Source organism: Kistimonas scapharcae, from assembly GCF_039540975.1.
In the GTDB taxonomy this organism is placed as follows: Bacteria; Pseudomonadota; Gammaproteobacteria; order Pseudomonadales; family Endozoicomonadaceae; genus Kistimonas; species Kistimonas scapharcae.
The window spans coordinates 1-47,066 of record NZ_BAABFL010000121.1 but is presented as its reverse complement, the minus strand read 5'-3'; the positions used below and the strand labels follow the sequence as shown (position 1 = coordinate 47,066).

The following is a 47,066-nucleotide window of genomic DNA, read 5'->3' as shown; positions in this document are numbered from 1 at the left end:
CCAGAATCAGTGTTCAAGACTTACCAGAATGGGTGTTCAAGAGTTACCAGAATCGGTGTTCAAGTTGTGCCAGAATACGCACAAGTGGCATACACAGCTTCTATCTCTCTGATTGGCACATGCAAAATCACCTTTGCACGCGTCAGTCAGGGAATATGAAATTCAGGCTGTGCTACGCGATCATAGGTCAACCAACACTGATTCAGTCTTTCACTGTCGCCCAACCAGTCAAGACACCATTCCAGCGCAGGCCCACGCACCTCATCATTCCAGGCGACATGACAGGTTGTGTTCCAGGGCACGCCGTGAATGGCTCGTCCCACCAGCAGACCGCGATCCAGATAATAATGCGCAAAATGTCTGGGAAGTGTTGTCACACCAATTCCCTGTATGGCGCACTCAATGGCATTGCGGAAATTGGGAACAACCAGTACGGAAGGATTATCATCCAACCAGTTTTCTCCAGGCCGGAAATAACGGGCACTGTCTTCTATCGTGATGGTCAGATAATCCCTCAGCTGATCGGCTGTCAGAGGCGCTTCCGCCTGTGTCAACGGGTGATCTGGCGACATGACCAGCTCCCATTCCAGCAAGCCCATGGAGCGAAAATCAAAACGACTTTGACCCGGTATTATCTCGGGTACCGTCTGAGGTGCACCGATTGCCAGCTGGCAACGTTGGTGAAACAGTGCATCCCAGCAGCCGATGTAAATTTCCCCATTCACCACAAGCCGCGTGGTGGAAAAAGCGGCATTGAAATCACGAATCAGGTCGTACATCACACCCTGGTTCACGACATTATCGATCGCAATACGCAGCTCCCGTTCATAGCCCAGGGCAACCTGGCGAGTACTGTCTTCCAGTTGGCGAACCTTATCCAACAGACGACCGGCATGCTTGAGGAAATGCTCACCGGCCGGCGTCAGCGCCACCCGTTTGCTGTCGCGGACAAAGAGCTGAACATCCAGCTGTTCCTCCAGCTTTCGCACGGTATAACTGATGGCGGACGGCACCTTGTGCAGATGCTGGGCAGCCACCGTGAAACTACCGTAATGGGCAACAGCCTGGGCGACCTGTATCGACTCGGTCTGGATCATGCCACTCTCTCACATTCAATGAACAGAAAAACCGTTATCCCGGCAGCCCGTATGCTGCAAGGAGGATGACACAGGATCACCTTGAGGGAGAGACTCCGGACAGGACAACCTGAACAATAAAGACAGCGAGAGGAAGCAGGACAAAGACTAAAAGGGAGCGCTATTATCCGATAAGCATCACTGGCAATACAACGGCATAACACCACTTTATCACCAGGATTTTGGCTTTACATCCTCTGAAATAACGCTTTGCGGGATGAGCCAGGCGCCTTCGGTGAAGGCGCCATAGTCATGAACATTAATGCATCAAGGCAAACAAACGGCTGCGGAAACGACGCACCAGGGGATCCGCATTCCCCTGCTGCTCAAAGAACTTCAACATCAGAGTGCGGGCACCGTCTTCGCGGAATTCCCGGTCATGACGAATAATGCACAGCAAATTTTCCAGCGCCAGTTCCGGTTCATCGGCCAGCAACTGATGAATCGCCAGCTGATAACGGGCTTCATGATCTTTTTCATTGGCCGCAACCTGGGCGTCCACCGAAGCGCGATCAGCAATATCTCCGGCCAGTCCCAGCAGCGCAAGACGCGCTTTAGGCTGTGCAATGCCCGGCGCATCATCCGGAAGCGCATCCAGAAGTTGTGACGCATCTGCCACACGCCCCAGCTGCAGCAACAGGTTGGCCTGCAACACCTGCAAGCCCATATTTTCCGGCTCTTCCTGCAGCAATTCCTGCAATAACTGCAACGCCTGCTCAGGCTGCCCATCCGCAACCAACGCTTCAACCTGCGCTTGTACCCGTTCCGCCGGGCTCATGGTCAACTGATCAAGAATGGCGCGCAAGTCGCCTTCCTGCTGCATACCGGTCAACACCTGAACAGGCTTGCCCTCGTGCAAAAAAATCAGAGCGGGAATACTGCGAACGCCTAACTGCATCATCAGGCTCTGGGCAATCTGCTGAACCTGTGGATCAGGATCCTCAGCGTTCAGCTTGGCCAGGACAAACTTCCCCTGGTACGACTCAACCAGTTTCATCAGGATAGGCATCAGCATCTTGCAGGGCTGGCACCAGTCTGCCCAGATATCCAGCAAAACCGGAACCGATTTGGAACGTTCCAGCACTTCACTGTGTAAATTGTCAGCGGTGACCTCGATGACATTGGCTGTTGGATTCATGACAGACCCGTGTGATTGTGATTTAGCGATATTCACACAATGGCGTCACTCAAGGGTGAATTCAAGGGTCAACACGCACGCAAATTACCTGGATCTGCAGACCTTCAAAGCACTATCACAGCAATGAAAAAATTCATCCGAAATGCCCCGAATGTGTGCATTCAGGTTACCCACATTTTCTGTGGATATCTTTGTGGATGAGCTGGAGAAAAGCGCCGAAATCCCCCATTGAACCTTAAGAACCGTCAAATTGATCACTTTTTGACCAATTATTTTTTCCTTATTTTTCAATTAGTTATAGTTTGTTTTACGAAAAATCAAAGACTTAGCGCCAAATCATTGACCTTTACAAAAGGCGATCAAAATTTGTGCATAATTATTGACAAGAGGGAAAGTTCGCCCGAGACCGCGACTCAGAGGCGCTTTACGAAATGCAAGCAAAAATTTAAGAAAATTGATGGAAAAACAGAATCATTGAGCTGCCACAAAAGCAGCTCAATGGGAAGATCTTAATCGAACTTTATTCCGAGACGGTGGCCGACTTCTTCATACGCTTCAATCACACCGCCCAGCCCCTGACGGAAACGGTCTTTATCCAGCTTCTTGCGAGTTTCCTTATCCCAGATACGGCAGCCATCCGGACTGAATTCATCGCCCAACACCACCTGGCCATCAAACAAACCAAATTCCAGCTTGTAGTCAACCAGCAGCATACCCGCATCCAGGAACAGCTGCTTCAGGACATCATTGACCTTGAATGTCAGCTCTTTCATGGTTTCCACGTGCTGCGGTTCCGCCCAGCCGAAAGAACGGATATGGAACTCATTGATCATGGGATCATGGAGTGCATCGTTTTTCAGGAAGAACTCAAAGGTCGGGGGATTCAGGTCAATACCTTCTTCCACACCCAGGCGCTTGCAGATACTGCCTGCGGCAATATTACGCACGACACACTCAACCGGAATCATCTCCAGGCGCTTAACCAGTGATTCCTGAGAAGACAACACCTTCTCAAAATGAGTGGCTATACCGGCATCTTCCAGCTTCTGCATAATAAATGCATTAAAGAGGTTGTTGACCATACCCTTGCGTTCCAGCTGCTCGACCTTGACGCCGTCAAACGCAGACGTGTCATTTCTGAACAGCAGCACCATACGATTGGGATCATCTGTCGTATAAACAGACTTGGCCTTGCCGGAGTAAAGCTCCTCACGCTTTTCCATCATAATCTCCACACAGGTGAATAAAATCAGCAGATTCAGGGAACAAGGAGACAATGAACCGGTTCATCAAACAGACTGAACCGGTAATATAAGCACAACCATTAACGCTGACAGGTGTCGAACCCACGATTAACTCAGATGCGACTTGATGGACTGCAGCACTTTCTCAGAAACATCGACAGGTGGCAGGGTGTTAATATCTTTCTCCAGAGTGACCTGGACTTCTTCTCCGAGCGGAGAAACCCTGACGCGATAAGCGGTTTTGGGCGTTTGTTCACGATCATCAGCACTACTGCCAAAGAGGCCGCTAAAGAAGCCTTTCTCGTCATCCTTATCCGCTTTCTCGTCGCCCAGCTCAATATAGAAAACGCCGGCAGAGCGGTTCTGGTCAACCACCTGAATTTTCGCTTCACTCAACGCAACGGAAACCGCCTGCCAACTACGGGCAAATGGCTGGCTGATTTTAAGCACAGGATTTCCATTACCGTCGTAGATCAACGCACTCTGGTCACCAATACTGAGGGTCTGCGCCACCAGTGAAACGGATTGGTCATCCGCATTCTGTACCAGGAAGACCAGCATTTCATTCAGCAGGCCCGCTTCAAGGCTGGTGTTCGTTCCGGATGCTCCGTCACGCCAGACAGCCTTTTCTTCACTACCCAGTGCACGGCTGGCATGCTCCAGTTTTATCTCGCTGGTGCCCGCACGCACACCCTGCTGAACCGTCAAACGGAAGCGGTCTTCCTGAGGCGCCGTACTATCCATACCGACGACACGTCCGAACAGACGACGAACCAGATCCTTGCTAGTCTCATCACGCATCACAATCCACTGGGTTTCCATAACCCCCTGTGTTGCGTCCGACTCGGAAAGCGGAATATTGCTGACATCCCAGAAACGTACCAACTGAGGCCAGATTTTTTCGGGACTCTTCTCAGCCAGTAACCAGCGCTGATCACCACTGCGCTGCACGGAATACCCTTCATCCGCTGTCCGCATAATACGCTGATCAGGACGCGGTACTTCACCACCGACCTTGCCGGATTCAGCAACCTGCTCGGGCACACGCAGATATTCAGGCATGTCACGGGGATTCAAGCCTTCCGGAAGCGTCAGGCGACCATAGGTTTTCTCAGCCGCATAATCTTCGGATTTATCACGGAAATAGCCATCCTTTCCGGTCAGGTAGCTGCAGCCACCCAACACGAGAGAGACTGCTGCCACCAAAGGCAACATCCTTACACTGTGCATGCACTCTCCTTGGATACAACATTAATACCCGCTGCCTGCATGGCCTGAGCAACGGCTGCATGGTGCTGTTCTGACAATGGCGTTAGTGGCAGACGAATACCACCCTCCATTAACCCCATTGTCTGCAATGCCCATTTGACCGGAATCGGGTTTGACTCCAGAAACAGCGCCTTGTGCAAAGGCAACAGGCGCTGGTGAATGGCGCGCGCTTCATCCGCCTTGCCGACAATGGCCAGGTCACATAATTCATGCATGTCTGCCGGCGCCACATTTGCCGTCACAGAAATATTGCCCTTACCACCCAGCAGCATCAGTTCGACGGCGGTGCCATCATCACCGGAATAGACCGCAATACGATCACCGCAACGGGTAATGACTTCACGTGCCCGCTCCAGATCGCCGGTCGCTTCCTTGATAGCAACAATATTGGTCAGATCAGACAGGCGTTCAACCGTATCAGGCAGCATATCCAAAGCGGTACGGCCTGGTACGTTATAGAGAATCTGGGGAATCGCAACCGACTCCGCCACGGTACGGAAATGTCGGTAGAGGCCTTCCTGGGTAGGTTTGTTGTAATATGGTGTCACCAGCAGGCAGGCATCGGCTCCCAGCGCCTTGGCTTCGGCGGTCAGGTGCACCGCTTCCTGGGTTGAGTTGGCGCCGGTACCGGCAATCACGGGAATACGCCCTTTTACCTGCGCAACAACATCGCGAATGACCTGACAGTGCTCTTCCACAGTCAGCGTCGCCGATTCGCCGGTGGTGCCTACGGCCACAATGGCGTCAGTGCCATTTTCCAGATGGAAGTCGACCAGATCGTGCAGGCGCTGCCAGTCCACTTCCCCACCGGAAAACATGGGGGTGACCAGCGCAACAAGACTGCCGGTTATCATCGATACACTCCAGTAGCCATAAAAAATAAGCGCAAATGTTACCGGCCATGCCGGTATATCACAAGCTGCGTAACCACTCTTACAGACAGAAATCCGCAACGATATTCACTGCTGCGCGGCTCTGCCGATAAAAAGCATAGATCAGGACACGGGAATCAGGCTAAAACCGGGAGGCTAACCCTGAAACCGTGGTCCATACTTCTGGCCCCATAAACCAGAATCAGATTAACGCAGGTAAGGACATAGCATGAAGGCGAACATCGGCAAACCCGCTCCCGATTTCACCGCCCAGGCCACCAGTGGCAATCAGGTCGATTTTTCCGCACTCAAGGGCCAGAACATCGTTCTCTATTTTTACCCCAAAGATAATACTCCAGGCTGCACCAGCGAAGGCCAATCATTCAAGGCGCTCCACGAGCAGTTTGAAGCAGCAAATACACGGGTATTTGGAATTTCCAGAGACACCCTCGAATCCCATGAACTCTTTAAAAACCAGTATCAGCTGCCATTCGACCTCATTGCCGACACTGAAGGCCAGCTTTGCGAGTTGTTCGACGTGCTACGTGCCCGCAGAGCGGAACAGGAGACACCACTGATTGAACGCAGTACATTCCTAATCGATAGAGAAGGCGTCCTCCAGCACGAATGGCGTCGCGTACATATCAAGCACCATGTTGAAGACGTACTGCAGGCCGCCCAGGCATTGTCTGACATGATTGAGCCTGTCATCAGGCCGGACACTGAAGAGGATTAACCAAAGTGCACCCCATTCCGGGAGGCAGAATCATCTCGCCTCCCGGCTTTCTCAAACATCAACAGTGGCTGTTTCCTCACCACCTGGCCAAGCATTGATCACCGCCTTGACCAACGTCGCCAACGGAATCGCAAAGAAAACACCCCAAAAGCCCCAGAGCCCGCCAAACAACAGCACCGCAACAATAATTGCGATAGGGTGCAGGTTCACAGCCTCACTGAACAATAACGGTACCAGCACATTACCATCCAATGCCTGAATAACGCCGTAGACAACCATCAGAATGATGAAGTCATGCCCCATACCCCACTGAAAGAGCCCCACTGCCGCCACGGGTATCGTCACAATCGCCGCACCGATATAAGGGATAAGAACGGACAAGCCGACCAGCAACCCTAACAATGCCGCGTAGTTGAGCCCAAGAAAGACAAACGAGACAAAGGTCACCAGGCCAACAATCACAATTTCAATCACTTTGCCCCGTATATAGTTGGCAATCTGCTGACTCATTTCCTCAGATACCTGCTTGAGCATTCGACGCTCTTTCGGCAGCATGGATGAACACCAGGCCAACAATTCCTTACGATCCTTGAGAAAGAAAAAGACAAGAATCGGCACCAGCACCAAGTAAATCAGCAACCCAACCACACCGGATATCCGTGACAGGGAAAACGAAACAATCCATTGCCCCAGATTGGCTACCTGACTACTGGCAGCTTCCATCCACGCATTGACCTGGGCCTCAGAGACAAAGCCCGGATATTGTTCCGGCAACTCACTGAGCAACAGATGCCCCCGCGTCACCATGCGCGGTAACTCGTTAAGCAGATTGACCCCCTGATCCCAGACCAATGGCAGCAGTAACAGCAACACTACCATCAACATGGCCACAAACAGGGCAAACACCAGCGATACCGCCATCATATGGGGCACGTTATGCTGCTCCAACCAGCCAACCATCCCCTGCAGTACAAACGCCAGCACCATACCGGCAAACACGGGCGCCAGCATACTGCCAAAGGCCATGATGATACCCATGGCCAGGAGCAGCAGCACAAACAGCATCACTGCTTCATCATCGGAAAAATAACGCTGCATCCAGCCGCGAAAAAGTCTGAACATTGCCGTTTTATCCATGTTTTTTCAGTGTGTGGACAAACACACCCTCACACTCGTCACTTTCAAGTAGACTGTGGCCCGCCAGTTCAGCGTAACTGCGAAAATCCCTGACCGAACCGGGATCTGTCGCCAGCACCCTGAGCACCTGCCCCGCCGCCATCCGATTCAATGCCTGCTTGGCCTTTAACAATGGCATGGGGCAAGCCAGCCCCCTGACATCCAATTCAACATCTATGTCCGACATACCACCCGCACAACCCTGAAAACAACGGCAAACTCCATACCAGAACACTGACGACTCCAAATACTCTTCGGCAAACCCGCCATGAACGGTAAAAATCACGGAATTATTAATGAAAGACCCAATTCATCATAGTATCTTATGGGCAAAGAAAATGCCCTCGCCATTCACCACAAACCAATAAGCTGTTTGCTAATGCGAAAAATCGCCCATTTTCTCTCCACCATCAGCCTGCTGCTGATGCTGACCCAATCCGCGCAGGGCGCCTCAGAACTGCCAACACTTGGTGATGCGACTTCTGGCGTTGTCTCTGCCCAACAAGAGCATGAGCTGGGTCAGGTTTTCCTGAAGATGATCAACAGCCAGGTGAAAACCCTGAACGACCCGGAGCTCACCAGCTATACCGAAGCACTGATCTATCGCCTGGCTGAGACCAGTGAACTGCAGGACAGGCGTATCTCCCTGGTTATTATCGATAGCCCACAGCTAAACGCATTCGCCGCACCCGGCGGTATTATCGGCATTAATGCCGGGCTGTTCCTGTATGCAGAAACTGAACAGGAGTTTGCCTCGGTTGTCGCACACGAACTCGCCCACCTGAGCCAGCGCCACTACGCCCGCCGGGTCGAGGCTGCACAACGTCAGCGTTTACCCTCCATGGCGGCACTGCTGGGCAGCATCATTCTGGCCGCTGCCGGAGGGGGGGACCTTGGAGCCGCAGCCTTGAGCTCGACCATCGCTGGCATGCAAAGTGAACAACTGCGATTCAGTCGATTCAATGAGCAGGAAGCTGACCGGGTCGGCATCCGCAACATGGCCCGCGCCGGTTTTGACCCCCGCGCCATGCCCAAGCTGTTTGAACGAATGAGCCGCATGGAAGGCAGCGGCCCACAGATGGAATTCCTGCGTACCCACCCGGTCTCCAGAAACCGTGTTGCCGACTCCCTCGGCCGTGCAGAGCAATATCCGGTTCGCAATTACCAGGACAACCCGTCTTACCATCTGATGCGCATGCGCGTAATCGTCGAATCATCCAGCTCGCCGGAAAACACGGCGAGACGCCTTACCGCCGACCTTGAAACGGGGCATACCAGCTACCCCTTCGCGACGCGCTTCGGCTTAGCACTGGCACAACTGGAAAGTGGCGACACATCAAAAGCCGCCAACACGCTTAAACCGCTGTTAGCCAGCACACCAGATAACGTGTATTACCGCATTCTGGATAACCGCATTCGTTTTGCCCAGGGACAGCAAAAGGAAGCACTTGCCAACATCAAGGAGATGCTTCGCTTTACCCCCGATAACCTGCCCCTAACCATGACCTATGCGGACATGCTGTTTCAGGATAAACAGTACACAGCAGCCACCCGGGTTCTTAAAACATTCTCCCGCACACGTCCGGATGATCCCGAAGTCTGGTATCAACTGGCTGAGGCTGCGGGTAAAGCCGGTGACATTGAGGAAGTCCACAAGGCAAGGGCGGAGTTCTTTTTCCTGACAGGTAACTTTGATGATGCCATCAAACACCTGGAGTATGCTGCCGAACTACCTGGCACACCGTTCAGCACCAAAACCGCCCTGAAAGAACGCGTCACAGAAATTCAGGAATATAAAAAGCGGATGAAACTGTAAACACATTACGCAAAGCATAAAAAAACCGGCAGACATTGCCGGTTTTTTTATTCAATAGGGTAAAAGCATCACGATGCAGTAAAAGCCAGCATTCGATCAAGAGGCTGCAACGCTTTTTCCCTGACGAGCGGATCCACATGAATCTCACTGCCGCCATGCTCCAGCACATCAGCAATCAGTTCAAGGCTGTTCATTGCCATCCATGGACAGTGCGCACAACTGCGACAGGTAGCACCATTACCCGCAGTCGGCGCCTCTATAAACTCTTTCCCGTCACCAGCCAACTGCTTCATCTTGTAAAAAATACCGCGATCCGTCGCAACAATAAAAACAGGGTTGTTCATCGCTTGCGCTGCTTTGATCAGCTGTGTGGTAGAGCCCACCGCATCAGCCAACTCCACGACCGATTCCGGCGATTCCGGATGCACCAGCACCGCAGCATCAGGATAGACCTGCTTAAGATCAAGAATCCCCTTCGCTTTGAACTCCTCATGGACAATGCAGGCACCATCCCAAAGCAACATATCAGCACCGGTTGCCTTTTCGACATAACGACCGAGATAACGATCCGGCGCCCAGATCAGTTTCTCCCCCTCACTCGCGAGGTGCTCAACGATATCAATGGCACAGCTGGAGGTGACCACCCAGTCAGCCCTGGCCTTTACCGCCGCCGACGTGTTGGCATAAACAACCACCTTGCGATCAGGGTGCTGATCACAAAAACGGGTAAATTCATCGGCAGGACATCCCAGATCAAGTGAGCAGGTCGCTTCCAGCGTCGGCATCAGCACACGTTTCTCCGGGTTCAGTATTTTGGCCGTTTCCCCCATAAACCGAACACCGGCCACAACCAGCGTTGACGCTGAGTGTCGGGTGCCAAAGCGAGCCATTTCCAGGGAATCTGCAATACAGCCACCGGTTTCTTCAGCCAGCTCCTGCACCAAATCATCGGTATAATAGTGCGCAACCAATACGGCGTCTTTTTGCTTTAGCAAGGCCTTGATTCGCGCCTTCAACGCCCCCTCTTCAACCACGCCCTGGCCAGAAGCAGGCGCTTCCGACAGGTATTGGCTGACAAATAGTCTGTCTTTTGTTTGTGTCATCCGCTTATATGGCCTGTGGCACTTTCATATCTGTCATAGCTGACCTGACAAACGACCTTATTCCTGCATGCTTTCAGGAATACGAACGCAGAAAAACAGGCAGCATTGGGGAACGCATGTTAGCACAGAGAGAGCGGAAGTTTCATGCCGACAGAACAGTCATTAGAGGGAAATGGTGGGTCGTGTAGGATTCGAACCTACGACCAATTGGTTAAAAGCCAACTGCTCTACCAACTGAGCTAACGACCCTGGATAGAGACGAGCAACAAACATTACTCTGACAAGAAGATGGTGGGTCGTGTAGGATTCGAACCTACGACCAATTGGTTAAAAGCCAACTGCTCTACCAACTGAGCTAACGACCCGGAACAGAACGCAATCTTACGGATTACATCGACGACTACAAGTGTTAATTTCCACCATATGGCGTTTTTTTGGATAAAAACGCATCAGCGTTAAAGCTGATGCGTTTTCACTGACTTACATCGGTTTGCTTTGCAGACTACGCAGATACACATCTGCAAGTTTGGCCGCCGAACTCTGCGAATACTGACTGATCACAGACTTGAGATACTTCTCAGACTGCGCCTTGTCTCCCAACTGGTCAAATACACGTCCCAGCTTGTACATGGCATCCGGCGACTTGCCACTTTTGGGATAATCCTTCAGCACCGTTTCAAAAGCACCTTTGGACTGCTCCAACTTACCTTGCGCGAGGTATACCTCTCCGAGCCAGTATTGGGCATTATCAGCATAAGTACCCGCAGGGAATCGACGAATATAATCATTCAATGCAACGATCGCTTCATCGAATTTGCGTGTACGGATTAGCTGAAAGGCATCTTGGTAAACAGCCTGCTCTGAGACTGAATCCGTTACACCACCACCCGCACTGACAGCACCGGAGGCACTACCTGTATCCCTAGGGCGTGAAGCAACTGGCGTTTCAGGGGCTGAACCGGATTTCGACAGCATCCCGATACGGCGATCCAGATCCAGATAGCGATCCCGGTTTTCCTGACTGAGACGCTGTAGCGCATTCGCCTGCTCTTCAACCAGGCCTCTCAGCTGCAACACTTCCTGCTGGAGCGAACTGATCTGTTCAAGCAACGCACCGGCCTGCCCCACAGGGGCACTGACACCAAGCACATTGCTTTGCGCATTCGCCGCAGGCAGTGCCAACGAAGAAGGGTTCGAATCAACAACCGGGACGGGTGCAGCCAGCACGGGCAGGCTGCACAAGCCAGTCATGATCACTGCACGACGCAATTTGACCAATGACATGGCAGCAATCAGAGTGTGCCGTTGGCTGAATCGATTTCAGCACGACGGTTCTTGGTCCAGGCTGCATCCGAATGCGCAGGATCCAGCGGCTTTTCGAAACCGTAGCTGATCACTTCAATACGGTCAGAGGTGATACCCTTCAGCATCAGGTAGTTCTTGACCGCATTGGCACGACGCTCACCCAGAGCCAAGTTGTAGGTACGGGTGCCACGCTCATCGGTATGGCCACGGATAATCAGGTTAACGTTCTTGCCCGCTTCGGAGGTCAGGTAAGCAGCCTGCACATCCAGCGCCAGATAGTCTTCCGCGCTCAGGCGGTCACTGTCAAAATCGAAGTTATACACATCACGACTGAGCATTTCGGTGATCTGCTCAGGGGTAGCCTGCACCTTGCCACTGTCGATCACAGCCTGGACGGCAGGATCAACGATTGGTGTGGTAACCACTTCAGTCACAGACTGATCGGCCTCACCCGCCATTTCCTGGCCAGAAGAACTACCACCCGAAGAAGCACAGCCAACGAGATAGGTTGCCATCAGAGCCGCAACAAGCCCTTTGCCGATTTTGGCTAATTCCATCCTGAACTCCTGATCGTATTTCAATATGCAATGAATAAAAAGTTGAACTAAGGTAACAGAGTTAGCCCGCACAGACCAGTCAGCGCAGCAATCCGTAAACACGCATTTCTACGTAACTTCAGACCAGAGCACGAAACCTTTTCTAACCACTGACGAACACTTCACTCACAGCGTCCGAAATGGGCATCACACTAGCGCATGTAGGGAGACCAGGCCGGCTCCCTGACATCCCCCTCCTTGGAGGGCAGACGGTAGCTCACCTGCCCATCCGACGAAATAATGCCCAACACACCCTGCTGCCCGTCCTGCGCCGAATAAATCAGCATCTTGCCGTTCGGCGCGACAGCAGGCGAGTCCTCAAATGGCATCGAGGTCAGCGTGCGCGTTCTGCCGGTTTCCAGATCCAGCACCGCAATATTGTAATCCGACTGCCCTTTACCCTTGTGCACCATGGCGATGGATTGCCCATCCGGGAACACCTTGGCCCGAGCATTGAACCGACCCTCAAACGTCAGCCTGCGTGCATCCCCACCGGTTGCAGGGATCTGGTAAATCTGGGCAGAACCACCACGATTAGAGGTGAACACCAGACTTTTCCCATCAGGCATCCAGGCAGGCTCATTATCTATTGCAAAGTGACGGGTTACCTGCGTCAGCTTTTTCGTTGCCACATCCAGCGTATAGATATCCGGATTACCCGAACGAGACAATACCAACGCCAACTTCGAGCCATCCGGCGACCAGACCGGCGCACTGTTCAGGCCTTTGAAGTGGGTCATTTTCTGTCGCTCACCGGTAGCGAGTTCCTGGATATAAATGGCAGGACGCCCGGTTTCAAAGGAAACATAAGCAATTTTTTTGCCATCAGGCGACCAGCTGGGCGCCAAAATCGGCTCACCGGAACGCAACACCGTCACCGCGCGACGACCATCCATATCGGCATAGACCAGCTGATAGTCGGTGCGCTCCGCCGAAAAACGGTTGGCAATCACATAAAGGATCTTGGTGGAGAACACCCCACGAATACCGGCAATTTTTTCATACACGGCATCGCTGATATTGTGCGCCACCGAACGCAGTTGCGTTTTCGAACCTTCCACTTCCCCTTTCAAGACCGGCATCTGACGCACGATATCAAAAAGTTGATAATTTACCCGATACCGGTCATCCGGGAGCGCCGATACCTGCCCTATCACCAGATAGGTCACACCAAGCATGTTCCAGTCGCGGAAATAGACTTCGTCTGCCGTCGCAGGAAAACTCAGAAAATTATTGCGATCCACCGGCATGAACTGACCACTGAGCTTCAGGTCGTTGGTAATAATGCCGGAAATATCTTCAGGCAGGATGCCCTTGCCATTCCAGGCAAACGGCACGACGGCGACGGGAACCGCCTGATCATTTCCCTGGGTGATTTCAATGGTGAGGTCAGCCTGCGCCTGCTGCAGGCACAAGACCAGCATGAGCACTCCCTGAATCACACCCGAACGTAACCTGTCCATCACAACTTGAGCCATTTTCATTCCAGCAAATCCTGCGGATCGAAATAGAAATTAAACGCCCGGAAGTGACTTTCAAACAGCCGGCTTTCCAGCTGGCCCAACTCCCGGAACGGCGCCGCTTTCTGGACAGCACGAATGGCTGAATCATCGAAAGCCGGGTTACCGCTACCCTTTAATGTCTCAATACTGACAATTTCTCCGGTCGGTGTCAGCCTGACCCGAAGCTTGACCGTCATCCCTTTGCGCGCACTCGGTGGACGACTCCAGTTCTGTCGCACCAGCTGCTCAATCAACGCCACATAACCATTCACAACATTGGCATCGGTTTTCAGCTGTTCAGCTATTCGCTGCTGCTCTACCTGATCCCGCTCCAGCGCCGCCAGCATTTCCTGTTCCTGCAGACGCTGAGCCTCCTCCGCTTGTCGGGCTGCCTCAGCATCGCGACGTTTCTCAGCCTCTCGTTCGCGACGCTGCTGTTCTGCCAGCGCCTTTTTCCGGTCAACGTCACTCTTGACCGGTTTCACCGGCACCTTCTTCTCAGGCGTCTTGACCGGTGTTTTCTTTTCCGGCTTTTTGACCGGCTTTTGCCTGGGCTTCTTCACCGGTTTTGGCTTCGGAATGACCGGTTCAGGCGTTGGCACGTACACCTTCGCCATAATGTGCGTCGGTACTGGCCTGACCCGTTCCTCGGTCTTGCCGGGCCAGACGATCACCATCGCCACAACCGCTAACCCATGAAGCAACAACGATGTCAGAACGGGAATTGTATAACCATCACTGGTGCCACGACGACGAAGTTTCGATAACACATTCACGGCGTCAATTCAGCTCCCGGGGATCAGTCATCAACCCCACATCACTGACACCGGCATCCTGCAGGCTCGCCATGGCTGCCACAACCTTGCCGTAACTGACACGCTCATCCCCCTCAATCAGGACCAGCGTATCGGGCCGCGCCCGCTTGATTTTGGCTACACGCTCACTGATCACCTGGAGCGATAATGCCTTCTTACCGGTGGACTCCAGATTCAGATAGTAACTGCCATCCGCCTTGACGGAAACAATCAGCGGCTCCTTGCCCTTGGGCACTTCCATCGGCGCACTGTCTGTTTTCGGCAACTGGACCTTGATACCCTGCGACATCATGGGTGCCGCCACCATAAAAGCCACCAGCATCACCATCATGATGTCGATAAACGGCACCATATTGATCTCGGACATCGGCTTGCGCCGGGCACGGCTCCTCATGATGCCGCATCCTGCTGATGCGCATGCACTTTACGGTGCAGGATACTGGAAAACTCGTCAGCAAAGGTTTCATAGCCGGCCAACAAATGGTCAACTTTGGCCGAGAAACGGTTATAAGCCACCACTGCCGGAATCGCGGCAACCAGGCCAACCGCTGTGGTTACCAACGCTTCCGCAATACCCGGCGCCACGGCCGCCAACGTTGTCTGATGCACATTTGCCAGACCACGGAACGAATTCATAACACCCACAACGGTTCCAAACAAACCCACATAAGGGCCGGTTGAACCCACAGTGGCCAGAAACGGCAAATTCGCCTCAAGGCGCTCCTGCTCTTTCGACAACGCTACCCGCATGGCGCGCTGCACCCCTTCCATCACCGCATCCGGGTCACTGGTCTGACCGCGCAGGCGGGTGAATTCGCGAAAGCCACTTCGGAAGATGCGTTCCGCGCCATTATCCGGATCCGGGTTATCATGGACCTCCCGGTACAACTGACTCAAATCCATACCGGACCAGAAACGATCCTCGAACTGGCGCACCGCCTGGCGTGTATTACGCAATAAAATGGCTCGCTGGATAATAAACACCCAGCTTAAAATAGAAGCCCCAATCAGGATCACCATTACCAGCTGAACCACCCAGCTGGCATTCCATATCAGGGACCACATCGAAATACTTTCTGTCACAATCAATCCTCAGGGACAACACGGCCATCCAGATACTGCCTGCAGGCATCCGGCAGCGCCATTGGCTTCATACTTTCGGAATCAACACAGGCGATGGTAAAACGCCCAGAACACAACTCGCCCCCCTCCAGGCGCACCGACTGCTGGAACACCAGGCTGGCCCGCCCCGCCTTGATGACATTCGCCGTCACTTCAACGAGATCATCCAGCCTTGCAGAGCGCCGGTAGTTGATCTGAGCATCCCGTACAACAAACATGAACCCATGTTCCAGCAGCGCTCGCTGACCAAAACCCAGACTGCGAAGCCGCTCCGTACGGGCTCGTTCCATAAATTTCAGGTAATTGACATAATAAACAATGCCGCCAGCATCCGTATCTTCATAAAAGATACGCACAGGTAGAGAAAATTCGGATTCATTACCAGACATCACGCTTACCAAAACAACCTGTTTGCAAGCGATGTTTATATCACGACATCATGATCCCTGCTATCACGGTGCGACAAGCGGTACGGCCATCAAACACAAAAAAGAAAACGACTCCAGGGAGCCGTTTTCTTTCTTATCTCTACCCGTTATTGATACTGGCTGGTGTTTTTGACTACACGAGAGGTGCTTCCCTGGCCATAAATGGTGACCTTGTCCCCCACCCGGAACACCATGGCGGGATCCACCTGCTGAACCACGGCCACGTAGTTGCCATTAGCCAGCTGAATGGTCAGATTCACGCCCGCTTTTTTGGTCAGCTCATCTTCGGCCTTTCCGCCCAGGTAACCACCAAGCAGAGCACCACCAATACTCGCTATCGCACTCCCCTTGCCTCCGCCGATATCCGACGCGGCAATACCGCCCACTGCACCACCGGCAATGGCGCCAATCCCAGTATCAGTCCCTTCTAGCTGGACATTCTCAATACCGACGATCGTACCGAACTGAACCGTCTGCATCTGCCGGGCTTCACCACGGGAATATGTAGTAGAGGTCAAGTCGCTGGCACAGCCGACGAGCAACAGCGCCATGATTCCAGCCATAACCAACTTAACTTTGTCGTACATTTGAACCACCTGTAACCTTAACCAGGTTCTTACTTTCAGAGTACCGGCTATTGTGCCGCCTTAAACCTGAACGGGAACTTAACCACTATTCCGACGGAGTGACGGAAAGACCAAAATGCTCATAGGCGCGACGGGTCAGCACACGCCCCCGCGGGGTACGCATGATATATCCCTGCTGGATCAGATAGGGCTCAAGCACATCTTCAATGGTATCGCGTTCTTCACTGATCGCCGCCGCCAGGCTATCAACGCCTACCGGTCCACCATCAAATTTTTCCACCATGGCCTGGAGAAGACGGCGATCCATATGATCAAAGCCCGCACCATCCACATCCAGCATGACCAGGGCAGCATCTGCCACTGCCTGATCTACGTGTCCGTTGCCACGTACTTCGGCATAATCCCTTACCCGTCGCAATAAACGGTTGGCAATCCGAGGCGTGCCACGTGAGCGCGCCGCCACTTCACGTGCACCGTCTTCATCCATAGTCATACCAAGGATGGCGGCAGAGCGACCCACAATCTTGGTCAGGTCTTCAACACTATAGAACTCCAGACGTTGAACAATGCCGAAGCGATCACGCAACGGTGATGTCAGCAACCCTGCCCGTGTCGTGGCGCCCACGAGGGTAAATGGCGGCAGATCCAGCTTGATGGAGCGCGCGGCCGGCCCTTCACCAATCATAATATCCAGCTGGTAATCTTCCATGGCCGGATAAAGCACCTCTTCGACAACCGGACTCAGGCGATGAATCTCATCGACAAAGAGGATGTCGTTAGGCTCAAGGTTGGTCAGCATAGCTGCCAGATCACCGGCTTTTTCAAGCACCGGACCGGATGTCGTACGAAGCTGAACCCCCATCTCATTGGCCAGAATATTAGCCAGCGTCGTTTTCCCCAGCCCTGGCGGCCCAAAGATCAGCGTGTGATCCAGCGCTTCATTCCGCTGTCTCGCAGCACGGATAAAAATTTCCATCTGCTCACGCACTGCCGGCTGCCCGGTATAATCGACCAACCGGGTCGGTCGTATGGCGCGATCAATACGTTCTTCCTGCGGCGTTCCATGGCCCGATATCAATCGGTCACTTTCAATCATCCAGCACCTGCTGATTCAATGGCTCTGACATAGGTCAGTTGATTGTGTGTTATCTGATATTGGCTGTAAATCCAGAGAGTCCGCAGCGACAACCGCAGCACTTAGTGGCCACTCACACCATAGCCTTTAAAGCACGACGAATCAGCTCTTCACTGGCCAAACCATCCTCTTTCACAGAACCGATCGCTTTACTGGCATCTTGCTGGCGATAACCCAATGACACCAGAGCACTGATGGCATCCTGAACCGCCACACGATCGGACGGTGTGTTTGACACCACCAAAGACGGTGAAGCCGCATCAGCCCCACCCAGCTCAGGCGCCCAGTCATCCAGCCGGTCCCGCATTTCAACAATCAGGCGCTCGGCGGTTTTCTTGCCGATACCCGGCAGGCGCGTCAGCGTGGCACTGTCATCATCGTGGACACAACGCACAAACATGTCGGACTCCATACCCGACAGAATCGCCAACCCCAACTTTGGTCCTACGCCGTTGACACGAATCAGTGTACGAAACAGCTGTCGCTCCTTGCGGTCAGCAAACCCATACAGTAACTGCGCATCCTCACGGACGACAAAGTGCGTATACAGCGTCGCTTCCTGCCCCTCTTCCGGCAACCGGTAGAAGGTCGTCATTGGCGCTTCGACTTCATAGCCGACACCATTCACATCCAGCAATAATTGAGGCGGCCGCTTTTCAACAACAATTCCACGAAGACGACCAATCATGTCACATTCCACCTTTACAATGTTTCAATTCAGCATGCCGTTTAACGGAGCCGACCATTACCCATGCGCACGGACCCTTTACTGGTTGCCATGCGAATCAAACTCTGCTGTGTATGGGCATGACATAGCGCAACAGCCAGGGCGTCGGCAGCATCGGCCTGTGGAACCTTATTCAGCTTCAACAGCGCCATCACCATATGCTGAACCTGCGCCTTGTCAGCAGAGCCTTTACCGACAACCGACTGCTTGACCTGACGGGCGGAATATTCGGCCACCGGAAGCCCCTGATTAACCGCAGCCACAATGGCAGCCCCCCGGGCCTGCCCCAGCTTCAGGGCAGAATCCGCATTGCGGGACATAAAGACCTGCTCTATCCCTACGGTTTGCGGCTGGTAAGCCTCTATAACCCGATGAATACCCTCATACACCTGCTGCAACCTTTCCGGCAACTCGCCCGGCTGGATCCGGATGCAACCCGAATCAATGTATTCAATCCGTGAGCCTACCTGGTTGATCACTCCGTAACCGGTAATGCGGGAACCCGGATCAATTCCCAAAATAATTGCCATATCCTTGCCTGGAGACTCTCACAAAACCTATTCACACTACTGTACTTTTATACACCCCTCATGTGAAGTAAACATATCTGCTTATAGAGTCTTCGTAACATGAAGAAATACAGCATTTAAAAACACAGCCCTCAACCAAACTCAACTTCAATCATTTGATATAGCTGACTTAAGTACTCAAAACTAAACCACTCAATAAGGCAATCTAATTAGCGTCACTAAGTAAGAATGTATAAGAAGGGCATTATAAAATCGTTTTAAGCAACGGAGACAACAGGGTTTGGTTATAGTGTTATCGAATGACTATCAAGAATTACAAACCATCATTCTGCGTAACGAAAAACTACAGGCAAATCAGACATGGAAGCGTATTCTATTATGAACAGTTTGATTGAGTCACTTTGACGATGAAAGAGCTACTCACCCCGATCTTAACCGTTACAGCTGTGGTTTTTTTGTTATTTTTTTTAATCATTGGCGTTAACATCTGAACGGTATTTAGCTGACACATATCTTCTTTTGTATACATCTCAGCATCGCTCTAACATGTAGCGAATCAGGTGCCAACAGTAGCGCCAGCACCTGAAGCTTTCGTCCTGAGGGGTATCAGCCCAGAGACTCCATCACATCATCCGGAATATCGGCATTGCTGTAGACATTCTGGACATCATCCAAGTCTTCCAGGCGATCAATCAACTTCATGATCTTTGCAGCACCGTCAGCATCCAGCGGTGACTGGGTTGTCGGCACCATGGCAACTTCACCATCGGCCGGCGTCATGCCTGCCGCTTCCAGCGCATCCTTGACCTGCATGAATTCAGTCCACTCAGTGGTGACTTCCACAGAGCCGTCATCATTGGCAATGACATCTTCCGCACCGGCTTCCAACGCCGCTTCCATCAGCGCATCTTCATCGACGCCCGGCTCGAAGAAAATCTGTCCTTTACGCTCAAACAGGTACGCAACAGAACCGTCAGTACCCAGATTACCACCATGCTTGGAAAACGCGTGACGCACTTCAGACACAGTCCGGTTACGATTATCCGTCATGCATTCAACCAGGATAGCTACACCACCCGGGCCGTAACCCTCATAGGTGATCTCTTCCATGTTGTCGTTGTCGGCGCTGCCAGCGCCACGGGCGATCGCACGGTCAACGGTATCGCGGGTCATGTTGGCGCCCAGCGCCTTGTCGACCGCCGCACGCAGACGCGGGTTATCTTCCGGGTTGGGACCGCCAGCCTTGGCGGCTACGGTCAGTTCGCGGATCAGCTTGGTAAAGATCTTGCCACGCTTGGCATCCTGCGCCGCCTTGCGGTGCTTAATGTTGGCCCATTTACTATGACCTGCCATAGGTCGAAACCTCACCCTTTAATGAATTACTAAAAACGACTTGTCGTATCAATCGATGGCCGGCTGCCAGCCTGAAAGCAGGCAGCCGAAACCAGCCACATCAGTGACTGGTGGCGGAAGCAGGATCCCTGCGGATACGGATATTCAGGTCACGCAGCTGCTGCTCTTCCACGGTACCCGGCGCCTGGGTCATCTGGCAGGCAGCTGACTGGGTTTTCGGGAAGGCAATCACTTCACGGATGGAATCCGCACCGGTCATCAGCATCACCAGACGGTCCAGACCAAAGGCCAGACCACCGTGCGGCGGCGCACCAAACTTCAGGGCGTCCAACAGGAAGCCGAACTTCTCGCGTTGCTCTTCTTCGCCGATACCCAGTACACGGAATACCACATGCTGCATCGCTTCATTATGAATACGGACAGAGCCACCACCCAACTCAACACCGTTCAACACCATATCGTAGGCACGGGATAGAGCGTCAGCCGGTGTAGCTTCCAGCTCTTCCGGCGTGCAGCTTGGCGCGGTGAAAGGATGATGCAGCGCGGTCAGGCCACCCTTGCCATCTTCCTCGAACATCGGGAAGTCCACGACCCACAGGGGCGCCCATTCACAGGTGTACAGGTTCAGGTCTTCACCCAGCTTGCAGCGCAGTGCACCCAGGGCTTCGCTGACCACAGTCGCTTTATCTGCACCAAAGAAGACGATATCGCCATTCTGCGCATCCAGACGCTCCATGATCTGCATGGTCACGTCATCACCGAGGAACTTGATGATGGGTGACTGCAGGCCTTCCTCTACACCTTTCTCGATGGCGTTGACCTTGATCCAGGCCAGACCTTTTGCACCATAGATGCCAACATACTTGGTGTATTCATCAATCTGCTTACGGCTCAGGGTGGCGCCACCCGGCACCTTCAGCGCGGTCACGCGGCCTTTCGGATCGCTGGCAGGGCCTTTGAAGACCTTGAAATCAATGGCTTCCATCAGGTCAGCGATATCGACAAGCTCCAGCGGGATACGCAGGTCAGGCTTGTCAGAACCAAAGCGACGGATGGCGTCGGCATAGGTCATGCGCGGGAAGGCATCGAATTCAACATTCATCAGGTCGCCGAACAGCTTGCGCACCATGCCTTCGGTAAGACCCATGATCTCTTCTTCGCCAAGGAAGGAGGTTTCAATATCGATCTGGGTGAATTCCGGCTGACGGTCGGCACGCAGGTCTTCGTCGCGGAAGCATTTCGCCACCTGGTAGTAACGGTCAAAACCAGAGACCATCAGCAGCTGCTTAAACAGCTGAGGAGACTGCGGCAGGGCAAAGAAAGAACCCTGATGGGTACGACTCGGTACCAGGTAGTCACGGGCACCTTCAGGCGTCGCACGGGTCAGGATCGGGGTTTCGATATCCAGAAAGCCATTGCTGTCCAGGTAATTACGGATAGCGCTGGTCACCCTGGAGCGGAAGATCAGCTTCTGCTGCATATCCGGACGGCGCAGATCCACATAGCGGTACTTCAGGCGAATGTCTTCACCGACATCGGTGTACTCGTCCAGCTGGAACGGCGGGGTCAACGCGCTGTTCAGAATTTCCAGATCCTTGCCCAGCACTTCAATCTCACCGGTCTTCATGTTCGGGTTGACGGTGCCTTCCGGACGCAGACGTACCTTACCGGTCACCTTCAGGACAAACTCGCTGCGGGCGCGGTCTGCCAGGGCAAAGGCGTCCACGGTATCGGGGTCAAACACCACCTGGGCAATCCCTTCCCGGTCACGCAGATCCAGGAAAATGACACCGCCATGGTCACGGCGGCGATGGACCCATCCACACAGTGTGACTTCCTGCCCCTCATGGGAGGCGTTCAGATCGCCGCAATAATGGCTGCGCATACTCTAACCTCAGTCTTCAAATCGTTATCTGGCCTGCCCATGACAGACAGGTGTGCAATGCTCTCACCGACAATGGACTATCCATTGCCCCCGAACTATCAGTCGCTGGTTGCAGAACAACCGCCGCAGCCGCTCTTGGTGTCCTTGCTCGGGCAATGATTGTCGCTGGTCGCGACATTCTTTGCCTTTTTGCCCTTGAAGTCCGTCTCGTACCAGCCGCCGCCTTTCAGGCGGAACGACGGGGCGGACAACAGCTTCTTCAGGGCAGACTCCCCGCAGGCGGGGCAGTCGGTCAGCGGGCTGTCGCTGAATTTCTGAATAGCCTCATGGGTATCGCCACAGGATTGGCAAAGGTATTCATAGATCGGCATAAATGGCGCGAACTCCGAACTCAAAACGGAACGAAACGCGGGATTATAACGTAATGCCCGCACAAACAGCCATGCGCAGGACCACTATTCTTTGACCGAGCGACAGGTGTACGGTTCAACCAGCACCATACAAGAAACAAGAAGCGTAAATAGGTATTACCACCTACATACGCAGAAAGTACCGCATTGTTAGACTTTTGTGCCATGCAATACGGTCGTACTGGATACGGTTTCCGGTCAAAGCCTGTTACAGGACACGTACAATGACAGGTAAAACCTTGACATATGGCAAGGTTTATCGGCAACACGGACAGATATACTGCGGCCAACCTGTAGGCAGAGAATGCTGGACGAAATGTCATCAGTGCCTGGTTCGCATTAACAACACCAATGCACGCCACCAGTACAGACACGTCGCATTCTCACTTGCAGCACTGCTTTAGCCTGTCGGATAGGGGCATATCCGGCTGGCGATAAGAAGCAATACAACACCATGTGGAGTAGGTAACACAATGCGAGCATTTAAACTGTCCGCGCTGGGCGCGGCTGTTATCGCTGCGACTGCGGCTACCGCCGCCCAGGCCAGCGTCGAGCAATTCGTTGACGACAGCACCCTGAACATCAAACTGCGTAACGCGTACTTTGATAACAACGTCAAAAATGCCAAGGAAGACTGGCATGACTGGGCGCAGGGTATCGAAGTTAACTACGAATCCGGCTACATGTTCGGCATGATCGGTTTCGACGCTTCTTTCTACGGCTCCATGAAGCTTGACAGCTCCAACGAAGAAAATGGCTATCAGGGTGGCAGCGACCAGCTGCTGCGCAGAACCTCAAAGGGCGACTCCACTGGATTCGGCAAGCTGGGTCAGGCTTACCTGAAAGGTAAACTGGGCGATGATGACTTGAACATCCACGCTAAAGCCGGCTATATGAAGCATGACACCATCCTTTTGGCCAGCTCCAGCTCTCGTCTGACCCCCAGCTCTTACAAAGGTTACGCTTTTGACGCCAATGTTTATGGTGTCAACCTATACGGTGCTTATGCTAACGAGATATCCCACCGTACTTCCCAGTCTTATGATGATTTTGAAAACCGCTCCGGTGAGAAGATTGATAATCTTTACAGCGTTGGCGCAGCTTACGAAATTGGCAACCTTTACCTGAACGGCGAATATGGCGAAGGTAAGGATTACATGAAGCTGGGCTACATCAATGCCGGGTACACCTTCGACATCAGCGAAGGAATGAGCTTGCTGGTTGATGGTCAGTACTACAAAGCCAAAGAGAATGGCAAACGCTGGGACGGTGCAACCTATGATGAAGGTTTTGCAGATGACGCAAAACTGGTTAACCTGAACACTGCATTAACCATTGACTACCTGACTCTGAGCCTGTCCTATACCAAAGTCGATGCTGACAATGGCGACAGAAGCGGTGCTTTCCAGTATTGGATGGCTGACAACGACTACGGCGGCGGTAACTTCTGGACCTCTCGCCAGATTTCCGACTTCTACTTCGACGGTGAAACTGTTTGGCAAGTTGGCGCCCAGTACGACTTTACTGGCTTTGATATGCCCGGCTTCTACACCGGCGTTACTTACACCCGTGGTACTTTCAGCAACTCTGACGCTGCCAAGCACGGCTTCGACGAAGAAACCGAGCTGGACGTAGAAGTGGGTTATGCCTTCCAGCAGGAAGCGCTGAAAGGTCTGAGCGTTGTTGTCAAGAACGGTTACCACCAAACCAAAGGTTACCAGAACGCAGACGACGGCCGCACCAACAACCTGCGTGTCTACGTAGACTACACCCTGAGCGTATTCTAATACCCTCGCGGTATGTCAACGTAATGAAACGCCACCTTCGGGTGGCGTTTTTTATTTCCTCACCCACCAGCTAACACAGACACACAATCTCACTCGACGACATCAAGTGTTCACACAATGCGCCTATACACCAACGTTCAGCACTGGAGCTGAAAAGCCCTTACTTCAACCTGCCAAACGGGTTGAATATTACCCGAGAGGAATAACAGAAAAGAGAAAGCATTTGCCTGACATCATGTATTAAGATTTCAACCAGCTTTTTATCATCAATGATGATGGAGCGTAATTCACAATAACCATCCTCGGATAGCTGAATGGTTCAGGGAGTATAGGTCAACCAACCATCAGGGATAACTTAGCCCACCATATGATATTTAATATCGCAGGAGGCTGTTAAATTGAAATATTCAAATCCTGACATCAACCTTATGACTTTATTCACCCTTTTTATAAATACAGACAATATGCAAGATTAAAACAGATACAAGAGAAACCGGTGGAGCATTAAATTTTTTTGAAACATTCCAGACATCGTCAGCCTGGATTCCACACTCCACTGAATATAATGCAAACCCCTTATATATCAGGGCATCCAGACCATATGACAAGCACCCAAAATACACAAACTCCACCATACATCATTACCAGCCCTTTACTGCATAGCAATCAAACACTGACGTACATCAAAGTTCACCTGCTATCCATACAAATATACTGCGACTAACCTGTAGGCGGAAAATACTGGACGAAATGTCATCAGTGCCTGGCTCGTATTAACAACACCTTGCACGCCACCAGCACAGACATTATTCCGCATTCTCACCTGCAGCACTGCTTTAGCCTGTCGGATAGGGGCATATCCGGCTGGCGACAAGAAGCAATACAACACCATGTGGAGTAGGTAACACAATGCGAGCATTTAAACTGTCCGCGCTGGGCGCGGCTGTTATCGCTGCGACTGCGGCTACCGCCGCCCAAGCGAGTTTTGACCAGTTTGTTGACGACAGCACACTGGAAATCAAACTGCGTAATGCATACTTCGATAACGACTACAAAATAAATGGAATGGGCGCCAAAGAAGACTGGCACGAATGGGCTCAGGGCATTGAAGCTAACTACACGTCTGGTTACGCTTTTGGCATGTTTGGTTTTGACGCTTCGCTGTATGGTGCACTGAAACTGGACAGCTCAAACCAAGCACAGGGCACCAATGGGGAAGGAGATCAATTGTTGCGTGTGGGTGATAGTGGTGACGCCAAGAGCTTCAGCAAAATGGGTCAGGCTTATCTGAAAGCCAAATTTGGTGATGAAGATCTCAACATCCATGCCAAAGCGGGTTACATGAAGCACGACACTGTCCTGCTTGCCACTTCCAGCTCCCGCCTCCTGCCTAGCTCCTACAAAGGGTATGCTTTTGACGCAAACGTCTACGGCGTAAACCTTTACGGCGCTTGGGCCAATAAGATCTCTTACCGCACCTCCCAAGACTACGAAGACTTTGAAAACGGCTCGGGCGACAAAATTGACAACCTGTATAGCGTTGGCGCTGCCTACGAAATTGGCAACCTTTACCTGAACGGTGAATACGGTGAAGGTAAAGATTACATGAAACTGGGCTATCTCAATGCAGGCTATACCTTCGAACTTAGCGAAGGCATGAGCCTGCTGATTGATGGCCAATATTACAAAGCCAAAGAGAACGGCAAGCTCTGGGACGGCGCAAACTACATTGACAGCTTTGCGGATGACGCAAAACTGGTCAACCTGAATACTGCATTAACCATTGATTACCTGACCTTGAGCTTGTCTTACACAACAGTGGATGCAGACAATGGCAACAACGCTGGCGGATTCCAATACTGGATGGCTGCCAACGACTACGGTGGTGGCAACTTCTGGACCTCCCGCCAAATTTCCGATTTCTACTGGGACGGTGAAACAACCTGGCAGATGGGTGCCCAGTATGACTTCACAGGCTTCGATATGCCCGGCTTCTACACTGGCGTAACCTTTACCCGAGGCACTTTAGGCAACACTGAAGCCGCCAAACTTGGCTTTGACAAAGAAACCGAATTGGATGTAGAAGTTGGTTACGCTTTCCAGCAAGAATCCCTGAAAGGCCTGAGCATAAAAGTTCAGAACGGCTACCATAAATCCTATATATATGATGCCTCTGGCAATGACGAGCGCACCAACAACCTGCGTGTCTACGTAGACTACACCCTGAGCGTATTCTAATACCCTCGCGGTCTGTCAACGCAATGAAACGCCACCCTTGGGTGGCGTTTTTACACATCATCTCTCCAGTCAATCACACCTCGAATATCCCTACAAGGCATAGGTGCTTGTCACTACATACGTTTCAATATGCCTATTGATAGACTCGAGTACCATGAAGCACAGGCTGTAATCTGTCGTTTTCCTTGCGTTCGCCCTCTGTTTTCCCTCATCCATCCGGTGAAAACCAGAACCCGGGACAATTACTATCAGCACAACTCAGCGCTGAGTTGCAGCCTGCCTGTATCCAGCTGCATCTGCATGAAAGATTCCGCCCGGCAATGCTGTGATGCATACAACAACAATGCCTGTTATTGCCGATCAGGCGAGCAGCCCTGGTGCAGCTTCTGCCAGGCAGGCGGATTGGGGTAAATCCGGCCTGCCAACGTAAGACCGTTACAACACCATTTTGGAGTAGGTAGGACAATGCGCGCATTGAAATTATCCGCCCTGGGCGCGGCGGTGATGGCTGCAACGGCAGCTCAGGCCAGTGTTGACCAGTTCGTTGACGACAGCAGCCTGACGCTGACGTACAAGGTTTATAACTGGAACACAGAAACCAAACAGTCTGACGGCAGCTACAAGGAAAAACAGGACGAATTCGTACACGCCCTGATCGCTGATTTCAAATCCGGCTATTACGCCGACATGATCGGTTTTGATATCCAGACCGGTTTTGCTCAAGACATCAACACCAATGACAAGTACAGCACAACCAACCTGCCGCAGGACAGCAACGGCCATGTTGACGATATCGCCGGTGTACAGCAAGCCTACCTGAAAGCCAAGTTCGGTGGCGAGGATCTGAATTTCCACGGCACCTACGGCCAGAAGAAGCGCGGCCTGCAAACTTACAACGACAGTGGCTCACGCATCCTGAATGCTTCGTCCTTTGGTGTTGACGGTTCTGTCAACATTTACGACGTGAACGTTTACGCTACCCGGATTGATGCGTTCAGTGCCCGTAACCACTCCGGATTCAATGATGATTTAACCAATGGCGATGGCCAGAAGATTGATAACGTCACCATTTTGGGTGCTGGCTATGAAATGAATGGCCTGGGCGGTGTTATCGAACAAGCCAAATCCAAAGACTACCTGAAAAAGTCTTTCGCCAAGGTGTATTACTCACTGCCAATCAGCGAAGACATTTCTGTCGATATGGATGCCCGTTTCGGCAAGGTTGAAAAAGACGGCGATCTGTACACCACCGACTTCGTTGATCCTGCGACTAACGATTTCGAATCCAAGTATCACAACCTGAACGCCACCCTGAACTATGGCAACGCCTACGTTGGCCTTGGTTACAACAAGACCAAGGACGGCGACTATGACAACACCATGTTCAGTGACGACAACGGTACCTTTAACTCCTCCCTTGACCTTGAAATGGGTTACAACTACGAAGACGAAACCGCCTATGTACTGCGTGCCGGTTACGACTTCGCAGAATACATCCCCGGACTGGCTGTTGACGTCTGGTACGCCAAGGGCAAAGACGCCAAAAACTTCGACAACTTCAGCCAGAAAGAATTTGGCACCAATGTAAGCTACAGCTTCTCCGGCATGCTGGATGGCCTGTCCATTTCCTACTTCCACACCACCTACCGCACCAGCGGTGATGCACTGACTACCAATGCAGACGCACTTGGCGGCATGTACAACGACAATATCAACAAGGTCTACCTGACTTACACCTACGAAGTCTTCTGATCACAACGGTCTGCTTGAAAACGCCACCTCCGGGTGGCGTTTTACTCTTCTCTGCCCACGAAAAAAACCGCTACCGCTCATCGCAAAATCCCTGCCTTCAATTTGCATAATTACGATTTCTTGACTAATTCATTACACACACTCATTACGGGTACTGACGCCAATTGTGGCAAAACCGGCGGAGGCCGGTCAGTAACTTCAGGAAAGGAGGCTTGACCCCCGGCAGACAACAACGCCTCAGCAAGGGCGCGTAGAGGCCGGGTACCGGACAAGAGACCGACTGGAGCAGCGGAGTAATGGCTTTACACAGATCCTCACTGGCAGCCGCCATTTCCATGGCAATTTCCTCAGGACTCATGATTGCGGCGGACGCCCAGGCAGAAGGCTATGTCGGTGATTCCTTCGCCAAAATGATGGACGACACTGGCGTCAACCTGGAATTACGCAATTTTTATTTCAATCGGGATTTTCGTAAAAAGCAGTGGGATGATGATTGCCCCACAAGTGCAAGTATTACATCATGTAGAAATCCAGATATCAGAGAGTCTTGGGCACAAGGAGCTAGGCTAAATATCGAATCAGGCTATTTCATGGATCTGATTGGTATAGATGCAGCGTGGTATGGTTCGCTCAAACTACAAGGAAAAGATGACAAATGGGGAAGTGGTGCATTAAGAACCTCCACCAAACATTACGACAAAGTTAAAGACAAAATTGCATACGTAGAAGCGAAGCAAAAAAGCTACGATAAACTAGGTCAGGTTTTCCTGAAAACCCGTTTTGGGGATGAGTCCCTCAATGCGCATATTAATGCAGGCCGTATGTTCATGGATACCGGCTTGCTCAACGACAGCGATTCCCGCGTAACGCCATCAACTACCCAGGCAATCTATGCCGATATTAACTGGGATGCTTTCACGCTGTACGGATTCAGTTCAGACAAAGCATCCACTAAAACTCAAAGTGGCTTCCATAAATACAAGGGCCCAGAGTACGCAGCTGACGGGGTAACAGAAACAGGTAGAGAAGGTGACTGGAAAGTTAACTCAATAGGCGCCAGTTTTGATACTGGTGAAGGCTATGGCCTTAATGTGCAAGTTGCCAAGGCCAAAGACTACAAGAAAATGGATTATCTGAACGCCTACTACACACTTGGCATCAGCGAAGACACCAGCATTCTTTTTGATGGCTACTACTACAAGGGTAAAGGCGATGGTAAATATCTTAAAAAGGTCGAACATAACGGCAAGTTAAAAGAGTGGGATAGCAAGCTCTGGAACCTCGTCGCCCAACTCAAAGTCAGTGATCTGAAATTTGCAGTCTCCTATCAAAAAGTCGATGGTGACTTTTATGATTACCTATGGGGCGGCTCCGACGATAACGGCTTGATGACGTGGAACGCTGTTCAATACTGGGACTTCAACAACAAGGATGAAAAATCCTGGATGGCAAGAGTCGATTATGACTTTGGCAATCTAGGCCTTCCCGGTCTCAACTTTATGACGCGCTACGTCAAAGGTGAGTATCATGAGCAGGTTGGCAACACGAAAAAAACGCGTCATGAGTGGGAGCGAGATACCGATCTCAGTTACGCGTTTCAAGATGGTGCCCTCAAAGGTCTCACCGTTACACTTCGCAATGCCACATTCAGAACCTATGGTACAGATAGCCTGAATGAAAACCGTCTAATTGTTGATTACACCATTGCTCTTTTGTGACATTAACTATCCCAATGCAGGTGGCTTATATATAGCCACCTGCATAAATCCTGCTCAAAACATGCCCCATATGACATAAAAGGAAGGCAATTCTGCTCTTGACGATTTTTCGCAATTCAATAACGTTATGCGGTATGTAACTGGTTTGCACAAAAAACAAACCCTCAAACCTCGAGAAAACAATAATAACAATGCAAACACTTAACAAAAAAACAGCCCTTATCACCGGTGCAGGTTCCGGCATTGGCCGTGAACTCGCCATCCAGTTGGCAAATCAAAACTGCAAACTGATTCTGACAGACATCAACAATAATGCCTTGCAAGAAACCGCCGCATTACTGCCAAATACTGATGACCATTTATTGGCGTTGGTTGATGTTGCCTCTCTAGAGCAGTGGGAACAACTAAAAGCAAAAACCCTGACTCAGTACACGCATATAGACATTCTTATCAACAATGCTGGCGTAGCGTTATGTCAGCCATTCACCGATATGTCGCTCGAAAATCTTGACTGGGTGATGGACGTCAATTTCAAAGGGGTTGTCTTCGGTTGCAAGGTGTTTCTGCCCTTACTCGAACAAAGCCCTGACGCCCACATTGTCAATGTTTCAAGCGTCTTCGGCATGATTGGTGTACCTACCCAAAGCGCCTATAACGCCAGCAAATTTGCAGTTCGGGGTCTTACTGAAGCCCTGCACCAGGAACTCCATGAAACCCCGATTAATGTATCCTGCGTCTACCCCGGCGGCATTAAGACCAACATTGTCAAAAACGCACGCTATTTTGAAGGCCCTGAAGGCATTACCAATCAACAGGATGCATCCAGTGAATTTGCCAAGGTCGCCATGACGTCTCCGGAAAAAGCGGCCAGAACCATTCTCAAAGGCATTCTGAAAAATAAAAAGCGCATATTGATCGGTCCAGATGCCCGCGCTATCGACTGGATACAACGACTACTGCCCAACAGCTACGATAAACTGTTGCGATTAGGATTGAAGGGAAAACAACAAAAACAACAACTCAAAACAACGTAGGCGGGATATTGCCACGCTGCTTATCAATAGAAGCGGCGTGGCATTAACTTCAACCAGGCAATCAGCTGGAGGCAAACTCCTTAAGCCTCTTAAGCGGCCTCACTTTAACCTGTATGGAAGCAGGTTTGGCTGCAACATCCATCAGCTCTCCCGGTTTGAACGGGTTCGGTACATTTTTGCGGGCTTTACGCGCAGGCTTTTTAACTGTCACAATTTTCAGAAGCCCCGGCAGAGTAAACTCACCGCAACCTCGCTTCTTGACATGACGCTCAACCAGATCAGTTAACTCTTCCAGTACAGCTGAAACATCACGCTTCGTGAGACCGGTATTCTCGGCAATATCAGCCAGAATCTGTGTTTTACTGTATTTTTCTTTGATTGCGTTTTTTTTGGCTGCCATAACGATCGTCTCCAGGTATGTCTTCCTAACACTAAACGAAATTCCGCTTTACACTCCCGTAACAACCCATCTTTCACAGCAAAACCGAGGACAAATACAGGTGTACCGATACTCCGTTACTTTTCACTAATAAGACGACACAGTGCCATCAAAACAACACTATGAATACGAACAGAAATAATCGAGTACGAAGTCAATATAAACGATGCATTTAGACCATGCGAGTATTTTTTTGGCCTAAAAATCCACTTTCCTCCCTGTTTCCACAGGTTTCATCGATTTTTCAACTATCTATGCGACAATACTTCTACATAATTTGCTCGTGGTAGCATGCTCAGGTTACATTAGAGGTATGGCTGTTTGATGATCAGTTTAAGACAATCTGATCCAGGATGTACCGGTTCAGGCGTTTACAACAGCCTGCATGTAGTAACATTTGCTTTCATCACGATTAACAAGACTGTAACACCTATAAACAGGATGAACACAAAGGACATGTATCTTAAACACTTAAAATTCCTACATACCCTGCTGGGCTTAGGACTCATTACGGGTTACCTGATCAGTTACACACTGCTCACACGCCTATACCCTGCCGTCTATCCCAATCATACCGTTATTGATATTTTACTGGACAGTAGCAACATACTGCTGCTGGCCACAGCTACAGCCAATTTGTTATTAGGCACATACCTGGTGGCTTTGCATGGCAGCCGTCGCTTACTGCAGATGACCGGTAGTTTACTGATCATCCTGTCAGGGATGTCTGCGGCTTTTGTCTCATTTGGGCGACTGCCCCAGATGCCTGGCGACCTGAATGTGGCATTACTTCCTCTCGGCTCACTGCTGGCAGGACTCCTGGCTCACCTGCTATGTAATTTACGGGCTCTCAACCCTAAAACACGGCTAATTGTCGATACCTCGGATCGCGAAACCGGTACGGTCAAGTGGTTCAATATTTCCAAGGGCTTCGGCTTCATAACCCGTGATCAGGGCGAAGATGTTTTTGTCCATTATCGCGCTATTCGGGGCGAAGGCCATCGAACACTCGCCGAAGGGCAACGGGTTGAATTTATCGTGACTAAAAAAGAGAAAGGGCTTCAGGCTGAAGACGTGATATCAGCACCAACCCTCTGAATAAAAAATGCCGGCATTCACCGGCATTTTTTTCAATAGTGAGGCGGTGGCTCTTCATGCTCTTCCAGCTGCATGGTAACCATCGTCTGGAACTGTTCACGTAAACGCTCTATTTCAATCGTCAGGCGTTCGATATCCTTCTGCTGACGCGTCACAACATCGTTCAAGGTCTGTAAGCTGTCTTCCTGAAAGCTCAGCTGAGTCTGAACTTCAAGCAATTCATCACTCATGAAGCCCTGCTCCGGCTAGTCAATAAATTTAAGCCATGTGGTAAAGACCACGGCCAGCTTGGCGCGAATATCCTCTATGGCCTCTGCAGTATAGGCCGTTGCCGGGACTTTCCCCCAAACCGGTGCGGGCCATGCGGCATCCCTCTCGTGACGAACAACTACATGCACATGCAGTTGCCGCACCATGTTACCGAGGGCGGCCACATTCATTTTGTCCGCTGAAAAAATATCTTTCAGCTTTTCCGACACATAGGCCATTTCCCACATCAGCTGTCGCTGATCCTCTTCCGTCAACTGATAAACTTCCTCTACCCCGGCAATCCTGGGCACCAGAATAAACCACGGATAATGGCTGTCGTTCATCAGCAATAAACGGCACAGGGGAAAGTCACCGATTGCCACCGTATCATTAGCCAGCTGCTGGGCCAGCGAAAATGCTGCTATCTCATCGGTCATTAGCTCGTCCTCGTTACCCTGACTGGAACCAAGATACGTCGCATATCGTTAAATCACTATACGACAAAACCGATTTTATCCACCAGAACCCTCTTCAGGAGGCAGAGAGTAACTGCCGGAAACCTGGGCCACCATCTCTGGCTGGCCAATTGAGTAAAGCGCCACTTCACATACCGCCAACCGTTTGCCCAGCTTCAATATCTTCGCATTGGCAATCAGATCACTCTTGCCCGGCCGGTGAAGAAAATGAATATTGAGGTTAGCAGTAACCGCCATAATAACGGCCCCCAGCCTGCCCAAAATCGCCGCATACATCGCCGCATCAGCCAGCGCCATCATGACAGGTCCGGATATTGTCCCACCCGGTCGCACAAGTGAATCGGAATAAGGCACACGAAGCACTGCGCCGTCCTCCGGCAAGCCATCGACAATCACACCCATCCCTTCAGACATGGGTATCCCATGACTGAGAAGGTGTTGAATATCCTCGACTGACAACCCTTTTTTATCCACTTTTCTAATCCCTGCTATGTGATACTAGTTACGCCGACTTTAACGTCATTATACCGCTGCTGGGTAACCAGGAACGCTGCCACTTATGGTTATTTTCCATTAATACTCCTGTTTTTTTCTCATAATACGGCAATCGCGGCTTGGCCGAAGCGGACAGGGCTCGTACACTTGTGGTTTTGCTGATTAAAGAACCCTACGATCCATGCGTACCAGTCAGTATCTGATCCCCACCCTGAAAGAAACCCCCGCTGATGCGGTGGTTGTCAGCCACCAGCTTATGCTGCGTGCCGGTATGATCCGCAAACTGGCGGCCGGCATGTACACCTGGCTGCCCTTGGGCCTGCGCGTCCTGCGCAAGGTTGAAAACATTGTTCGGGAAGAGATGGACCGCTCCGGCGCCCAGGAAGTCCTGATGCCCATGGTCCAGAATGCCGAACTCTGGCAGGAGACCGGCCGCTGGGATCAATTCGGCCCCGAACTGCTGCGCTTCAAGGATCGCCACCAGCGCGACTTCGTGCTTGGCCCGACCCATGAAGAAGTCATCACCGATATGGTGCGCAATGAGATCAGTAGCTACAAACAGCTGCCTCTCAACCTCTACCAGATTCAGACCAAGTTCCGCGACGAAACCCGTCCCCGTTTCGGCGTCATGCGCGGCCGTGAATTCCTGATGAAAGATGCTTACTCATTCCACACCAGCAGTGACAGCCTGAAGGGTGAGTACCAGAACATGCATGCCACCTACTGCCGTATTTTTGATCGTCTGGGCCTGGACTACCGTGCCGTCGAAGCAGACAGTGGTGCCATCGGCGGCAGTGGCTCCCACGAATTCCATGTCCTGGCAGAATCCGGCGAAGACGATATTGTTTTCAGCGATAGCGGAAGTTACGCCGCCAACATTGAAAAGGCGGAAGCCATCGCGCCGGCAGCCAGCCGCCCTGCACCGACAATGGATATGCATGTCGTTGATACACCAGACGCCAAAACCATTGCGGACCTGGTGAACCAGTTCGACCTGCCCATTGAAAAGACTGTCAAAACCCTGATTGTTGCAGCGTCCGAAGCCTGCGAAGCTGATTTTGTTGCCCTGCTGGTTCGTGGTGATCATGAGCTGAACGAAGTCAAGGCGGAACACCTGCCAGAAGTCGCGTCCCCCCTGCAATTTGCAACAGAAGATCAGATTCGTCCGATCATGAATGCCGGCCCCGGCTCACTGGGCCCGGTCAACATGAGCATTCCCTGCATCGTTGACCGTACTGTCGCCCAGATGAGCGACTTTGGCGCTGGCGCCAACATTGATGGCAAACACTACTTTGGTATCAACTGGGAACGTGACTGCCACTACACCCGTGAAGCCGACCTCCGCAACGTCGTTGAAGGTGACGACAGCCCGGACGGTAACGGCAAGCTGTTTATCAAGCGCGGCATTGAAGTCGGCCACATTTTCCAGCTGGGCACCAAGTACAGCGAATCCATGAACGCCACCGTGCTCGACGAAAACGGCAAGGCCGTGGTCATGACCATGGGCTGCTACGGTATCGGCGTCTCCCGGGTCGTTGCTGCGGCAATTGAGCAGAACAACGATGATCGCGGCATCATCTGGCCAGAATCTCTGGCACCTTTCCAGATCGCCCTGGTACCGCTGAAAATTGAAAAATCCGAGCAGGTTCGTGACCAGACAGACAAACTGTATGCCGAACTGACCGCTGCTGGCTTTGATGTTCTGGTGGATGACCGCAAGGCCAGCCCCGGCGTCAAGTTCGCAGATATGGAGCTGATCGGCATTCCTCACCGCCTGGTGATCAGTGACCGCGGTCTGGAAAGCGGCACCCTGGAATACAAGCAACGTCGTGGCGGTGATGCTGAGCACGTTCGCATTGAAGACGTGATCACCCTCATGAAAGAACGCATCCAGCGTTAATCCAACCAGCAGGAAATGATACGGTGCGACAACAACGCGTCCTGACATCACTCCTGCTGACCCTGTCCCTGATGGCAACGCCCAAAGCGCTGCCATCGGGGGCAAACCCTTCCATTGATTACGAACTCAGGGATATCCTCCAGGCCACGATTAACCAGTCTGATAGTTTTGCTGACCGATTTGACGCAGAAGTATGGCTGGTCGATATGTCATCACGGCTGGAGCGATTTATCGCATCGGATGCAGACCGCCTCAATTTACTTCGCCTGATTCATACCGAAGCAACCCTTGCAGGTCTTCAGCCAGAGTTAGTACTTGCTGTCATTCAAACAGAAAGTGCCTTCAACCAATTTGCCATCTCACGGGTCGGCGCCCAGGGCTTAATGCAGGTAATGCCTTTCTGGAAAAACGAAATCGGCCGGGAGGATGACAACCTCACCCAGGTTGCCACCAACCTGCGTTATGGCTGCACCATTCTCAGTTATTATCTGGATAAGGAGAAAGGCAACCTGACACGGGCACTGGCGCGTTACAACGGCAGCCTGGGCAAAACCTGGTATCCGGAGCGGGTGATGACGAACTGGGAACGTCACTGGCTGGTCAGATAAACAATCCTGCCATCAACACACATCAAAGCCCGGGAATTGCTGTAGCTCTACCGTAGCAATGTCCAATGATTTAACAATGGCCAGTGGCGGCCCTTTCTTCAGCCATACCGACAGCGTTTCAATATCCCCTTCACGACCACACATTATCACTTCCACCCGTCCGTCCGGCAGGTTCTTCGCGTAGCCGGTAATATCAAGCGCCAGCGCCTGCTCACGGGTAGAGCCACGAAACCACACACCCTGTACCTTACCATCCACCAGAGCGCGCTTGCAGACCATCGTCATACTCATCTTCTCCGGAAATTACAGCTCAGCGATTGCAGATTCCAACCCCTCTCGTGTCTGGGGACCCACCAACCTTTTCCTGAGATTACCTTCAGTATCCAGAATATAGGTAGCGGGCAGTACGGGAGGCTGCTTAAGCTCCAGGGCCGCGATACTCTCCCTGCTTAATACCGGAAAGCCAATCGCCATCCTACCAACCTTGTTGGCCAATTCATCCTGGGAGGCAGAACCATCAAAATCCACCCCCCAGACCCGAATCCCATTTTCCGCCTCATGGAGAGCATTCAATTCCGGTATTTCCTCCCGACAGGGGTCACACCATTCGGCCCAGTAGTTCACTGCAACCCACTGATTGCGACCATCCTTAAGCAATAAGGCATTACCTTTGAAGTCACTATGCACGGTGTCTCGACAACCGGAAAGAACCAGTAAAGCACCCAGGATCAAACAGTTAAACGTGGCTTTCATGATACCCCCACAGAAAGGATTACGACCTCTTACAATCCGCCCCGGATACCTCACCTCGAAACAGCGTCTCAAGATCACCGGACAGAATAGCAGCCTGCTCCCGCTGCACCTCCGAAAGGCGCTCCAGTAATCGGGTGAACCATGCCGGCCATTGGTCACCCTTAACCTGCTCCAGCATTTTTCTGCTGGGTAACGGCCAGGGAAAGCGCTCCAGTAGCGCAGCCGTTTCAATCGAGGACGGCATTTGGGCGAGCATCATCCCTCCCCGGCTGGTTGTGCAAATCAATCGCTCTTTCAACAGCCACTCTGTGCAGACATCCCAAGTATCCTGTCCCAGCCGCCACCCCGCGGCGTGGACATCAATCAGCCCCGTTGACTTCCCCTTGGAAAAGCGCTGCTCAAATACGGAAAGAATCGCCAGAATGGCAAGCCCCGGCGGCAGGGACAAGCCATTTCCAACCGTCTGAACACACGCCAGACTGTGAACAATGACAGCGCCCAGCAGAACCAGCAACCAACTCAGGTAGATCCAGACCAGAAAGATCGGCACGGCAGCAAACGCGCCATAGATAAACTCATAGGTCGGCGACATCGACAGAAACAGCGTGAAGCCACCTTTGGCCACTTCAAACAGAAAAGCCGTGACCAAGCCACCGATCACCGCATATTTAAGCCTCACCCGCCGGTTTGGCACCGCCATATACAACAGGGTAAATGCCGCAGTACTCAACAGGAACGGCAATACTCGCAGAAACCAGCGCTCAGCCCCGATCATCGCATACGCGTCTGCCAGCATTTTCATCGTCGTAAGGTAGGACGTGGTCACAAAACCCAACCCCAGCAACAACGGCCCCAGCGTCAATATTGCCCAATACAGCAGAAAGCTGGTAACCGGGCGGCGCCTGGCCGTAGTCCGGAATATCCGGTTAATTGCCACATCAATGGTTCGCAGCATCAACAGCGCCGTAACCAGAAGGAAGCCCATACCCAACACGGTTAAGTTACGCGCCTGACGGGAAAATTCCGACAACCAGTTACTCACCGCCTCACCGGCTGACGGCATGAAATAGGCGAATACGAATTCCTGGATTCGCTCTCCAGTCCCCTGAAACGAGGGAATGGCAGAGAGCATACTGTACGTGACGGTCAGCATCGGCACGATGGCGAACAACGTTGTATAGGTCAACGCGGCCGCATGGTTGGTGCAGCCATCATCCAAAAAACGACGCGACACATCCATGACGAGCCGTTTCAAGGCATCCGGCCCGGGCATTCTGACGAACATGATTGACTGTACCCCTTAATCCTTTCTGTCGATAGAATACCGCATATTGAAAAGGAGGGAGACCACGATATGAGCGACGTCACGATTTATCACAATCCCCGCTGCTCCAAGTCCCGCCAGACTTTGCAGCTGCTGGAAGAACAGGGCATCAATCCCGACATTGTGTTGTATCTGGAAACACCGCCAGACCGGGATACACTGAAAGCGATCATCATCAGGCTGGGTATTCCGGTCAGGGAACTGATCCGCACTGGTGAACAGGAATACAAGGATAATGCACTGAAAAACCCGGCACTGGATGATGAGGCGTTACTGGATGCCATGGTTCGCTGGCCCAAGCTGATTCAGCGACCCATTGTTGTGAAAGGTAATAATGCCTGCATCGGCCGTCCGCCTGAAGCGGTGCTGGAGATTCTCTGATGTCATCACCTTATATCCTGGTTCTTTATTACAGCCGCCATGGCGCCACCATGAAACTGGCCCAACGCATTGCCAACGGCATTGAGCAAACGGGAATGGAAGCGCGGCTACGAACCGTGCCCCCGGTTTCCACCGTCTGTGAAGCCACGGAGGACAGCATCCCCGAAGAAGGCGCTGTCTATTGCTCCGAGGATGATCTACGTTTCTGCAGCGGTCTGGCTATGGGCAGCCCCACACGCTTCGGCAACATGGCTGCACCATTGAAATACTTTCTCGACGGGACCAGCAATCTCTGGCTCACCGGTGCACTGGTAGACAAGCCTGCCACTCTCTTCACCTCTACCGCCAGCTTACATGGCGGACAGGAAAGTACGTTGCTATCCATGATGCTGCCTTTGCTGCATCACGGCATGATCATCCACGGCGTACCTTATACCGAACCGTCACTGACAGAGACACACACCGGCGGCACCCCATACGGCACCAGCCACCTGGCAGGCAAGGAGAGCAATCTCCCCCTTTCAGAACATGAAGAACAACTCTGTATTGCCCAGGGGAAACGCCTGGCCACGCTGGCCATGAAACTGCACAGGACACATGACACAGAATGAGTAGCCAACAAAAAGAAACACTGGCACACCGGGCCTGGCTGGTCGCAGCATTGTCCTACGGCCTTCTCCTGTTGACCATCAGCCTGGATCACTGGTGGCTCAATCCTCCGGCAGTAGACTCTCCCCTGCTGATCTGGCTTGCACGCATTGGACCATTGCTCATCTTTATTCCCGGCGTGTTATGCAAGTGGCCGCGCTCATTTGCCTGGCTCTGTTTTGTGGTGTTGTTCTATTTCACCAGCGCAGTAGTTGATGCGTTTCTGGGAGAGGATATCGCAGGCTGGGTTCAAACAACACTTTGCGTGACCTTGTTTATCAGCAGCATGTTTTATGTACGCTGGCATTATCAGGGATTGAAATGGAAGCTGCACGAAACAGCAAGCGAGGCAGGATAAACCTCAGTACAGGATGACCTGCAAACACCAGCAGGAAACCGGGATGCAACGCCATAGCAGACGTCGCCAATTCATCCCGGTTTCACGGGTCTCAACTTGCGCCTCAGAACTAAAACGCGCCCAGCGACATTGGGCTGTCCACTCTATCCCCCGCCTGTTCGCCGATAACCGAACTCATCAAATACACCCTTTCTGCCGGAACCTCAGCCTGATCGACCAGGAAATCCTTGATACTCCGCGCCCGCTGCTGTGCTAATTGATACATCGCCGTTTCATCGTAGGGTATAGCGGCCAGCACTGTGACCTGCAGTTCATCATCAGGCACATTATCAATATCGGCGATTTGCAGCTGGCGGCCGTATTCACGCAGCAAGGCCGGTCGTTCATCGGCCGGCACCAGCACCTGCTCCAGCGTATCCACGGTTGTTTCACCACGCCCCATTTGCTGCACCTGCCACAACCGCTTCAGCGTAGTTTCCAACTGCTGCGACTGCAGCAGGGGCCAGTCTGCCAGACGATCCGCACCACCTGACACTTCCAGCATCAATCCGGGACGCTCATTCAGTGCACTGCCCAGCGTATTCAATATTTTCTGTTGATCCGGTGATAACAGGGTGTCACCGGGTAAAAAAGCGACTTTTTCCATCTGCTCTGCATCACCACCGACCAGAGAAGCCAGGGCATTGAATGGCGCTGCGGCAATATTGACCACCATGTTCATCAAGGCTTTGCCCACCGCACCCCAGTAGGCAAATTCCGGGTTATCCAGGTCTCCCTGAATGGGTAGATCAACATCAATCTTGCCGTTTCGATCTTTCAACAACGCTATGGCGAGGCGCAGGGGGAGATCAGGCGCCTCATCACTGTCGACGGTATTCCCAAGCTGCAATTGATCCAGCACCAGCCTGTTCGACGCCTTGAGCTGACGATCCTGTATCCGGTAATTCAGGTCAAGATTCATACGCCCCTTGCGGATGGCATAACCGGCAAACCGGCCTGAATACGGTGTCAGCGTCGTCAGTTCCACATTATGGAATGAGAGCCCGATATCGGTATTGGCTTCCGGCTGTAACGGGTTGAGATGTCCGGAAATACGCACCGGCGCATAGCGATCAACCTGCCCACGGATAGCGACCGTAGCATCACTCTTGCCACTGGTGCTGATATCCGTAATATCTCCATGCAGGTTTACCACTTCCGTGGCGAATCCGGGCTGGAAAGAATGATCGGAGAAGTCCATGCGACCGTCAGCGATACGTATTTTGCCTATATCGACAACGATTGGCTGACTCTCTGCACTATCATCTTCCGCCGTAGAGGAGGGCTCAGCCTTATTTTCAATCATCAGCTGTGCGAGATTAACCTGCATATTCTTGTCGATAGCGACCCTCACATCAGGCCCTGACAGCAGCAGCTCCTTGATACTGAAACGGCTATCCTTTTCTGAAAAACTCATCCCGACAAGATTCAACGCATGCCAACTGACTACCGGCTTGTCAGTTCGTACATCATCAAGCTGCAGGGACTCAATGCCCAGTTGTCCTGTTGCCGTCACACCGGTTTCACTGTTACGCGACACGGAAAGGCGGGCGGACAGGTCTCCCTGATTCAGCTGAATCCAGGTTAACTGATCCAGAAGCGGCTGCAGGGTTGTCAGGTCCACTGATGCAACCTCCACTTCTGCTGTGACATCCCCCTGTGGTAGAAGGACGCTGCCGTTGATAGTAAGACGCCCCTGCTCACCAATCGACGTATCCAAACGCACATCAGCCGTTGATGTCGGCAAGCCCAGAGAGCGCATCTCCAGATTAAACCCTGACAATGTGATAGAAAGCGGTTTCCCCTCACGACTTGCCATCTGATCATCCCTAAAGCCGAATAGACCATCCTCTACCCGGATCTCATCAATCGTGATAGCAAAGGGGGTCGCGCCATCCGCAACACTATCTGTTTCAGCATCTGTGTCGTTCGACTGTTCAGGCATGGGCTTCAGCAAACCCAACAGATTCAGCTGCCCGCCCTTATCCAGTAAGGCATCTACCCGTGGTGCATCCAGCGTGACAGATTGCACATGCAAATGCCCGCGTGTCACTGAGTCCCAGGCCAGATTAACTTCCAGCTTTTCAAAGCCAACAACAGGGTTGAGTGGATCTCCCAGGGCAAGTCCCCTGATGCTCGCTTTAAGGGTCAGGGGATTAAAATATACTGCTGCAATCTCCAGAGGCGCCGACAGGAAACGGGGGGTCAACAAGGCAGCCACGCCATGAATGGCAGGCGGCAAAATGACAAATCCCAACAGGAGATAGGCAACAAATCCCCCTAAAAGAAAACGAACTATTCGGCGCATGGTATGTTTAAGTCAATTCCGGGTGGTAGAAATCAGTGGCGTGATGGTACCCGCAAAACGGGTAAAGCAAAACCGCCGTTATTCCGGAAAAAATCGTGAGTGTTTCGACTTGTAATCAATAAGAAAGAGAACGTGAACCGCTGAAGCGGTAAAGACGGACTCACCCGCCATGCTCCATCCTTACCAGCCCATGACCTGCTTAACAAAAGGTACACTTAGCTTTCGTTTTGCCCTCAGGGTTGCACCATCCAGACGCCCCAGGACATCAAACAGGTATTGCATATCCCTGGAACCGCGATGCAGAATGTAACGCGCCACTTCATCCGACATATCCATGCCACGAAGGTGCGCACGCAATCGTAACGCCATGATCTTTTCCTGATCAGTGAGCGGCTCAACATGGAATACCATACCCCAGCTCATACGCGACACCAGGTCAGGCAGGCAGATATTCAACTGACGGGGTGCCACTTCTGCCGCTACCAGCAGCCGATGCCCCTTTTCCCGCAACTTGTTGAAGAGGTGAAAGAAGGCTTCTTCCCAAGCCCTGTCACCGGCGATGGCACTGATATCATCAATGCAGACCAGCCTGAGGCTTTCAATGCCTTCAAGCAGTCTTGGCGGGTAGTCCGCCAGCTCTTTCATGGGGAGGTAAATACTGCGCTGACCCATGGCGTCAGCCTGATGGCAGGCAGCCTGTAACAGGTGACTGCAGCCCACGCCAGGGGAACCATAGAGATAGATAAACTGCTCAGGCGTCACGCCCGCCGGATAACGCTCAACATCCAGCATATTGACCAACGCCTCATTACGCCCGGCGTAATAATTGGCGAATGTCGCATCATCTCGTAACTGGACACCAAGTGGTAGTTGCAACGGCAGACTCATATATCAACGACTGTGATGACAGCATCTTTGCAGCTCATACCATATCACGACTTGCGGCTGGCATGATACAGGTGACTCTCCTTATAGTTGCGGTGCAAATGAACCAGCAACACCATAATGACAGCCGCCACAGGCAGCGCCAGCAGAATACCGACAAAACCAAACAACTGACCACCAGCCATTATGGCAAAAATGACCGCCACAGGGTGCAGGCCAATCCGGTCGCCCACCAGCAGCGGGGTCAACACCATGCCTTCCAACATCTGACCAATGCCAAAAACCACAATCACACCGAGAATGGGCCACCAGCTGTCGAACTGGAAGAACGCCGTCACCAGCGCCACACCGATACCCACAATAAACCCCATATAAGGCACGATACTGGCCAAACCGGCAATCAATCCGATCAGGATGGCAAACTGCAACCCAATCAACCACAAACCCGTGCCATAAATAATACCCAGCATAAACATGACCATCAGCTGCCCCTTGAGGAAGGCACCCAGCACATCATCACATTCACGGGCCAGAGTCACAGCGGTTGGTTCAATATTCCTGGGCAGTAGCGCACGAATATTTTCAATCATGCGATCCCAGTCTCTGAGCAGATAAAAACTGACGACAGGGATCAAAAACAGGTTGGCAAGAAAACCGGCCAGCGCCATGCTCGAAGCGGAAAACGAACTGCCTATCCTGGCGAGTATGCCCCCCGCCTGCTGCCACTCATGCCCCAGCCGGGCACTGAGTTCCCGGAGGTTAAACAGTTCAGGATCCAGGTTCACATAATTCGACAACCGTGGCACCAGGTTGTGTTGAAGCCAGTCTCCCCAGTGTGGCAACAATGAGATCACCACCTTTATCTGATTGGTGATCAAAGGAATCAGAACCAGCAAGGTCACCACAAGCAGCAAGCTGACGACAACGAAGACGGTTGTCACCGCCAGCGTTCGCGACAACCCCAGGCGCTCCAGCCGATCCGCCACAGGATCCCCAAGATACGCCAGCACCATACTGACCAGGAAAGGCGTCAGGATAGGCTGCAGCAGGTAAATAAAGAAACCGGCTATCAGCACGAAGCCAAGAATAAACCAGCGCTGCGTATAATCCTTGTCTGCATTCATACCGAGAATCCCTTTAATGGCGGATTAATCGCCCAGCCTTCCGGGCTGGACTGCTCTTGAATACTGGGCAACACATTATTTTTGCCACACATAATAGAGGTCAGGACGGCGAATCGGTTCAACCATCGATGGCTCTTGCGGTGTTGCCGGCCAAGCCGGATAGGCTCTTGCCAGGTTCCGATCGAGACTGATCTCCGCATCCACCTGCTCCGGGCTTCCATCAATCACCAGGTCCAGCGTCAGGGTGTCGCCCTTAACACGCACAGGCATGACCGTTCGCACCGCTGTCAGGTTTTCAAGATAACGCAACAGGCCAGCATAATCATGTACATCATTGACAGCATTCACCTGCAATCGCAGCGGATATTCGGACGAACCATCGGACAGGATGGCATAAAAAGCAGCAAGGCGACTGGCCACAAGCGACAAGGCCCGGCTGGTAAACATATCCATGGTCACATCATTGATGTCTTCATTAAATACCTGGCCCCGGAATGTAAACATGACCCGACCGCTGACCTTCCCCGGACCTGAAGAGTAAACCCGCATGGCTAAAACAGGATCCACTCCATAGCGCCCAGAGGCTTGCACCACGGGTGCCGGGAACAACCCCCAGAGTTCCGCCATAGACAATGACAGGCTATCCTCCACATCAAGCAACGGATAAAGCAACGGTACGCCCCACTGATCGGATGCGTTCTGCAAAGCGGTAACAACGGTGGAGGGACTTTCTGCGCCCAGCATTTGTCGGCCGCCATGCTCTTCAGAGGCAACCCAGATCAACGTTTCCGGTCGGTTATCGCCCCATAATGGCAGCCGGTTATCATGTAACAACTTATTGACAGCAACCCGGTTAAAACTGACATCCAGCATAAAACCTGGCTGACGATTCGCCTGATCACTATCGCCAGCATTGATCTTGCGATAATCATACCGACTCACCAGCACATCGGGTTTCTGCATGGCGATCCGAACACCCTCCCGCGCCGGCGCATCAATCTGCCCCGTCACCTTGATCACCACCTGAGCCAGTGCCTGTGAAAATGCCTGTGCACGACTTTCACGCCCCTGGTCAGGCACCATGACACGGGCCTGGTACAGATTTTTGATTTCTGCGGCCTGCAGCGTAGGCGCGGCAATGACACACAAAAGTGCTGTCACCCACAATCTCACACCGAGACCCCATGAAAGTCTGGTCATTTCCTGTCCCCGAACAACGAATATCCCAAGCACACCGTGCTGCCACAAGAATTACCGCCTGAGCATTGGGTGCAAAATCTGCGAAGAGTATAGGGTAACCGATTTTTTGCAAGTACCGGCACCTTTAGATCAACACTCTACCGAGAAGACATCAGGTTGCGGCGATTTTTCAGAGAAAGACAGGGGGCAACACCAGAACATGAAGGCATCCGAGCATCATCGATGTGTATGAAAGCGATATAAGGCAGGAATAGAGCGGAAAGAACACATCATGCCGCCTCGTTTGAGACGGCATGCAGCACCGGCTTACATGGAGCTGGTGAAAGTACGGGTAATAACGTCGCGCTGCTGTTCAGGCGTCAGGGAGTTGAAGCGCACAGCGTAACCGGAAACGCGGATGGTCAGGGAAGGATAGTTCTCCGGATTAGCGGCCGCATCTTCCAGCATTTCACGGGACAGGACATTCACGTTCAGGTGCTGGCCACCTTCACGGACAGCCTGGCCTTCAACCGGCAATTCGCGGAAAGCGATCTCGCCCAGCTCGGCAACCGCCACTTCCTGGTCTTGGGCAAAAGCGTCGCCTTTGGCACACAGGCAGCGGGCAGTGGCAGCTTCTTCGTCCAGAAGCCAGATGGAATTCAACAGATCAGCGTTGGCGGACTGAGTGATCTGGATACCTTTAACAGCCATGGTACATCCCCTTTATTTACTGCTTAGGGTTCAACTTGGTTTGAATGCTACCAACAAAAGTTGAAAAAGGTAAGCCTTTAATTTACTGTTTTGCGCGGATATTCTTACGCGTTTAACTATCCACTGTTTTCGTGGTGGTGAATCTTTCTCCCGACCGCTTCACCACTCCCCATCGCTGTTGTCGTATGATGGAATCCTCCCATGCAATGTCACCGCATAGAAGAACTGATTGAACTGCTCAAGCCTGTCTGGCTGGCACACAACAACCTGAACCTGGCACAAATGCTGACCCAGTTAGCTGAAGAAGCAGGGTTTGATGGCCAGCTGTCAGACCTGACGGATGATGTGCTGATTTATCACCTGAAAATGCGCGGGACTGCAAAGGACACCATGATCCCGGGCATCCAGAAAGACTGTGAGGATGATTTCAAGAGTGCACTGCTGAAAGCCCGCGGCATTCAGTCCTGAAGATCTCCAATGAAAGGTGTCGGCTTTCATCCAAGCCGGCATCTTGGGTTCTTTTGAAGACCGGGATGATAGAATTGCCAGATAGCAAGAAACTGTCGTTAGATATGAACAAGAAAGCAATCAAAATTTTTCCTGATTACCACCTAACATAAGCCATTCTCCCGTCTAAACTTACGACACTGGTTTTCCTTGGGTTAGGAGACGTGTCA

The 47,066-nt window shown here is 52.1% G+C and carries 48 protein-coding genes and 2 tRNA genes; 14 read left to right on the top strand and 36 right to left on the bottom strand.

What is annotated here, in order from left to right; all coding sequences use genetic code 11:
- Positions 1-146: 146 nt before the first annotated feature.
- The 5 genes from ABD892_RS07810 to dapA form a co-directional block, all read right to left on the bottom strand.
- Positions 147-1,097 carry a LysR substrate-binding domain-containing protein gene (locus ABD892_RS07810; protein ID WP_345194910.1) on the bottom strand — a complete coding sequence of 317 codons (951 nt, stop codon included), beginning with the start codon at positions 1,095-1,097 and terminating at the stop codon, positions 147-149.
- A 298-nt stretch (positions 1,098-1,395) separates the two neighbouring features.
- Positions 1,396-2,274 carry a tetratricopeptide repeat protein gene (locus ABD892_RS07805; RefSeq protein WP_345194909.1) on the bottom strand — a complete coding sequence of 293 codons (879 nt, stop codon included), beginning with the start codon at positions 2,272-2,274 and terminating at the stop codon, positions 1,396-1,398.
- 509 nt (positions 2,275-2,783) lie between these two features.
- Positions 2,784-3,497: a phosphoribosylaminoimidazolesuccinocarboxamide synthase gene (gene purC / locus ABD892_RS07800; protein WP_345194908.1), complete on the bottom strand. Its 714-nt coding sequence runs from the start codon at positions 3,495-3,497 to the stop codon at positions 2,784-2,786.
- A 129-nt stretch (positions 3,498-3,626) separates the two neighbouring features.
- Positions 3,627-4,748, bottom strand: a complete 1,122-nt coding sequence (gene bamC, locus ABD892_RS07795; protein WP_345194907.1) for an NlpB/DapX family lipoprotein — start codon at positions 4,746-4,748, stop codon at positions 3,627-3,629.
- Positions 4,736-5,641: a 4-hydroxy-tetrahydrodipicolinate synthase gene (gene dapA, locus ABD892_RS07790; RefSeq protein ID WP_345194906.1), complete on the bottom strand. Its 906-nt coding sequence runs from the start codon at positions 5,639-5,641 to the stop codon at positions 4,736-4,738. The genes bamC and dapA overlap by 13 nt, the downstream gene beginning before the upstream one ends.
- Before the next feature lie 247 nt (positions 5,642-5,888).
- Here dapA and ABD892_RS07785 point away from each other — a divergent pair, with 247 nt between their 5' ends.
- Positions 5,889-6,395: a peroxiredoxin gene (locus ABD892_RS07785; protein ID WP_345194905.1), complete on the top strand. Its 507-nt coding sequence runs from the start codon at positions 5,889-5,891 to the stop codon at positions 6,393-6,395.
- 51 nt (positions 6,396-6,446) lie between these two features.
- Here ABD892_RS07785 and ABD892_RS07780 read toward each other — a convergent pair whose 3' ends face one another.
- Entirely contained in the window at positions 6,447-7,517 is a 1,071-nt protein-coding gene (locus tag ABD892_RS07780; RefSeq protein WP_345194904.1) for an AI-2E family transporter, read from the bottom strand.
- A gap of 7 nt (positions 7,518-7,524) precedes the next feature.
- Complete coding sequence (locus ABD892_RS07775) at positions 7,525-7,758, bottom strand: sulfurtransferase TusA family protein (RefSeq protein WP_345194903.1); 234 nt, start codon at positions 7,756-7,758, stop codon at positions 7,525-7,527.
- Between the two features lie 192 nt (positions 7,759-7,950).
- Between ABD892_RS07775 and ABD892_RS07770 the strand changes: the two genes are divergently transcribed.
- Positions 7,951-9,387, top strand: a complete 1,437-nt coding sequence (locus ABD892_RS07770) for a M48 family metalloprotease (RefSeq protein ID WP_345194902.1) — start codon at positions 7,951-7,953, stop codon at positions 9,385-9,387.
- A gap of 68 nt (positions 9,388-9,455) precedes the next feature.
- Here ABD892_RS07770 and nadA read toward each other — a convergent pair whose 3' ends face one another.
- The 17 genes from nadA to ABD892_RS07685 form a co-directional block, all read right to left on the bottom strand.
- Positions 9,456-10,490: a quinolinate synthase NadA gene (gene nadA / locus ABD892_RS07765; protein ID WP_345194901.1), complete on the bottom strand. Its 1,035-nt coding sequence runs from the start codon at positions 10,488-10,490 to the stop codon at positions 9,456-9,458.
- 173 nt (positions 10,491-10,663) lie between these two features.
- Positions 10,664-10,739 (bottom strand) — tRNA-Lys (locus ABD892_RS07760).
- Positions 10,740-10,779: 40 nt separating this feature from the next.
- Positions 10,780-10,855 (bottom strand) — tRNA-Lys (locus ABD892_RS07755).
- A gap of 115 nt (positions 10,856-10,970) precedes the next feature.
- Positions 10,971-11,774, bottom strand: a complete 804-nt coding sequence (gene ybgF / locus ABD892_RS07750) for a tol-pal system protein YbgF (RefSeq protein ID WP_345194900.1) — start codon at positions 11,772-11,774, stop codon at positions 10,971-10,973.
- A gap of 8 nt (positions 11,775-11,782) precedes the next feature.
- Positions 11,783-12,352, bottom strand: a complete 570-nt coding sequence (locus ABD892_RS07745; protein WP_345194899.1) for an OmpA family protein — start codon at positions 12,350-12,352, stop codon at positions 11,783-11,785.
- A gap of 191 nt (positions 12,353-12,543) precedes the next feature.
- Positions 12,544-13,875: a Tol-Pal system beta propeller repeat protein TolB gene (gene tolB / locus ABD892_RS07740; RefSeq protein ID WP_345194898.1), complete on the bottom strand. Its 1,332-nt coding sequence runs from the start codon at positions 13,873-13,875 to the stop codon at positions 12,544-12,546.
- Complete coding sequence (tolA, locus tag ABD892_RS07735; protein ID WP_345194897.1) at positions 13,872-14,669, bottom strand: cell envelope integrity protein TolA; 798 nt, start codon at positions 14,667-14,669, stop codon at positions 13,872-13,874. Before tolA ends, tolB begins: the two co-directional genes overlap by 4 nt.
- Positions 14,670-14,673: 4 nt before the next feature.
- On the bottom strand, positions 14,674-15,102 hold the full coding sequence (gene tolR / locus ABD892_RS07730; protein WP_345194895.1) for a protein TolR: 429 nt from the start codon (positions 15,100-15,102) through the stop codon (positions 14,674-14,676).
- The gene (gene tolQ / locus ABD892_RS07725) at positions 15,099-15,773 is read right to left on the bottom strand and encodes a protein TolQ (RefSeq protein ID WP_395180335.1); all 675 of its coding nucleotides are present in this window, start codon (positions 15,771-15,773) and stop codon (positions 15,099-15,101) included. The genes tolR and tolQ overlap by 4 nt, the downstream gene beginning before the upstream one ends.
- Positions 15,774-15,793: 20 nt before the next feature.
- Complete coding sequence (gene ybgC, locus ABD892_RS07720) at positions 15,794-16,219, bottom strand: tol-pal system-associated acyl-CoA thioesterase (protein ID WP_345194893.1); 426 nt, start codon at positions 16,217-16,219, stop codon at positions 15,794-15,796.
- A 146-nt stretch (positions 16,220-16,365) separates the two neighbouring features.
- Complete coding sequence (locus tag ABD892_RS07715) at positions 16,366-16,845, bottom strand: outer membrane lipoprotein (protein WP_345194892.1); 480 nt, start codon at positions 16,843-16,845, stop codon at positions 16,366-16,368.
- Between the two features lie 85 nt (positions 16,846-16,930).
- Positions 16,931-17,941: a Holliday junction branch migration DNA helicase RuvB gene (ruvB, locus tag ABD892_RS07710; protein WP_345194891.1), complete on the bottom strand. Its 1,011-nt coding sequence runs from the start codon at positions 17,939-17,941 to the stop codon at positions 16,931-16,933.
- 112 nt (positions 17,942-18,053) lie between these two features.
- Entirely contained in the window at positions 18,054-18,668 is a 615-nt protein-coding gene (ruvA, locus tag ABD892_RS07705; protein WP_345194889.1) for a Holliday junction branch migration protein RuvA, read from the bottom strand.
- A gap of 41 nt (positions 18,669-18,709) precedes the next feature.
- Positions 18,710-19,237: a crossover junction endodeoxyribonuclease RuvC gene (gene ruvC / locus ABD892_RS07700; protein WP_345194888.1), complete on the bottom strand. Its 528-nt coding sequence runs from the start codon at positions 19,235-19,237 to the stop codon at positions 18,710-18,712.
- 606 nt (positions 19,238-19,843) lie between these two features.
- Positions 19,844-20,590 carry a YebC/PmpR family DNA-binding transcriptional regulator gene (locus ABD892_RS07695; protein WP_345194887.1) on the bottom strand — a complete coding sequence of 249 codons (747 nt, stop codon included), beginning with the start codon at positions 20,588-20,590 and terminating at the stop codon, positions 19,844-19,846.
- Between the two features lie 100 nt (positions 20,591-20,690).
- Positions 20,691-22,475 carry an aspartate--tRNA ligase gene (gene aspS, locus ABD892_RS07690; RefSeq protein ID WP_345194886.1) on the bottom strand — a complete coding sequence of 595 codons (1,785 nt, stop codon included), beginning with the start codon at positions 22,473-22,475 and terminating at the stop codon, positions 20,691-20,693.
- A gap of 98 nt (positions 22,476-22,573) precedes the next feature.
- Positions 22,574-22,870 (bottom strand): FmdB family zinc ribbon protein, encoded by a 297-nt coding sequence (locus tag ABD892_RS07685; protein WP_345194885.1) that lies wholly within the window; start codon positions 22,868-22,870, stop codon positions 22,574-22,576.
- A 488-nt stretch (positions 22,871-23,358) separates the two neighbouring features.
- Here ABD892_RS07685 and ABD892_RS07680 point away from each other — a divergent pair, with 488 nt between their 5' ends.
- From ABD892_RS07680 to ABD892_RS07660, 5 genes are all read left to right on the top strand, one after another.
- Complete coding sequence (locus ABD892_RS07680) at positions 23,359-24,672, top strand: OprD family outer membrane porin (protein WP_345194884.1); 1,314 nt, start codon at positions 23,359-23,361, stop codon at positions 24,670-24,672.
- A gap of 909 nt (positions 24,673-25,581) precedes the next feature.
- Positions 25,582-26,910, top strand: a complete 1,329-nt coding sequence (locus ABD892_RS07675; protein ID WP_345194882.1) for an OprD family outer membrane porin — start codon at positions 25,582-25,584, stop codon at positions 26,908-26,910.
- A gap of 465 nt (positions 26,911-27,375) precedes the next feature.
- Entirely contained in the window at positions 27,376-28,662 is a 1,287-nt protein-coding gene (locus ABD892_RS07670; RefSeq protein ID WP_345194881.1) for an OprD family outer membrane porin, read from the top strand.
- Between the two features lie 296 nt (positions 28,663-28,958).
- Positions 28,959-30,380, top strand: a complete 1,422-nt coding sequence (locus ABD892_RS07665; protein ID WP_345194880.1) for an OprD family outer membrane porin — start codon at positions 28,959-28,961, stop codon at positions 30,378-30,380.
- Positions 30,381-30,571: 191 nt separating this feature from the next.
- A complete protein-coding gene (locus ABD892_RS07660; RefSeq protein ID WP_345194879.1) occupies positions 30,572-31,414 on the top strand; it encodes an SDR family NAD(P)-dependent oxidoreductase in 843 nt (280 codons plus the stop codon).
- Positions 31,415-31,475: 61 nt separating this feature from the next.
- Here the strand turns inward: ABD892_RS07660 and ABD892_RS07655 are convergent, their stop codons facing one another.
- On the bottom strand, positions 31,476-31,814 hold the full coding sequence (locus tag ABD892_RS07655; RefSeq protein WP_345194877.1) for an HU family DNA-binding protein: 339 nt from the start codon (positions 31,812-31,814) through the stop codon (positions 31,476-31,478).
- A gap of 729 nt (positions 31,815-32,543) precedes the next feature.
- Here ABD892_RS07655 and ABD892_RS27050 point away from each other — a divergent pair.
- Positions 32,544-32,951, top strand: coding sequence for a cold-shock protein (locus tag ABD892_RS27050; protein WP_425559201.1), 408 nt, complete (start codon positions 32,544-32,546; stop codon positions 32,949-32,951).
- Between the two features lie 32 nt (positions 32,952-32,983).
- Here ABD892_RS27050 and ABD892_RS07645 read toward each other — a convergent pair whose 3' ends face one another.
- From ABD892_RS07645 to ABD892_RS07635, 3 genes are all read right to left on the bottom strand, one after another.
- Complete coding sequence (locus ABD892_RS07645) at positions 32,984-33,181, bottom strand: SlyX family protein (protein ID WP_345194875.1); 198 nt, start codon at positions 33,179-33,181, stop codon at positions 32,984-32,986.
- 15 nt (positions 33,182-33,196) lie between these two features.
- Positions 33,197-33,637 (bottom strand): HIT domain-containing protein, encoded by a 441-nt coding sequence (locus tag ABD892_RS07640; protein WP_345194874.1) that lies wholly within the window; start codon positions 33,635-33,637, stop codon positions 33,197-33,199.
- 75 nt (positions 33,638-33,712) lie between these two features.
- Entirely contained in the window at positions 33,713-34,150 is a 438-nt protein-coding gene (locus tag ABD892_RS07635) for a PaaI family thioesterase (RefSeq protein WP_345194873.1), read from the bottom strand.
- 202 nt (positions 34,151-34,352) lie between these two features.
- Between ABD892_RS07635 and ABD892_RS07630 the strand changes: the two genes are divergently transcribed.
- Together ABD892_RS07630 and ABD892_RS07625 are read left to right on the top strand one after the other, a co-directional pair.
- Entirely contained in the window at positions 34,353-36,071 is a 1,719-nt protein-coding gene (locus tag ABD892_RS07630; RefSeq protein ID WP_345194872.1) for a proline--tRNA ligase, read from the top strand.
- A 23-nt stretch (positions 36,072-36,094) separates the two neighbouring features.
- Positions 36,095-36,679, top strand: coding sequence for a lytic transglycosylase domain-containing protein (locus ABD892_RS07625; RefSeq protein ID WP_345194871.1), 585 nt, complete (start codon positions 36,095-36,097; stop codon positions 36,677-36,679).
- Between the two features lie 12 nt (positions 36,680-36,691).
- Here the strand turns inward: ABD892_RS07625 and ABD892_RS07620 are convergent, their stop codons facing one another.
- The 3 genes from ABD892_RS07620 to ABD892_RS07610 are packed head-to-tail and all read right to left on the bottom strand — an operon-like array spanning position 36,692 to position 38,717.
- Positions 36,692-36,970, bottom strand: a complete 279-nt coding sequence (locus tag ABD892_RS07620; protein WP_425559199.1) for an acylphosphatase — start codon at positions 36,968-36,970, stop codon at positions 36,692-36,694.
- A 12-nt stretch (positions 36,971-36,982) separates the two neighbouring features.
- Positions 36,983-37,432, bottom strand: a complete 450-nt coding sequence (locus tag ABD892_RS07615; RefSeq protein WP_345194870.1) for a TlpA family protein disulfide reductase — start codon at positions 37,430-37,432, stop codon at positions 36,983-36,985.
- A 19-nt stretch (positions 37,433-37,451) separates the two neighbouring features.
- The gene (locus tag ABD892_RS07610) at positions 37,452-38,717 is read right to left on the bottom strand and encodes a YihY family inner membrane protein (RefSeq protein ID WP_345194868.1); all 1,266 of its coding nucleotides are present in this window, start codon (positions 38,715-38,717) and stop codon (positions 37,452-37,454) included.
- 69 nt (positions 38,718-38,786) lie between these two features.
- On the opposite strand from ABD892_RS07610, the gene arsC reads away from it, so the two are divergent.
- Genes arsC through ABD892_RS07595 form a run of 3 tightly spaced genes read left to right on the top strand, consistent with a single transcriptional unit; the run spans position 38,787 to position 40,143 of the window.
- Positions 38,787-39,137, top strand: a complete 351-nt coding sequence (arsC, locus tag ABD892_RS07605) for an arsenate reductase (glutaredoxin) (RefSeq protein WP_345194867.1) — start codon at positions 38,787-38,789, stop codon at positions 39,135-39,137.
- Entirely contained in the window at positions 39,137-39,748 is a 612-nt protein-coding gene (gene wrbA / locus ABD892_RS07600) for an NAD(P)H:quinone oxidoreductase (protein WP_345194866.1), read from the top strand. The genes arsC and wrbA overlap by 1 nt, the downstream gene beginning before the upstream one ends.
- Complete coding sequence (locus tag ABD892_RS07595; RefSeq protein WP_345194865.1) at positions 39,745-40,143, top strand: DUF2069 domain-containing protein; 399 nt, start codon at positions 39,745-39,747, stop codon at positions 40,141-40,143. Before wrbA ends, ABD892_RS07595 begins: the two co-directional genes overlap by 4 nt.
- 109 nt (positions 40,144-40,252) lie before the next feature.
- On the opposite strand, the gene ABD892_RS07590 is transcribed toward ABD892_RS07595, so the two are convergent.
- The 5 genes from ABD892_RS07590 to grcA form a co-directional block, all read right to left on the bottom strand.
- A complete protein-coding gene (locus ABD892_RS07590) occupies positions 40,253-42,490 on the bottom strand; it encodes a DUF748 domain-containing protein (RefSeq protein WP_345194864.1) in 2,238 nt (745 codons plus the stop codon).
- Positions 42,491-42,670: 180 nt separating this feature from the next.
- The gene (gene hda / locus ABD892_RS07585) at positions 42,671-43,378 is read right to left on the bottom strand and encodes a DnaA regulatory inactivator Hda (RefSeq protein WP_345194863.1); all 708 of its coding nucleotides are present in this window, start codon (positions 43,376-43,378) and stop codon (positions 42,671-42,673) included.
- 44 nt (positions 43,379-43,422) lie between these two features.
- Positions 43,423-44,499: an AI-2E family transporter gene (locus ABD892_RS07580; protein ID WP_345194862.1), complete on the bottom strand. Its 1,077-nt coding sequence runs from the start codon at positions 44,497-44,499 to the stop codon at positions 43,423-43,425.
- 75 nt (positions 44,500-44,574) lie between these two features.
- The gene (locus tag ABD892_RS07575; protein ID WP_345194861.1) at positions 44,575-45,699 is read right to left on the bottom strand and encodes a DUF2066 domain-containing protein; all 1,125 of its coding nucleotides are present in this window, start codon (positions 45,697-45,699) and stop codon (positions 44,575-44,577) included.
- A 306-nt stretch (positions 45,700-46,005) separates the two neighbouring features.
- On the bottom strand, positions 46,006-46,389 hold the full coding sequence (gene grcA / locus ABD892_RS07570; protein WP_345194860.1) for an autonomous glycyl radical cofactor GrcA: 384 nt from the start codon (positions 46,387-46,389) through the stop codon (positions 46,006-46,008).
- Between the two features lie 201 nt (positions 46,390-46,590).
- On the opposite strand from grcA, the gene ABD892_RS07565 reads away from it, so the two are divergent.
- On the top strand, positions 46,591-46,857 hold the full coding sequence (locus ABD892_RS07565; RefSeq protein WP_345194858.1) for a YihD family protein: 267 nt from the start codon (positions 46,591-46,593) through the stop codon (positions 46,855-46,857).
- Positions 46,858-47,066 lie beyond the last annotated feature (209 nt).

Excerpts from the sequence above, each read along its gene's own strand:
- wrbA (WP_345194866.1), top strand. The coding sequence starts at position 39,137 with ATGTCATCACCTTATATCCTGGTTCTTTATTACAGCCGCCATGGCGCC.
- ABD892_RS07745 (WP_345194899.1), bottom strand. The coding sequence starts at position 12,352 with ATGGAATTAGCCAAAATCGGCAAAGGGCTTGTTGCGGCTCTGATGGCA.
- aspS (WP_345194886.1), bottom strand. The coding sequence starts at position 22,475 with ATGCGCAGCCATTATTGCGGCGATCTGAACGCCTCCCATGAGGGGCAG.
- ABD892_RS07580 (WP_345194862.1), bottom strand. The coding sequence starts at position 44,499 with ATGAATGCAGACAAGGATTATACGCAGCGCTGGTTTATTCTTGGCTTC.
- ABD892_RS07695 (WP_345194887.1), bottom strand. The coding sequence starts at position 20,590 with ATGGCAGGTCATAGTAAATGGGCCAACATTAAGCACCGCAAGGCGGCG.
- ybgF (WP_345194900.1), bottom strand. The coding sequence starts at position 11,774 with ATGTCATTGGTCAAATTGCGTCGTGCAGTGATCATGACTGGCTTGTGC.
- ABD892_RS07675 (WP_345194882.1), top strand. The coding sequence starts at position 25,582 with ATGCGAGCATTTAAACTGTCCGCGCTGGGCGCGGCTGTTATCGCTGCG.
- ABD892_RS07670 (WP_345194881.1), top strand. The coding sequence starts at position 27,376 with ATGCGCGCATTGAAATTATCCGCCCTGGGCGCGGCGGTGATGGCTGCA.
- ABD892_RS07780 (WP_345194904.1), bottom strand. The coding sequence starts at position 7,517 with ATGTTCAGACTTTTTCGCGGCTGGATGCAGCGTTATTTTTCCGATGAT.
- ruvA (WP_345194889.1), bottom strand. The coding sequence starts at position 18,668 with ATGATTGGTCGTCTTCGTGGAATTGTTGTTGAAAAGCGGCCGCCTCAA.
- ABD892_RS07645 (WP_345194875.1), bottom strand. The coding sequence starts at position 33,181 with ATGAGTGATGAATTGCTTGAAGTTCAGACTCAGCTGAGCTTTCAGGAA.
- tolQ (WP_395180335.1), bottom strand. The coding sequence starts at position 15,773 with ATGTGGTCCCTGATATGGAATGCCAGCTGGGTGGTTCAGCTGGTAATG.
- ABD892_RS07660 (WP_345194879.1), top strand. The coding sequence starts at position 30,572 with ATGCAAACACTTAACAAAAAAACAGCCCTTATCACCGGTGCAGGTTCC.
- ruvB (WP_345194891.1), bottom strand. The coding sequence starts at position 17,941 with ATGATTGAAAGTGACCGATTGATATCGGGCCATGGAACGCCGCAGGAA.
- nadA (WP_345194901.1), bottom strand. The coding sequence starts at position 10,490 with ATGACACAAACAAAAGACAGACTATTTGTCAGCCAATACCTGTCGGAA.
- ABD892_RS07640 (WP_345194874.1), bottom strand. The coding sequence starts at position 33,637 with ATGACCGATGAGATAGCAGCATTTTCGCTGGCCCAGCAGCTGGCTAAT.
- purC (WP_345194908.1), bottom strand. The coding sequence starts at position 3,497 with ATGGAAAAGCGTGAGGAGCTTTACTCCGGCAAGGCCAAGTCTGTTTAT.
- ABD892_RS07770 (WP_345194902.1), top strand. The coding sequence starts at position 7,951 with ATGCGAAAAATCGCCCATTTTCTCTCCACCATCAGCCTGCTGCTGATG.
- ABD892_RS07805 (WP_345194909.1), bottom strand. The coding sequence starts at position 2,274 with ATGAATCCAACAGCCAATGTCATCGAGGTCACCGCTGACAATTTACAC.
- ABD892_RS07620 (WP_425559199.1), bottom strand. The coding sequence starts at position 36,970 with ATGAGTATGACGATGGTCTGCAAGCGCGCTCTGGTGGATGGTAAGGTA.
- ABD892_RS07785 (WP_345194905.1), top strand. The coding sequence starts at position 5,889 with ATGAAGGCGAACATCGGCAAACCCGCTCCCGATTTCACCGCCCAGGCC.
- ABD892_RS07565 (WP_345194858.1), top strand. The coding sequence starts at position 46,591 with ATGCAATGTCACCGCATAGAAGAACTGATTGAACTGCTCAAGCCTGTC.
- bamC (WP_345194907.1), bottom strand. The coding sequence starts at position 4,748 with ATGCACAGTGTAAGGATGTTGCCTTTGGTGGCAGCAGTCTCTCTCGTG.
- ABD892_RS07630 (WP_345194872.1), top strand. The coding sequence starts at position 34,353 with ATGCGTACCAGTCAGTATCTGATCCCCACCCTGAAAGAAACCCCCGCT.
- ABD892_RS07610 (WP_345194868.1), bottom strand. The coding sequence starts at position 38,717 with ATGTTCGTCAGAATGCCCGGGCCGGATGCCTTGAAACGGCTCGTCATG.
- ruvC (WP_345194888.1), bottom strand. The coding sequence starts at position 19,237 with ATGGCAATTATTTTGGGAATTGATCCGGGTTCCCGCATTACCGGTTAC.
- tolR (WP_345194895.1), bottom strand. The coding sequence starts at position 15,102 with ATGAGGAGCCGTGCCCGGCGCAAGCCGATGTCCGAGATCAATATGGTG.
- ABD892_RS07715 (WP_345194892.1), bottom strand. The coding sequence starts at position 16,845 with ATGTACGACAAAGTTAAGTTGGTTATGGCTGGAATCATGGCGCTGTTG.
- grcA (WP_345194860.1), bottom strand. The coding sequence starts at position 46,389 with ATGGCTGTTAAAGGTATCCAGATCACTCAGTCCGCCAACGCTGATCTG.
- ABD892_RS07590 (WP_345194864.1), bottom strand. The coding sequence starts at position 42,490 with ATGCGCCGAATAGTTCGTTTTCTTTTAGGGGGATTTGTTGCCTATCTC.
- arsC (WP_345194867.1), top strand. The coding sequence starts at position 38,787 with ATGAGCGACGTCACGATTTATCACAATCCCCGCTGCTCCAAGTCCCGC.
- ABD892_RS07680 (WP_345194884.1), top strand. The coding sequence starts at position 23,359 with ATGCGAGCATTTAAACTGTCCGCGCTGGGCGCGGCTGTTATCGCTGCG.
- ABD892_RS07615 (WP_345194870.1), bottom strand. The coding sequence starts at position 37,432 with ATGAAAGCCACGTTTAACTGTTTGATCCTGGGTGCTTTACTGGTTCTT.
- ABD892_RS07810 (WP_345194910.1), bottom strand. The coding sequence starts at position 1,097 with ATGATCCAGACCGAGTCGATACAGGTCGCCCAGGCTGTTGCCCATTAC.
- ABD892_RS27050 (WP_425559201.1), top strand. The coding sequence starts at position 32,544 with ATGACCGGTAGTTTACTGATCATCCTGTCAGGGATGTCTGCGGCTTTT.
- ABD892_RS07595 (WP_345194865.1), top strand. The coding sequence starts at position 39,745 with ATGAGTAGCCAACAAAAAGAAACACTGGCACACCGGGCCTGGCTGGTC.
- tolB (WP_345194898.1), bottom strand. The coding sequence starts at position 13,875 with ATGAAAATGGCTCAAGTTGTGATGGACAGGTTACGTTCGGGTGTGATT.
- ybgC (WP_345194893.1), bottom strand. The coding sequence starts at position 16,219 with ATGTCTGGTAATGAATCCGAATTTTCTCTACCTGTGCGTATCTTTTAT.
- ABD892_RS07665 (WP_345194880.1), top strand. The coding sequence starts at position 28,959 with ATGGCTTTACACAGATCCTCACTGGCAGCCGCCATTTCCATGGCAATT.
- ABD892_RS07655 (WP_345194877.1), bottom strand. The coding sequence starts at position 31,814 with ATGGCAGCCAAAAAAAACGCAATCAAAGAAAAATACAGTAAAACACAG.
- hda (WP_345194863.1), bottom strand. The coding sequence starts at position 43,378 with ATGAGTCTGCCGTTGCAACTACCACTTGGTGTCCAGTTACGAGATGAT.
- dapA (WP_345194906.1), bottom strand. The coding sequence starts at position 5,641 with ATGATAACCGGCAGTCTTGTTGCGCTGGTCACCCCCATGTTTTCCGGT.
- ABD892_RS07575 (WP_345194861.1), bottom strand. The coding sequence starts at position 45,699 with ATGACCAGACTTTCATGGGGTCTCGGTGTGAGATTGTGGGTGACAGCA.
- ABD892_RS07775 (WP_345194903.1), bottom strand. The coding sequence starts at position 7,758 with ATGTCGGACATAGATGTTGAATTGGATGTCAGGGGGCTGGCTTGCCCC.